General features: G+C 72.5%; 54 protein-coding genes (2 of these 54 running past the window's edge). 25 read left to right on the top strand and 29 right to left on the bottom strand.

What is annotated here, in order from left to right:
- From ACQUQ1_RS14580 to ACQUQ1_RS14555, 6 genes are all read right to left on the bottom strand, one after another.
- A protein-coding gene (locus ACQUQ1_RS14580) for a cytochrome P450 (protein WP_435065033.1) crosses the window boundary here: on the bottom strand, positions 1-1,351 show its 5' portion. It extends 26 nt beyond the left edge of the window; only the first 1,351 of its 1,377 coding nucleotides appear in the window; it begins with the start codon at positions 1,349-1,351; its stop codon lies off the left edge, out of view.
- 67 nt (positions 1,352-1,418) lie between these two features.
- A complete protein-coding gene (locus tag ACQUQ1_RS14575; protein WP_435065032.1) occupies positions 1,419-2,663 on the bottom strand; it encodes an iron-containing alcohol dehydrogenase family protein in 1,245 nt (414 codons plus the stop codon).
- Between the two features lie 120 nt (positions 2,664-2,783).
- Complete coding sequence (locus ACQUQ1_RS14570) at positions 2,784-3,308, bottom strand: ester cyclase (RefSeq protein ID WP_435065031.1); 525 nt, start codon at positions 3,306-3,308, stop codon at positions 2,784-2,786.
- A 104-nt stretch (positions 3,309-3,412) separates the two neighbouring features.
- A complete protein-coding gene (aroA, locus tag ACQUQ1_RS14565; protein ID WP_435065030.1) occupies positions 3,413-4,705 on the bottom strand; it encodes a 3-phosphoshikimate 1-carboxyvinyltransferase in 1,293 nt (430 codons plus the stop codon).
- Positions 4,706-4,822: 117 nt separating this feature from the next.
- The gene (locus ACQUQ1_RS14560) at positions 4,823-5,149 is read right to left on the bottom strand and encodes a HalOD1 output domain-containing protein (RefSeq protein WP_435065029.1); all 327 of its coding nucleotides are present in this window, start codon (positions 5,147-5,149) and stop codon (positions 4,823-4,825) included.
- A 58-nt stretch (positions 5,150-5,207) separates the two neighbouring features.
- The gene (locus ACQUQ1_RS14555) at positions 5,208-5,867 is read right to left on the bottom strand and encodes a helix-turn-helix domain-containing protein (RefSeq protein WP_435065028.1); all 660 of its coding nucleotides are present in this window, start codon (positions 5,865-5,867) and stop codon (positions 5,208-5,210) included.
- Between the two features lie 208 nt (positions 5,868-6,075).
- Between ACQUQ1_RS14555 and ACQUQ1_RS14550 the strand changes: the two genes are divergently transcribed.
- The 5 genes from ACQUQ1_RS14550 to ACQUQ1_RS14530 all read left to right on the top strand — a co-directional run bounded on the left by ACQUQ1_RS14550 (position 6,076) and on the right by ACQUQ1_RS14530 (position 10,697).
- The gene (locus ACQUQ1_RS14550) at positions 6,076-6,282 is read left to right on the top strand and encodes a hypothetical protein (RefSeq protein WP_435065027.1); all 207 of its coding nucleotides are present in this window, start codon (positions 6,076-6,078) and stop codon (positions 6,280-6,282) included.
- A 66-nt stretch (positions 6,283-6,348) separates the two neighbouring features.
- Positions 6,349-7,539, top strand: a complete 1,191-nt coding sequence (locus ACQUQ1_RS14545) for a M24 family metallopeptidase (protein WP_435065026.1) — start codon at positions 6,349-6,351, stop codon at positions 7,537-7,539.
- A gap of 78 nt (positions 7,540-7,617) precedes the next feature.
- Positions 7,618-8,157: a hypothetical protein gene (locus ACQUQ1_RS14540; protein ID WP_435065025.1), complete on the top strand. Its 540-nt coding sequence runs from the start codon at positions 7,618-7,620 to the stop codon at positions 8,155-8,157.
- Between the two features lie 86 nt (positions 8,158-8,243).
- Positions 8,244-9,074, top strand: a complete 831-nt coding sequence (locus tag ACQUQ1_RS14535) for a prephenate dehydrogenase (RefSeq protein ID WP_435065024.1) — start codon at positions 8,244-8,246, stop codon at positions 9,072-9,074.
- Positions 9,075-9,269: 195 nt separating this feature from the next.
- Positions 9,270-10,697, top strand: a complete 1,428-nt coding sequence (locus ACQUQ1_RS14530) for a small ribosomal subunit Rsm22 family protein (RefSeq protein WP_435065023.1) — start codon at positions 9,270-9,272, stop codon at positions 10,695-10,697.
- Positions 10,698-10,717: 20 nt separating this feature from the next.
- Here the strand turns inward: ACQUQ1_RS14530 and ACQUQ1_RS14525 are convergent, their stop codons facing one another.
- The 5 genes from ACQUQ1_RS14525 to ACQUQ1_RS14505 form a co-directional block, all read right to left on the bottom strand.
- Positions 10,718-11,779 (bottom strand): ABC transporter permease, encoded by a 1,062-nt coding sequence (locus ACQUQ1_RS14525; RefSeq protein WP_435065043.1) that lies wholly within the window; start codon positions 11,777-11,779, stop codon positions 10,718-10,720.
- A gap of 79 nt (positions 11,780-11,858) precedes the next feature.
- Positions 11,859-13,676 (bottom strand): PrsW family intramembrane metalloprotease, encoded by a 1,818-nt coding sequence (locus tag ACQUQ1_RS14520; protein ID WP_435065022.1) that lies wholly within the window; start codon positions 13,674-13,676, stop codon positions 11,859-11,861.
- A complete protein-coding gene (locus ACQUQ1_RS14515; protein ID WP_435065021.1) occupies positions 13,673-14,677 on the bottom strand; it encodes an ATP-binding cassette domain-containing protein in 1,005 nt (334 codons plus the stop codon). Before ACQUQ1_RS14515 ends, ACQUQ1_RS14520 begins: the two co-directional genes overlap by 4 nt.
- A 134-nt stretch (positions 14,678-14,811) precedes the next feature.
- Positions 14,812-15,015 carry a hypothetical protein gene (locus tag ACQUQ1_RS14510; protein ID WP_435065020.1) on the bottom strand — a complete coding sequence of 68 codons (204 nt, stop codon included), beginning with the start codon at positions 15,013-15,015 and terminating at the stop codon, positions 14,812-14,814.
- 199 nt (positions 15,016-15,214) lie between these two features.
- A complete protein-coding gene (locus ACQUQ1_RS14505; protein ID WP_435065019.1) occupies positions 15,215-15,343 on the bottom strand; it encodes a hypothetical protein in 129 nt (42 codons plus the stop codon).
- Positions 15,344-15,574: 231 nt separating this feature from the next.
- Between ACQUQ1_RS14505 and ACQUQ1_RS14500 the strand changes: the two genes are divergently transcribed.
- The gene (locus ACQUQ1_RS14500; protein WP_435065018.1) at positions 15,575-16,261 is read left to right on the top strand and encodes a carbonic anhydrase; all 687 of its coding nucleotides are present in this window, start codon (positions 15,575-15,577) and stop codon (positions 16,259-16,261) included.
- Positions 16,262-16,375: 114 nt separating this feature from the next.
- A complete protein-coding gene (locus ACQUQ1_RS14495) occupies positions 16,376-17,437 on the top strand; it encodes a DUF2891 domain-containing protein (RefSeq protein ID WP_435065017.1) in 1,062 nt (353 codons plus the stop codon).
- 59 nt (positions 17,438-17,496) lie between these two features.
- On the opposite strand, the gene ACQUQ1_RS14490 is transcribed toward ACQUQ1_RS14495, so the two are convergent.
- The gene (locus tag ACQUQ1_RS14490; protein ID WP_435065016.1) at positions 17,497-17,808 is read right to left on the bottom strand and encodes a chorismate mutase; all 312 of its coding nucleotides are present in this window, start codon (positions 17,806-17,808) and stop codon (positions 17,497-17,499) included.
- Between the two features lie 25 nt (positions 17,809-17,833).
- Entirely contained in the window at positions 17,834-18,709 is an 876-nt protein-coding gene (locus tag ACQUQ1_RS14485) for a shikimate kinase (RefSeq protein WP_435065015.1), read from the bottom strand.
- A 300-nt stretch (positions 18,710-19,009) separates the two neighbouring features.
- On the opposite strand from ACQUQ1_RS14485, the gene ACQUQ1_RS14480 reads away from it, so the two are divergent.
- Complete coding sequence (locus ACQUQ1_RS14480) at positions 19,010-19,492, top strand: DUF5796 family protein (RefSeq protein WP_435065014.1); 483 nt, start codon at positions 19,010-19,012, stop codon at positions 19,490-19,492.
- Position 19,493: 1 nt separating this feature from the next.
- Complete coding sequence (locus ACQUQ1_RS14475) at positions 19,494-19,727, top strand: DUF7508 domain-containing protein (RefSeq protein WP_435065013.1); 234 nt, start codon at positions 19,494-19,496, stop codon at positions 19,725-19,727.
- Between the two features lie 49 nt (positions 19,728-19,776).
- On the opposite strand, the gene ACQUQ1_RS14470 is transcribed toward ACQUQ1_RS14475, so the two are convergent.
- Both ACQUQ1_RS14470 and ACQUQ1_RS14465 read right to left on the bottom strand, forming a co-directional pair.
- Positions 19,777-19,911 carry a DUF7128 family protein gene (locus tag ACQUQ1_RS14470; RefSeq protein WP_435065012.1) on the bottom strand — a complete coding sequence of 45 codons (135 nt, stop codon included), beginning with the start codon at positions 19,909-19,911 and terminating at the stop codon, positions 19,777-19,779.
- A gap of 47 nt (positions 19,912-19,958) precedes the next feature.
- Positions 19,959-20,411 carry a hypothetical protein gene (locus ACQUQ1_RS14465; protein WP_435065011.1) on the bottom strand — a complete coding sequence of 151 codons (453 nt, stop codon included), beginning with the start codon at positions 20,409-20,411 and terminating at the stop codon, positions 19,959-19,961.
- 139 nt (positions 20,412-20,550) lie between these two features.
- On the opposite strand from ACQUQ1_RS14465, the gene ACQUQ1_RS14460 reads away from it, so the two are divergent.
- On the top strand, positions 20,551-21,657 hold the full coding sequence (locus ACQUQ1_RS14460; RefSeq protein WP_435065010.1) for a S1C family serine protease: 1,107 nt from the start codon (positions 20,551-20,553) through the stop codon (positions 21,655-21,657).
- A gap of 33 nt (positions 21,658-21,690) precedes the next feature.
- Here the strand turns inward: ACQUQ1_RS14460 and ACQUQ1_RS14455 are convergent, their stop codons facing one another.
- Positions 21,691-24,135 carry a methyl-accepting chemotaxis protein gene (locus ACQUQ1_RS14455; protein WP_435065009.1) on the bottom strand — a complete coding sequence of 815 codons (2,445 nt, stop codon included), beginning with the start codon at positions 24,133-24,135 and terminating at the stop codon, positions 21,691-21,693.
- 110 nt (positions 24,136-24,245) lie between these two features.
- Positions 24,246-24,692 carry an acyl-CoA thioesterase gene (locus tag ACQUQ1_RS14450; protein WP_435065042.1) on the bottom strand — a complete coding sequence of 149 codons (447 nt, stop codon included), beginning with the start codon at positions 24,690-24,692 and terminating at the stop codon, positions 24,246-24,248.
- Positions 24,693-24,939: 247 nt separating this feature from the next.
- On the opposite strand from ACQUQ1_RS14450, the gene ACQUQ1_RS14445 reads away from it, so the two are divergent.
- Positions 24,940-25,107 carry a hypothetical protein gene (locus tag ACQUQ1_RS14445; RefSeq protein ID WP_435065008.1) on the top strand — a complete coding sequence of 56 codons (168 nt, stop codon included), beginning with the start codon at positions 24,940-24,942 and terminating at the stop codon, positions 25,105-25,107.
- Positions 25,108-25,160: 53 nt separating this feature from the next.
- On the opposite strand, the gene ACQUQ1_RS14440 is transcribed toward ACQUQ1_RS14445, so the two are convergent.
- Positions 25,161-25,685: a bifunctional nuclease family protein gene (locus ACQUQ1_RS14440; RefSeq protein ID WP_435065007.1), complete on the bottom strand. Its 525-nt coding sequence runs from the start codon at positions 25,683-25,685 to the stop codon at positions 25,161-25,163.
- Between the two features lie 188 nt (positions 25,686-25,873).
- Here ACQUQ1_RS14440 and ACQUQ1_RS14435 point away from each other — a divergent pair, with 188 nt between their 5' ends.
- The 4 genes from ACQUQ1_RS14435 (at position 25,874) to ACQUQ1_RS14420 (ending at position 30,647) form a co-directional block, all read left to right on the top strand.
- Entirely contained in the window at positions 25,874-27,691 is a 1,818-nt protein-coding gene (locus ACQUQ1_RS14435; RefSeq protein ID WP_435065006.1) for a TraB/GumN family protein, read from the top strand.
- A gap of 62 nt (positions 27,692-27,753) precedes the next feature.
- The gene (locus ACQUQ1_RS14430) at positions 27,754-28,380 is read left to right on the top strand and encodes a metalloprotease (RefSeq protein ID WP_435065041.1); all 627 of its coding nucleotides are present in this window, start codon (positions 27,754-27,756) and stop codon (positions 28,378-28,380) included.
- Positions 28,381-28,780: 400 nt separating this feature from the next.
- A complete protein-coding gene (gene purM / locus ACQUQ1_RS14425; protein WP_435065005.1) occupies positions 28,781-29,791 on the top strand; it encodes a phosphoribosylformylglycinamidine cyclo-ligase in 1,011 nt (336 codons plus the stop codon).
- Positions 29,792-29,861: 70 nt separating this feature from the next.
- Positions 29,862-30,647 (top strand): acetyl-CoA synthetase, encoded by a 786-nt coding sequence (locus ACQUQ1_RS14420; protein WP_435065004.1) that lies wholly within the window; start codon positions 29,862-29,864, stop codon positions 30,645-30,647.
- Here the strand turns inward: ACQUQ1_RS14420 and ACQUQ1_RS14415 are convergent.
- Positions 30,644-32,665, bottom strand: a complete 2,022-nt coding sequence (locus ACQUQ1_RS14415; protein WP_435065003.1) for an AMP-binding protein — start codon at positions 32,663-32,665, stop codon at positions 30,644-30,646. The genes ACQUQ1_RS14420 and ACQUQ1_RS14415 overlap by 4 nt on opposite strands.
- Positions 32,666-32,765: 100 nt before the next feature.
- Here ACQUQ1_RS14415 and ACQUQ1_RS14410 point away from each other — a divergent pair, with 100 nt between their 5' ends.
- Both ACQUQ1_RS14410 and ACQUQ1_RS14405 read left to right on the top strand, forming a co-directional pair.
- Positions 32,766-33,563, top strand: a complete 798-nt coding sequence (locus tag ACQUQ1_RS14410; RefSeq protein WP_435065002.1) for an SDR family NAD(P)-dependent oxidoreductase — start codon at positions 32,766-32,768, stop codon at positions 33,561-33,563.
- Positions 33,564-33,660: 97 nt separating this feature from the next.
- A complete protein-coding gene (locus tag ACQUQ1_RS14405) occupies positions 33,661-34,248 on the top strand; it encodes a GNAT family N-acetyltransferase (protein WP_435065001.1) in 588 nt (195 codons plus the stop codon).
- Positions 34,249-34,296: 48 nt separating this feature from the next.
- On the opposite strand, the gene ACQUQ1_RS14400 is transcribed toward ACQUQ1_RS14405, so the two are convergent.
- Both ACQUQ1_RS14400 and ACQUQ1_RS14395 read right to left on the bottom strand, forming a co-directional pair.
- The gene (locus tag ACQUQ1_RS14400; protein WP_435065000.1) at positions 34,297-34,557 is read right to left on the bottom strand and encodes a hypothetical protein; all 261 of its coding nucleotides are present in this window, start codon (positions 34,555-34,557) and stop codon (positions 34,297-34,299) included.
- 52 nt (positions 34,558-34,609) lie between these two features.
- Positions 34,610-34,954, bottom strand: a complete 345-nt coding sequence (locus ACQUQ1_RS14395) for a DUF7520 family protein (RefSeq protein WP_435064999.1) — start codon at positions 34,952-34,954, stop codon at positions 34,610-34,612.
- Positions 34,955-35,119: 165 nt separating this feature from the next.
- On the opposite strand from ACQUQ1_RS14395, the gene cdd reads away from it, so the two are divergent.
- Positions 35,120-35,569: a cytidine deaminase gene (gene cdd, locus ACQUQ1_RS14390; RefSeq protein ID WP_435064998.1), complete on the top strand. Its 450-nt coding sequence runs from the start codon at positions 35,120-35,122 to the stop codon at positions 35,567-35,569.
- Between the two features lie 42 nt (positions 35,570-35,611).
- Here cdd and ACQUQ1_RS14385 read toward each other — a convergent pair whose 3' ends face one another.
- Positions 35,612-36,754 carry a serine hydrolase domain-containing protein gene (locus tag ACQUQ1_RS14385; protein WP_435064997.1) on the bottom strand — a complete coding sequence of 381 codons (1,143 nt, stop codon included), beginning with the start codon at positions 36,752-36,754 and terminating at the stop codon, positions 35,612-35,614.
- Between the two features lie 179 nt (positions 36,755-36,933).
- Between ACQUQ1_RS14385 and ACQUQ1_RS14380 the strand changes: the two genes are divergently transcribed.
- Both ACQUQ1_RS14380 and ACQUQ1_RS14375 read left to right on the top strand, forming a co-directional pair.
- Entirely contained in the window at positions 36,934-37,770 is an 837-nt protein-coding gene (locus tag ACQUQ1_RS14380) for a nucleoside phosphorylase (RefSeq protein ID WP_435064996.1), read from the top strand.
- A gap of 117 nt (positions 37,771-37,887) precedes the next feature.
- Complete coding sequence (locus ACQUQ1_RS14375) at positions 37,888-39,126, top strand: NAD(P)/FAD-dependent oxidoreductase (RefSeq protein WP_435064995.1); 1,239 nt, start codon at positions 37,888-37,890, stop codon at positions 39,124-39,126.
- 406 nt (positions 39,127-39,532) lie between these two features.
- On the opposite strand, the gene ACQUQ1_RS14370 is transcribed toward ACQUQ1_RS14375, so the two are convergent.
- A complete protein-coding gene (locus ACQUQ1_RS14370) occupies positions 39,533-40,066 on the bottom strand; it encodes an HTH domain-containing protein (protein WP_435064994.1) in 534 nt (177 codons plus the stop codon).
- Between the two features lie 216 nt (positions 40,067-40,282).
- Between ACQUQ1_RS14370 and ACQUQ1_RS14365 the strand changes: the two genes are divergently transcribed.
- From ACQUQ1_RS14365 to ACQUQ1_RS14355, 3 genes are all read left to right on the top strand, one after another.
- The gene (locus ACQUQ1_RS14365; protein ID WP_435064993.1) at positions 40,283-41,206 is read left to right on the top strand and encodes an NAD-dependent epimerase/dehydratase family protein; all 924 of its coding nucleotides are present in this window, start codon (positions 40,283-40,285) and stop codon (positions 41,204-41,206) included.
- A gap of 107 nt (positions 41,207-41,313) precedes the next feature.
- Positions 41,314-42,216 carry an arginase gene (rocF, locus tag ACQUQ1_RS14360; protein ID WP_435064992.1) on the top strand — a complete coding sequence of 301 codons (903 nt, stop codon included), beginning with the start codon at positions 41,314-41,316 and terminating at the stop codon, positions 42,214-42,216.
- 259 nt (positions 42,217-42,475) lie between these two features.
- Positions 42,476-43,195 carry a SprT-like domain-containing protein gene (locus ACQUQ1_RS14355; RefSeq protein WP_435064991.1) on the top strand — a complete coding sequence of 240 codons (720 nt, stop codon included), beginning with the start codon at positions 42,476-42,478 and terminating at the stop codon, positions 43,193-43,195.
- A 43-nt stretch (positions 43,196-43,238) separates the two neighbouring features.
- On the opposite strand, the gene gyrA is transcribed toward ACQUQ1_RS14355, so the two are convergent.
- Both gyrA and gyrB read right to left on the bottom strand, forming a co-directional pair.
- Positions 43,239-45,713, bottom strand: coding sequence for a DNA gyrase subunit A (gyrA, locus tag ACQUQ1_RS14350; protein ID WP_435064990.1), 2,475 nt, complete (start codon positions 45,711-45,713; stop codon positions 43,239-43,241).
- 115 nt (positions 45,714-45,828) lie between these two features.
- Positions 45,829-47,763 carry a DNA topoisomerase (ATP-hydrolyzing) subunit B gene (gene gyrB / locus ACQUQ1_RS14345; RefSeq protein ID WP_435064989.1) on the bottom strand — a complete coding sequence of 645 codons (1,935 nt, stop codon included), beginning with the start codon at positions 47,761-47,763 and terminating at the stop codon, positions 45,829-45,831.
- A 281-nt stretch (positions 47,764-48,044) separates the two neighbouring features.
- Between gyrB and ACQUQ1_RS14340 the strand changes: the two genes are divergently transcribed.
- On the top strand, positions 48,045-50,450 hold the full coding sequence (locus ACQUQ1_RS14340) for a DNA topoisomerase VI subunit B (RefSeq protein WP_435064988.1): 2,406 nt from the start codon (positions 48,045-48,047) through the stop codon (positions 50,448-50,450).
- Positions 50,451-50,457: 7 nt separating this feature from the next.
- Positions 50,458-51,573: a DNA topoisomerase IV subunit A gene (locus ACQUQ1_RS14335; protein WP_435064987.1), complete on the top strand. Its 1,116-nt coding sequence runs from the start codon at positions 50,458-50,460 to the stop codon at positions 51,571-51,573.
- On the opposite strand, the gene ACQUQ1_RS14330 is transcribed toward ACQUQ1_RS14335, so the two are convergent.
- The 4 genes from ACQUQ1_RS14330 to ligA all read right to left on the bottom strand — a co-directional run.
- Positions 51,570-52,556, bottom strand: coding sequence for a zinc ribbon domain-containing protein (locus ACQUQ1_RS14330; RefSeq protein ID WP_435064986.1), 987 nt, complete (start codon positions 52,554-52,556; stop codon positions 51,570-51,572). The two genes, ACQUQ1_RS14335 and ACQUQ1_RS14330, sit on opposite strands and share 4 nt — an antisense overlap.
- A gap of 142 nt (positions 52,557-52,698) precedes the next feature.
- Complete coding sequence (locus ACQUQ1_RS14325; protein WP_435064985.1) at positions 52,699-53,475, bottom strand: MBL fold metallo-hydrolase; 777 nt, start codon at positions 53,473-53,475, stop codon at positions 52,699-52,701.
- Between the two features lie 25 nt (positions 53,476-53,500).
- Positions 53,501-53,704 (bottom strand): hypothetical protein, encoded by a 204-nt coding sequence (locus ACQUQ1_RS14320; protein ID WP_435064984.1) that lies wholly within the window; start codon positions 53,702-53,704, stop codon positions 53,501-53,503.
- 34 nt (positions 53,705-53,738) lie between these two features.
- Positions 53,739-55,339, bottom strand: partial view of an ATP-dependent DNA ligase LigA gene (gene ligA, locus ACQUQ1_RS14315; RefSeq protein WP_435064983.1) — the 3' portion only. 286 nt of this gene lie beyond the right edge of the window; 1,601 of the gene's 1,887 nt are visible here — the last part of the coding sequence; its start codon lies beyond the right edge, outside the window; the stop codon is at positions 53,739-53,741.

The following is a 55,339-nucleotide window of genomic DNA, read 5'->3' as shown; positions in this document are numbered from 1 at the left end:
CGGGACGCGTCGGCCGCGTCGTGATGCTCGCCTCCAGCGACGACTCCAGGTCGACCGGGTCGACCACCTCGAACGCGAAGCGACGCAGCAGCGTCGCGAGGATCAGCTTCGCCTCCAGCAGGGCGAACCGGTCGCCGACGCACCGGCGCGGCCCGGAGGAGAACGGGAAGTACGCCAGCGGGTGGAGACCGGACTCGAACTCCTCGGTCCAGCGCTCGGGGCGGAACTCCAGCGGGTCGTCGTAGTGGTCGGGGTCACGGTGGACGATCCACTGGCTGATCGCCAGCGGCGTCCCCTCGGGAACCCGATAGCCGCCGAGTTCGACGTCCCCCGTCGGCTCGCGGAGGATGCCGTGGACCGGCGGAAGCAGGCGCATCGACTCGGTGACGACCTGATCGAGGTACTCGAGGTCGCGGACGGTGTCGAACCCGGCGGGTTCGTCGCCCAGTTCCGTCTCCAGTTCGTCGAGGAGGCGCTCCTCCACCTCGGGGTGGCGCGCGAGCAGGTGGAACGTGAACGTGAGCGAGAGGGCGGTCGTCTCGTGGCCCGCCAGCAGGAGCGTCTTCACCTCGTCGCGCACCTGCTCGGCGCTCATCCGTTCCCCCTCGTCGTCCTCCGCGGCGAGCAGGGCGGTCACCACGTCGTCCTCGGGGGCGACGTCGCCGGCGTCGAGCGCGCGCCGCTTCTCGTCGACCAGTTCGCCGACGATGCGGTCGAGCGAGACGACCGCCTCGCGCAGTTTCTCGCGTCCGAGCGTCGGTACCCACTGCGGAAGCAGGTCCAGTAAACTGCCGCCGGCCGACTCCTCCATCACCGTGTCGAGGGCGCCTCCGATGGCGGGCGTCCGGTCGCGGATGTCGACGCCCATCAGCGCCGACGCGACGATCTCCAGGGTGAGCCCCATCATCTCGCGGTGGACGTCGCGGACCTCGCCGTCCCGCCAGCGCTCGGCGGTCCGCTCGCTCGTCTCGACCATCATGTCGGCGTAGCCGGCGATCCGGTCGGGCGCGAACGCGGGCTGGATGAGGTGCCGCTGCCGGCGCCAGAACTCCCCCTCGCTGTTGAGCAGGCCGTTCCCGAGCACCGGCCGAAGTTGACGTTGGAACAGCTCCCCCTTCACGTACCGCTCGTTCTCCGAGACGAGCACGCGCCGGATCGCGTCGGGGTCGGTGACCAGGAACACGTCCTGTCCGAGCAGCTCGTAGCGGGCGATCCCGCCGTACTCGGCGGCGACGCGGTCGCGGAAGGCGAAGAAGTCGCGTCTGTTCTCGAGGAACGACCCGAGGAAGGGCAGGCCGTCGGGTCCGGGCGCGGCCTCGGGAGGGAGCGGGGTCCGGTCGGTGTCGCTCATACGTCCACATTCGTGCCCGCGGTGATAGCGGTTGGTGAACCCGCGCTCGGTTTCGCGGGGTTGTCGGTCAGTACGCCGCCGCCAGAACCGCCCGGGCGTCCGCCTCCGTCAGTTCGTACCCCTCGGGAGCGTACGAGAGCAGGGAGTCCGCCGCGGTCGCCCGGGCGGCCTCGTCTAGCCCGACCTCCTCCACCCCTTCGACCGCCGAGAGCGACGCCGGGAGCCCGAGGGCGTCGCGGACGCGTTCGATCTCGGCGATCGCCTCCTCGACGGCGTCGCCAGCGGCGTCGCTGCCGGCGCTCCGGTCGCCGTCGCCGGCCCCGACCCCGCCGTCGAAGGCGGCCGCCAGCGCCGAGAGGTCGACGCCCGCGTCGGCCATCGCCCGGAGCGCGTGGGGGGCGACCGCCGCGTGCGCGAGCCCCTGCTGGATCCCGAAGGCGTCGCGCAGGCCGTGGCCGAACGCGTGGATCACGTTGAGCGTCATCGCCCCGGGCCGCGAGACGCCGTACTGCGCCAGGACGATCCCGGCGACGGTGCGGTCCATCGCGGTCGGGTCGTCGGTCATCTCCGGCAGCCCGTCGGTCAGCAGCCGGATCGCCCGCGTCGCCGTCGCGTCGGTGACGGCCGTGCGGTTGCGCGAGTACAGCGACTCGACGGCCTTGTCGAAGCCGTTCATCGCCGACCCCGCGAGCACCCCCTCGGGCGTCGTCTCGAACAGCGCCGGGTCGTAGAACAGGGCCTCCGGCATCAGCTCGCGGCCGCCGACACCCGTGGAGACCACCTCGCTCCCTCCCTCGCCGTCCGCCACCTCGGCGGCGATGCCGGCGATCACCGAGAGGTCCGCGCCGGCCAGCGTCGTCGGCACCGGGAACAGCGGGGTCACCGCGTCGGGGTCGTCGGGGGTCGAGATGCCGCCCGTCTCAGCCACCTCCGAGCGGGCGTCCGAGAGCGACAGGCCGCGGGCGCGCAACACCGACGCGACCGTCGCCACGTCGAGGCTGGAGCCGCCGCCGACGGGGACGAACGCGTCGGCGCCGAGGTCGTCGGCGCGCTCGACCGCCCGCGCCGCCTCGCGCAGGCGCTTGTCGGGCGTCGTGCCCGCGAACACCTCCGCGAGGCGGTCGCCGAGGCCGTCGCCGACGGCGTCCATCAGGGCGGCGTTGCCGGCGACGTTCGACCCGCAGACCACGAGCGCGGTGTCCAGACCGCGCCCGGCGAGCGCGTCGCCGATGTCGGCGATACGGCCGCGGCCGTAGTGGATCGCGCCGGGGTCGTAGTCGAACGCGAACGGCGGCGTGTCGAGGTCGCTCATGTCGGGGGGGTCGGTCGCCGGGGCGAAAACGACACCGGCGGCGGAAGCGCGGCGGACGCCCCCGGTCGCGTCGCCGGCGACCCCTCGGCTGGGCGGCCCAGTCGGGCCGACCCCGGCGGTTCAGTCGAGACGCTCCCGCCCGCCGAGGCGCCAGCGGAGCTGTCGGAGGGCGATCCGCGCCATCGCGCCCGGCCCCTTCGGGAGGTTGTCGAGCTGCTCGACGATGCCGAGCGCGTCCGCGAGCACCCACGCCTCGGCGATCCGCCCGTCCGCGACCCGGTAGATGCCGAACTGCGGCACCTCGAAGCGCCGTCCCGTCGGGGCGATCTCGCGGTCCTCCACCCGCATGGGCCCGACGTTGCGCCCGCTCGCGGTGGCGTACGCGGCGACGCGGTCGCCCGAGCGGACGGACTGCTCGACCGTGACGAGCACGTCCGCGAAGCTCCCCTCGTTCCCCCGCGTCACCTCGACGATCGCGTCCCGTCCCTCCGTGTCGAGGGGCCACCGCGGCCGGTGGAGCACGCAGTCGTCCGTCACGAGGTCCCCCATCCCCTCGGTGTCGCCGGCGACGAACGCCGTCAGGAACGCCTCGACCAGCGCCTCGTCGCTTCCCGCCGCGGTCCCGCCCACGTCCTCGGTTGCCATGAGTAGATCACCGATCCGTACTCTATGCGGTGTGGTAACATAGCTGTTCGGATCGAGGGATCGTCCGGACGACGTGTCGTCCTCTCCCGGAGGGAACGGATCCCCTATTCGACGGACACGTCCGCCCCCAACTCCGTCATCGTCCCGAAGAAGCCGGGGAACGACACGTCGACGTGCTCGGCGCCGGTGACGGTCGTCTCGCCGTCGGCGACGAGGCCGGCGACCGCGAGCGCCATCACGAGACGGTGGTCGCCGCGGCCGTGGACCGTCGCGCCCGAGAGCGCGGAGTCGCCGCCGTGGACGATCAGGGCGTCGCGCTCCTCGGTCACCTCGGCGCCGAGTTCCGCCAGCGACTCCGCCATCGCGGCGACGCGGTCGGTCTCCTTGTACCGGACGTGCTCGGCGTTCACGATCCGCGTCTCGCCGTCGGCGACGGCGCCGAGCACCGCGATCGTCGGCAGCAGGTCCGGCGTGTCGCCCACGTCCACCTCGACCCCCGAGAGGGCCGACCGGCGGACGGTGATCTCGCCCGCCTCCTCGTCCCACTCGACGTCCGCACCCATGCGGTCGAGCACGTCGACGATGGCGGAGTCGCCCTGCGCGCTCGGCCGGGCGCCCTCGACGACGACCGCCTCCCCGTCGGCGGCGGCGACGGCGCCGGCGGCGAGCAGGTACGACATCGAGGAGAAGTCGCCGGGAACGGCGTACTCGTCGGCCTCGTAGGTCTGACCGCCGGCTACCCGGAAGCCCGTCTCCGTGCGCTCGGTGTCGACGCCGAAGTCCGCGAGCACCTCCCGGGTGATCTCGACGTACGGCGCCGACTTGAGTTCCGTCTCCAGGTCGACCTCGATCCCCTCCTCGGTGACGGCGCCGGCCATCAGCAGCGCGGTGACGAACTGCGAGGACACGTCGCCGGGGATGGCGACCGTGCCGCCGGCCATCGCGTCGCCGACCACCAGCGGCGCCCGCCCGTTGCGCCGGGTCGACTCCGCGCGGCCGCCGAGGTCGGCGACGGCGTCGAGGAGCGGCCCCTGCGGGCGCGACCGCAGCGAGTCGTCGCCGGTGAGCACGGCGAGGCCGTCGGTCAGCCCCGCCGCGGCGGTGACGAGGCGCATCGTGGTGCCGGAGTTGGCGCAGTCGATCACGTCGTCGGGCGTGTCGGGCCGGCCCGCGAACCCCTCGACCTCGACGGCGGCGGCGTCGTCGGCCCACGAGACGGCCCCGCCGAACGCCTCGACGGCCCGCCCGGTCGCCCGGGGGTCCGCCGAGTCGAGCGGGTCGACGACGGTCGTCCCCGCGCCGTAGCCGGCGGCGAGGATCGCCCGGTGGGTGTAGCTCTTCGACGGCGGGGCGCGCGCCCGGCCGGCGATCCGCGAGGGGGTGACGTGTGCGTCCATGCACGCAGGTGCGCTCGGCGGGGCAAGTGTGTACCGGACGCGACAGCCCTCGCGGTCGGCAGACCTCGTGGTCGACGCCCTCGCCACCCGTCGTCGGAGTGCCGTTCCCGGTCCCGACTACCGCGCGAGGGGGTCGAGTTCGATCACGCCGTCGCTCGACACGGTGACCTCGTGGTCCAGATATTCGAACGTCACCTCGGTCGTCGCGACGGCGTTCGGGCGATCGCTACCCACGAGCGACGCCAGCGCGTCCGGGTCGACGGCCGTCGCGAGCGGTTCCATCCTCGCGGGGTCGCGGCCGAGCGTCTCGCCGACCGCGTTGGCGACGGCGACACAGACCTCGCCGTCCGTCGGATCGTACGTCGCGTATCGGGGTGCCGCGTCGCCGATCCGTGGGGAGGTGGGGCCCGTCAGCGGCTCGGCCGTGCTGTCCGTGTCTCTCATGGCTTGAAACTGTGAACTCCGGTACCGAGGATAGTACCCACCCCTGACTATGTGATCCCTACTTGTTCGGTCCGGAACCGGCGGCAAGCATCGCCTCGATCAGGTTGTGGGTGCCGCGCTTGAGCCGCTCCGCGAGCGACTGCCTGGAGATACCGAGGTCGTCCGCGATCTCCGCCAGCGTCGCCCGCCGCGGGCTGTCGTAGTAGCCGGCCTCGTGGGCGGCGACGAGCGCCTCCGCCTGTGCGTCGGTCAGCCGGTCGTCCGCGTCGTCGCCGGCGGACCCCAGCGGGCCCATCGACTCCAGTCGAACGTCGATCCCGTTGGCCGCGCAGAACTCGCGGAAGGCGCCGACCGTCTCCCACCCGTCGCCGCGGACGTCGAACGTCCACCGCCCGCCCCGCCCGGACGCCGACAGGAGGGTCAACCCCGCGCGCTCCAGGCCCGTCACCACGCTCGCGTCGTCCCTGCCGCAGCGACACCGGTACAACAGCGCGTCGCCCGCGCGGTCGACGAACTCCGCGTCCTCGATCGGCTCCGCCTCCGCGAGGGCCGCGTCCACCGACTCGACGGACGCTCCCCGAACCCAGAAGAACGGGACGAACTCCGGCCCCGTCGGGATCACCCGCTCCAGTTCGACCTCGACGTACTCGACGCCGGCGAGGGCGGCGCCGAGTTCGAACTCCGCGGCCGGCACGGACAGGCGCGCGACTACGGTCACGGTTTCCGTCCACGTGGAATACTGGTTAAACTTTCGTCCAGTTGGAGACGATCCGGGCGACGACGGGTCGGTTCGACGTGTCGGGGGCGTTCCCGTTCTCCCGGTTTCGATCGTTCCGACCGGCGAGTTCGGGGACGACGTCACCTCATGTCACACCAACTATGTTCGGCGAATTATATACAATGGTTGTTGTACTAATACAGCAAACATGAACGAGCACAGCGCCGAGACCCTCCTCGCGGAGCTGCTGGACCGCGGGGTCGTCTCGGAGGACCGGGTCGATCGGGTCGAGGAGCTGCGGCGGGAGGGGGAAGTCTGGAGCGGGCTGGAGTACGCCGTGAGCGGGCGCCTCAGCGAGCGGTGGCCGCCGGAGGGGTGGGAGCGGGAGACGACGCGGACCGAGCCGCCGAGCTGACCGCGGGGTCCCGGCCCGAACGCCCGCGACGAAAACGCCTAACCCGGCCGTCGACGACCCTCGGGTATGTCACGGGACCTCTCCGCGCTCGACGACCTCCTCGACTCGGCCGGGGCCGACGCCTACTGCATCGAGGCCGGCAGCACGGACTCGAACCAGCTGTACCTCTCGGGGTTCGACGCGCCGGACCCGTTCTTCACCGCCTACACCGGCGAGGAACTCGCCGTGCTCGTCTCCGGGCTGGAGTACGGCCGCGCGCGCACGGAATCGCACGCCGACACGGTCGCCCGGCTGTCGACGTACGACTACCAGGAGCGCGCCGCCGAGGAGGGCCGCCCCGCGGCGCTCTCGGGCGTGTACGCGGACTTCCTCGCGGACCTCGACGTGGAGTCGGCGCTCGTCCCCGAGCGGTTCCCCGTGGGGTTCGCCGACGGCCTCCGCGAGGCGGGCGTCGCCGTCGACGCGGATCACGACGACGTGATCGAGACGGTCAGGGCGACCAAGACGGCGGAGGAACTCGACGCGGTCCGCCGCGCCCAGGCGGCCAACGAGGCGGCGATGGCCGCCGCCGAGGAGCTGATCGCCGCCGCGGACGTCCGCGGGGACGGCACGCTGCTCGACCCGGCCGCCGACGACGGCTCGCCGCTCACGAGCGAGCGCGTGAAGGAGGAGATCGAGGTGACGCTCCTGCGCCACGGCTGCGCGCTCGACGAGACGATCGTCGCCTGCGGCGCCGACGCCGCCGATCCCCACGACCGCGGGAGCGGCCCCCTGACGGCCGGCGAGCCGGTGATCGTCGACATCTTCCCCCGCGAGAAGTCGAGCAAGTACCACTCCGACATGACCCGCACGTTCTGCAAGGGGGAGCCGGACGAGACGGTCGCGGCGTGGTTCGACTTGACCGAGGAGGCGCTGGAGGCGGCGCTGGACGCCGTCGAGCCCGGCGCCACCGGCGCCGAGGTGCACGCCGCCGCCTGCGACGTGTACGAGGACGCGGGCCACCCGACGCTCCGGTCGGACCCCGACACCGAGACGGGGTTCATCCACTCGACCGGCCACGGCGTCGGCCTCGACGTGCACGAGCGACCGGGGCTGAACCCCCGCGGCGAGGAACTGGAGCCGGGGCACGTGATCACCGTCGAGCCCGGCCTCTACGATCCCGAGGTGGGCGGCGTGCGCATCGAGGACATCGTGTTCGTCACCGAGGACGGCTACGAGAACATCACCGACTACCCCGTGGAGCTGGTGGTGGAGTGACGGTGCGTTCGGACCCGTCCCGGGAGCGCGGGGGCGGCCGGCGACGCGGCTTCGTCCGCGGCGGCCCTGGATCGCCGCATGAGCCTGTTCGAGCGCGTCGCCGCCGCCTTCCGGGAGCCGGGCGCGGGAGCGGTCGACGGCGACGGGGACGAGAACGGGGACGGTCGAAAGCCCACGGAGGGGGACCGGGCCGTGACTGACGGCGAGGGGAGCGGCGCCGACGGCGGCGGCCGGGACGCCGAGGCGGACGACGGCCGTGGTCCCGACCCCGGTGAACTGACGGACGCGGTCGTCGCGGTCTGCCAGCGCGCCCCCGAGGGGATCCGCACCTACACCATCGAGGTAGCGGCCGAGGGCGCCGAGATAACGGAGGTCGCCCCGGGGCTGCTCGAAGCCCACTTCGAGGTCGTCGAGGGCGGCGTCGGAACCGACGGGGTCACCGTCCGGGCCGTCGATTTCCGGGGCGAGGCGCGCTCCGTCGAGGCGGAGACGCTGGTGGGGGTCCGGTTCGCCGAGCCGGTGCCGCTGGCGGACGTGCGCATGCGACTGGTCTCGGCGGAGGACCACGACGGGGAGACGCTCCCGCCGGACCGGTTCCGGCTGGCGGCCGTCGAGTGAGGGGCCGTCCCGGACCCGACCGGACCGGGTCGCCCCCGACTCCGCGGACCGATACGCTTTCGGTCGCCACACCGATAGCGGGAGGCATGAAGCTGCTCGTCGTCGGCGCGGGCGAGATGGGTCGGTGGGTCGCGCACACCCTCCGGCCCGTCGTCGACCGGGTCGCCCTCGCGGACACGAACCCGCAGGCCGCGATGGACGCCGCCGAGGCGGTCGTCGACGGCCGGGTCGTCCCGCTGGACACCGACGAGGCGTTCGACTGCGTCGCCCTCGCGGTCCCCATCCCCGTCGTCGGCGAGGCGGTCGCCCGCTACGCCGACAACGCCGCCGACGGGGCAATCGTCGACGTCGCGGGGGTCATGGGCGACCCGCTGGCGGCGATGGCGACCCACGCCGACGGCGAGTACGCCAGCTTCCACCCGCTGTTCGCCCCGCCGCGGGCCCCCGGGCGGGTGGCGTACGTCCCCGGGGAGGCCGGACCGGTCGTCGAACGGGTCCGCGAGGGCCTCGCCGACGCCGGCAACGACGTGTTCGAGACGACCGCGAGCGAGCACGACGAGGCCATGGAGGCCGTGCAGACGGGCGCCCACACCGCCGTGCTCGCGTACGCGCTGGCCGCCGGCGACGTGGACGAGCGCTTCCACACGCCCGTCTCCGAGCCGCTCGCCGACCTCGCCCGGACCGTCACTGAGGGCGAGCCGCGGGTGTACGCCGACATCCGCGAGGCGTTCGCGGGCGCCGACGCGGTCGCGGAGGCGGCGCGGGCGCTCGCGACGGCCGACCGGGAGGCGTTCGAGGCGCTGTTCGCCGACGCGCGGGCGAACGTGGGCGCCGACTCGCGGACGGACGGGGACCGCGAGTCGGCGACGGCCGATGTGGGCGCGGACGCGGACGCGACGCCCGAGTCCGACGGCTGACCGGACGGGGGACCCGGGGCCGTCCCGGCACCGCCCCCCGCCCGGCGCCTCGCCCCGAGACAGAACCGTTACCCACGCCGACCGAGTAGCGCCGGTGATGACTCGATCCAGCGCCGTCCCCGGCGCACGCGCCCCCGCCCGCGGCGCCACGGCGCCGCGGTCGCCGGGCGGGCGGTCCCCCGCGGGGTGGGGGCCGTGAGCGTCGACCGCGACGCCCTCCGCGACACCGCGAAGTACCTCCGCAACGTCCGCCCGGTCGACCCCGACGAGGTGTACGAGTACCTCCCGGGTCGGCCCCATCAGGCGGTCGTGCGCACGGCGCTCCGGGAAGAGGCGTTCGACCTGGGCCTCTACGAGCGCGAGGACGGCGCCTTCGTCCCCGCGAACGAGGAGCCCGTCGACCCGCCCGGGTGGGACCCGGACTCGTTCCCCGGGGAGCACGAGGCCGCCGTCGAGGACCTGCTGTTCGAGGCGTACGGCCTCGACTGGCACGAGGGCGAGACGGGCGACGCCCTCCGCGAGACGGTCGACCGACTGAAGGAGGACTACTTCCGCGGCCGCCGCGTCGAGTACGACGAGGACGCCGCGCTGGCGTACGCGCTGTACCACCAGCCGGACTTCTACGCCGCCGTCGGCTACGTCCTCGACCGCCTCGCCGACCGCGGACTGCTCCCCCGCACCCTCCGCGTGCTCGACGTGGGCGCCGGGACCGGCGGCCCCGCGCTCGGCCTCCACGACTACCTCCCGGAGGACGCGCTCGTCGACTACCACGCTCTCGAGCCGAGCGCGAACGCCGACGTGCTGGAGGAGGTGCTCGCGGACACCCGGCGGAACTTCCACACGGCGATCCACCGGGAGACGGCCGAGGACTTCGACCCCGGTTCGCTCGGCGAGGTCGACCTCCTGCTGTTCGGCAACGTCCTCTCGGAGTTGGACGACCCGGAGGCCGTCGTCTCGCGGTATCTCGACGCCCTCGCCGACGGCGGGTCGTGTCTCCTGCTGGCGCCCGCGGACCTGGAGACGTCGACGGGGATGCGCGCGGTCGAGCGCGCGGTCGCGCCGCCCGACGCCGACGTGAGCGTGTACGCGCCCGACCTGCGCCTGTGGCCCGGCGACGCCCCCAGCGACCGCGGGTGGTCGTTCGAGGAGCGTCCCGACCTCTCGGTCCCCTCCTTCCAGCGAAAGCTCGACGAGGCCGCGACGCGCGACTACGACGACGAGCCCGGAACCTACGTGAACACGGACGTGAAGTTCTCGTGGGCGGTCCTCCGACCCGACGGCGAGCGCCGCCACCCGGTCGTCGCCAGCGAGGACCGCCACCACCGGATGGCCGAGTCCGAGGACCACGTCACCGACCGGGTGAACCTCCTGTGCGTGAAGCTCTCGGGCGACCTCACCGACGACGCGGACGCGAACCCGCTGTTCAAGGTCGGCGACGGCAGCGAGCGCCTGGAGCACTACCTCGTGCTCACCGGGGAGTCGTCGCTGAACCGCGACCTCCGGGCGGCCCCCTACGGTGCGGTCCTCTCGGTCGAGAACGTCCTGATCCTCTGGAACGACGACGAGGGCGCCTACAACCTCGTCTGCGGGACGGAGACGGTCGTCGACCTCGTGGCGGCGTAGGGGGTCGGGGGTCCGGAGCGCTACGCCGGGCCGTGCCGCGCGACGCCGACGCGGGCGAGCGCGACGGCGACCGCGCCGAGCCCCGCCACCGCGACGACGGAGACGTACGTGCCGGGGTCGGCGCTCCCGACCGCGAGCTTCGCGGCGACGTTCGCGGGGTTCGCGGGCGACAGCGCCGCCGCGCCGAACAGCCCGAGCACCCCGAGCGAGTAGACGGTCTGTGCGGCCCGACGGTCCGGGGCGACGAGCGCGAGCGCGGCGCCCAGCGCCGTCACCAGCGCGGCGAGCCCGGCGGTGAGGGCCAGCAGCGCGAGCACGCCGGCGGCGGTCGCGAGCGCCCCCGGGCCGGGCGCGATGGCGGTGCCGTTCAGCGAGAGCAGGGCGAGCCACAGCGCCGCCTGCGCGGGCGCGAGCCCCCCCGCCGCGAGCAGCTTCCCCTCGACGATGTCGGTCATCGTCACCGGGGCGACCCGGAGCAGTTCGAGGGTGCCGCGCTCCAGTTCCTCGGTGAGCGAGTCGACCGTCACCGACCCGGCGATGAACACCGGGAGGAACAGCAGCAGCGGGACGAGCACGGTGTAGGTGAACCCGAAGTACGGCGAGGAGGCCGCCCGCGGCGGCAGCCGCAGCGTCTCGGCCGAAAGCGACGCCGACCGCTGGTCGCGCTCCAGCCGCTCGAACGCCCGGAGCGCCTCGCGGGCGCGGACGACGACCAGCGTCGTCCCCACGTTCCCGTCCGGAACCAGCACCCGGACCTCCAGCGTGCCGCGCTCGGTGGCCGTCGACAGCAGCGCCGCGTCCGCCCGGCCGTCGGCGAACGCGTCGACGGCGGCCTGCTTGCTCGGGTACCGCTCGCCCTCCATCCCGTCGGTCTCTCCGACGGCCGCGAGGAGGTCGCCCGCGTCGTCGCCGGCGACGGCCGTCTCGACCGAGTAGCCCGCGGCGGCGCCCGGGTCGTACAGCGACACCAGCCCGACGACGAGGAACGACGAGAACGCCGCCACGAACAGCTGGATGAGCAGCGCGAGGACGATGGTCTTCTCCGAGCGCAGCGACGCCAGCTCCCGCCTCGCGATCGTCAGCCGGGCGTCCCGGCCCGTGCGGTCGCCGGCGGCGACGGTGCCCGGGACCGGGTCGGGCGCGTCCTCGGGAGGTGTGTCGTCACCCAAGGGCGCTCACCACCGCGAGGTCGTAGGCGAAGTGGATCGCCATCGCGACGAGCAGGGTCGCCGCCCAGGCCCGCCGCCCCCGGGTCGCGCCGACTGCGCCGACGGCCGCCGTGACGACGTGCAGGAGCAGCGGGAGCGCGAGCAGCGCGAGGCCGACGCCGGGTCCGAACCCGGCGCCGACGCCGGCGGTGCCGAACGCGGCCTCCCCGAGCGGGAGCGAGCCGAGGCCGACGACCTGGACGACCGCGGTCGCCTTCTCGGCGACGAAGAAGCCCGCGCCCGAGAGCGCGCCCAGTCTCAGCGCCGTCGGGAGGTCGCGCTCGAACCGGGACTGCGAGAAGCCGGCGTAGACGCCGACGCCCTTGGCGACCTCCTCGACCACGGCGACGACGACGAGCAGGCCGACGACCGCCGCCTCCCGCGGCAGCGCGAACAGCAGCGCGACCGCGAGGAGTTCGGCGACGAAGACGAACGGGACCGACAGCGCCGACAGCAGCGCCACGTCGCGCGGGCGGTGCAGGCGCACCGCGAGCGCGTCGAGGAACTTCAGCGGGACGGGCTTCTGGGTGAACATGTCCTCCTCGCGGTAGACGCCGACCCCCAGCGCGAACAGGGTGCCCGCGACGAGGTAGAACGGCCCCGTCGAGAACAGGTACTCCCCGAGGGCGACCGCCTCGCCCTGGAGGTCGCGGACGACGAGCGTCAGCGGCGAGATGAGCGCGACCGGCGTCACCGTCGCGAAGATGGCCGGGACGAACGCGTACGTCGTCAGCGTCACCGACACGGTCACCGTGACGAAGGTGAGCTCCTTGAACGAGCGCGCGAACATCGCGCCGACGAACGTCGACGCGAGGAACACCAGCGCGACGGGGAACACCGCCGCCACCGAGACCGCGCCGCCGCCGACGCCGAGCGCGATGAGCGTCGTCGCCGCCAGCGCCGCGGCCGCGTACGGGAGGGTCTTGCCCGCGACGATGTCCGTCGGCGACAGCGGGGCGACGAGCAGGAGCTCCCCGCGGCGGTTCACCCGCTCATTCAGTATCGTGGAGCCGTACGCCTGGATGACGAAGTTCATCGGCACGAGGAACGCGAACGCGAGCACGAGCGAGGAGAACGGGAACGGCGGCGAGATCTCCGCCGGCGACCCGGTCGCCTGCCCGCCGAACAGCGGGCCCGCCGCCCCGCCGAAGTCGGGGACGCCGAGCGCGCCGGACCCGTCGTCGCCGTCGCCGCCGGCGGACCCCGTCCCGCTTCCCGTGTCGTCGCCGCTCGTGCCGCTCCCGCCGCTCCCGCCCCCGGTATCGCCGGTCCCGTCGACCGTCCCGCCGTCGCTGGCGCCGACGCGCTGGCTCCCGCGCTCGACGTAGCTCAGGGTGACGCCGACCGGGAACGCCGCCGACTGGTTCTCCTCGGCGAGCAGCAGCCGGGTGTTGTGCCGCTCGACGGCGGACCGGAACGCGCCGAGGGCCGCCTGGCCCTTCCGGGTGTCGGCGACCGATACGGTCGCCTCGCGGTCGGTCGTGTTCCGGTCGTCCACGTACACGTCCGCGCCGGGGGTGCCGACGGGCACCGCCTCCAGCGGCGTCGACTCGGCCACCGGCTCGTGGTACGGGCTCTCCGGGCTGACCGCGACGGCGTAGATGTCCCCGTCGAGGGCGACCCCGCCCGCGAGCACGCCGCCGGCGACGACGCCGAGCGTGAGCAGCAGCGCGACCCCGCCCAGGGCCGCCGTCTTCCGGTCGACGGTGCCGGTCGCCCGCGACACCTCCCACCGCGCGACGCGGAGGACCGCCCGGGGGGAGACGCTCACTCCCGGGCCTCCCGGGGCACCGCGCGCGTCGCCTCCTCTGCCCCGTCGACGTCGCCGGCTCCGCCGCCGGCCGCGTCGCTGTCGCTCCCGTCCCCCCGGCCCGCGTCGCCCGGCGTCACGCGCCTGCTCCCGGGCATCGGCCGACCGGCCACGTCGAGGAAGATCTCCTCCAGCGTCGACTCGCGGGTCCGGATGTCGGCGACCTCGCCGCCGGCGTCGGCGGCCGCCTCGCGCAGCGCCTCCACCTCGTCCATCGAGTCCACGACGGTCAGGTGGCGGTCGCCGTCCGGCTCGCTCCCCTCGACCGGGACCGTGGTGAACACGCGGTAGCTCGTCTCGCCGTGTTCGTCGCGGATCCCCTCGACGGTGCCGCGGGCGACGATCTCGCCCTCGTTCATGATGACGACCCGGTCGCACACCGACTCGACGTGATAGAGGTTGTGCGCGGAGAACAGCACGGTCTTGCCCGCGTCCGCGAGGTCGCGGACGTACTCCAGCACGTAGTTCGTCGTGAGGGGGTCGAGCCCGGAGGCGGGCTCGTCGTAGATCAGCACGTCGGGGTCGTTGACCAGCGATCGCGCGATCGCGACCTTCCGTTTCATCCCCTTCGAGACGTCCCCCAGCCTGCGGTCGCGGTGTTCGAGGTCGAGGTCGTCGAGCGTCGTCTCGATCCGTCGGTTCGCGGTCTCGCGGGGCACCTCGTACAGGTCGGCGAAGAACCGGAGGTAGCTCCGGGCGGTCATGTCCTCGTACAGCGGGGACTCCTCGGGGAGGAACCCTAGCGCCGTCCGAGTCTCTGGGTCGCCCGCGGGCTCGCCCGCCACGCGGACCGTTCCCGCGGTCGGCTCGATCAGCCCCGCCAGCGCCTTCAGCGTCGTCGTCTTGCCCGCGCCGTTGGGGCCGACGACGCCGAAGATCTCCCCCGGCTCGACCGAGAAGGTGCTCCCGTGCACGGCGACGAAGTCGCCGTACACCTTCCGTAGGCCGTCGACGGTTATCACACGTCGCCGTTCGGGCCGCCCGACAAGAGGGCGTCGCCGCGCCTATCGGCGGTGAGAACGGGCCGGGGAGTCGGGCCGGACCGGTCCGACGGCCGCCGTCTCGTCGGCGGGGACGCCGGCCGTCCCCGGGCGGCTCACTCCCGGGGCGCGAACTCCACGACGCCGAACGTGACGAACCGCTCGGGGTCGGAGTCGGACTCGCTCGCGGCGGGCGCGTCGACGCCGTACGGCCGCGGCGCCGCGTCGGGCGTCGCGGGCCGCCGGTCCGGCGACCAGGGGCCGTCCGCGCCGGCCGCGATCGCCGCCGAGTACGAGTCGAAGGTGACCTGTTCGGGCATACCTACCCGTTGTGGTTCGTCCGACTTATGTGTTTCCACAGATTACTCTATACCGAGTAAAGAATTTTGAGCGACCCCCGAGCGTCCGCGATCCGGCCGTGGCGGCGGCTGTCGAGGGTCGAATACGGGCCCGGAGGATCGCGTCGCTGTCGCTCGTCGGTCGACGCGTTCGGTAGAACCAGTCCGTCGCTCCGGAGTGTCAGTCGTCGTCGCGCTCGCCGCCGTCGGCTCGGGGTTCGGGTTTCTCGCCGCCGCGTTCCCAGACTCGGTCCGCGGACGCGTCGTTCGGTGCGGTGTGGCTGACGTCCGCCATGGTTCGTTCGGTCATCGTGATACCCAAAAACACCTCCCGGTATTTCAGCGTTGCATGCAACTCCCTTAGACACACAGTACCATATTAGGATATTAATACCTCTGAGGGAGGCGGGGAGACGCCCGATCAGATCCGTCGGTCGAGCGGGGGCCGTTCCGTCGAACCGTCCACTCGCGCGATGCGTGAACGGACGTTCGTCCCGGCCGAACGGACCAGGCATATGTATGCCGGCAGGGACTCCCACACATGAACTCGACGGTGGTCGACATGCTCGCGGACAACGCCGGCCACGCCCGCGCGTTCGCCGACCGCTTCGACGACGTGCAGGACGCACAGCACCCCGAGGCCGTCACGGTCTCCTGTTCGGACTCGCGGGTGCTCCAGAACCACATGTGGGGCAACGACACGCCCGGGCGCCTGTTCACCTGCGGGAACATCGGGAACCGCGTCGTCCAGCGGACGGCCGCGGGGGAGGTCGTCTCCGGCGACGTGCTCTACCCGCTGGCGCACACGGGGACCCGGACGGCGGTCGTCGTCGGTCACACCGGCTGCGGCGCCGTCACCGCCACCTACGTGGCGCTCGCCGGCGCCGACGACCTGGCGGAGCCGCCGGGGATCGAACACTGCATCGACCTGCTGGCCCCCCACCTCGAACCGGGCGTCCGACGCCTCCCCGACGGTCTCAGCGAGGCGGAGGCGGTCAACCACCTCGTCGAGTACAACGTCGACCGACAGGTGGACGTCCTCGTCGGGAGCGACGAGGTGCCGGAGGACACGGACGTCGTCGGCGTCGTCTACGACTTCCAGGACGTGTACGGGGGCGAGCGCGGCGAGGTCCACGTGATCAACGTCGACGGGGAGCGCGATCCCGCGACCCTGCGCGAGGCGCACGCCGACGTCGGCGACCGGGTCGAGCGGCTCTGGTCGTACTGACCCGGCCCGAGGGACCCGGCGACCCGTCGGCGCGGCGTCGTGGTCGGCGGACGGACACGCGACGCCGTCACACGGCGGCGACCGATTGAAACGGGGATGTGACGAAGGACGCCCGTGAGCGAGCTCTCCCCGCCGGACGACGAGGCGCTGGTCGCCGGCCGCGCCGACTGGATCGACGCCGACGCGGCCGCGCGGCTGACCCGGCACCCGCTGGAGGCCGTCGACACCGAGTACCCGCACTGGATCGGCGCGATCGACGCCCCGGACGACGTGACCCCGCCCCGCGAGCGCCACCCCGTCTTCTACGGCTGCTTCGACTGGCACTCGGCGGTCCACAGCCACTGGTGTCTCGTCCGGACGCTCCGCCAGGTTCCGGATCACCCCGACCGCGAGCGGATCGTCGCCGGCATCGACGGCCGACTGACCGACGAGGCGGTCGCCGGCGAGGCGGCGTACTTCGACGACGACGAGACCTTCGAGCGCCCGTACGGCTGGGCGTGGCTGCTCGCGCTCGCCGCCGAACTCCGCCGGTGGGACGACCCCCGCGGCGACGACTGGCGCGCGAGGCTCCGCCCGCTGGAGGACCGCATCGTCGCGCTCGTCCGCGAGCGGTTCCTCCCGATGGAGCGACCCCACCGGGTCGGCACCCACGGGAACACCGCCTTCGCGTGCTCGCTCGTGCTCGAGTACGCCCGGACGGTGGGCGACGACGCGCTCGCGTCGGAGACCGTCGAGACCGCTCTCCGGTTCTATCGTGACGACGCCGACGCGCCGATCGGGTATGAGCCGCTGGGGTGGGACTTCCTCTCGCCGACGCTCGTCGAGGCGGACCTCATGCGTCGCGTGCTCGACCCCGACGAGTTCGCTGCGTGGTTCACGGACTTCCTCCCGGATGTCGAGGCGGTTCCGGAACCGGTCTCCGTCGCCGACGGCGAGGGCGGCGTCGCGCTCCACCTCGTCGGCCTGAACGTCTCGCGGGCGTGGTGTCTCGCCGGCGTCGCCGACGCGCTCCCGGCGGGGCCGCGGGCGGACGCCCTCCGCGAGCGCGCGATCGCCCACGCCCGACGCGGCGTCGCGGAGGCGTTCACCGACGACTACGACGGGTCGCACTGGCTCTCCTCGTTCGTGTGCTACCTACTCACGAGGGACGGGGGCGGGATCGCCGCGGGGCGGTAGCCGTCGTACGCCCGGGGAGGGGCGTACGACGAGGCGTATCGCTCGGGGTCGAGGGTCGGCTACCTGTTCTCCCGCTGCTCGACCTTGTTCAACTCGATCAACAGCCGGAAGATCGCCTTCACGAGGTTCGCGTCCACGTCGAACCGCTCGGCGTTCTCGCCGGCCCGGTCCATCACCGCCTGCTCCTGGCTCTCGTCGGTCGTCGGCAGGTCGCGCCGCTCCTTCACCTCCGCGATGGTGTCGGCGACGTACGTCCGCCGGGCGATGAGTTCGACGAGCTCGCGGTCGATGTCCGCGATCTCCTCGCGCAGTTCGTCGAGCCCCATTCCCTCCAGGTCCGCCGATGTGTCGTCGGTGTCTTCGTAGCTCATGATGTGTCTCCGCTCCGGTCCCGCGCTACAGGACCCGTGCGCCCCGCTCGCGCGTGTTCGTCAGTCGCGTCTCCCCGTCGCGGGCGGCCCACCGCTCGCGGACCGCCTCCAGCGCCTCCCGTTCCCCGACGGCCACGACGCTCGGCCCGGTGCCCGACAGCGAGACGCCGTCGCACTCGGCCATCGCCTCCACCGCCGGGTCCGTCGGGAAGCCCAGCGCCGCCGAGAACGCGAGGCCGTTCACCGTCATCGCGCGGCCGTACTCCCCCGACAGCGCGAGATCGGTCGCGAGCTCCGCCATCGGCGCCACGCGCTCGCAGGCGCTCGCGTCCGCGTCGGCCGAGTACGCCCGCTCGGGCGGCGTCCACACGAGCGCGTGCTCCGCGAACGGCGCCTCCCGCGAGAGCAGTTCGTCCTCGGCGTTGTCGGTGACGGTGACGCCCCCCAGCATCGACGCCGAGGCGTCGTCGAAGGCGCCCGTCACGGTGACGCCTGCGTCGCGGGCCGCGCGGACGCCGACGCGGCACGCCTCCGTCCGCGTCACGTCGGCGTCGGGGTCGTTCGCGACCTCCAGGCCCAGCGCCGACAGCGTCGCCAGCACGGTCGCGTTCGCGGCCGCGCTCGAACTCTTCAGCCCCGCGGCCGTCGGCACCGCGCTCTCGGTCCTGACGGTCCCGCCCTCGTCGGCGCCGTAGCGGTCGACCACGCGCTCGACACACCGCTCTATCAGCTCGGTGTCGCCGTCGGGCTCGCCGGCGATCTCGCCGGAGACGCCCGCCGCGTCCGGGTCGAGATCGACCGTCGCGGTCGTCTCGAGGTCCAGCGCGAAGGCGGAGCCGCGGCCCGTCGCGAGCGCGTTCACCACCGTCCCCGCGCCGGGCGCGGCCGCGCGTCCCTGCATGCCTCGACGCGCGCGTTCGTCGGGGTAAAGCGTGGCGGTCGTGTCAAGGCTCGGCCCCGGCCTGCCGGGTCGGCCCGGCTCACGTCCGTCCGTCCGTGGGCGGCTCGGCCCACAGACCGCGCCGCCGTGCTTCGAGGCCTCGTTCGCTCGCTTCGCTCGCTCACTCGGCCTCGCTCTCCTTCTGGGCGGCTCGGCCCGCAGACCTCGCCGCCGTTCTTCGAGGCCTCGTTCGCTCGCTTCGCTCGCTCACTCGGCCTCGCTCTCGCCGCGCTTATTCGCGTCCACCCCCATCTCCCGAGCATGAGCGCACCGCACCGGAACGACGTCGCGCCCGCGACCGTCTCGGTCGCCCTCCGCGAGGAGGGCGTCGAGGTGGAGTACCTCGACGGCCGGGTCACCTTCTACCGCGGCGTCCCCCAGCGCGTCGAGGACACCCTCACGACCCCGCCCGGCAAGGAGACGCACGTCCTCGTCACCGATCCCACCGAGAGCGAGGGCGTGTTGCTGTACGTGAACGACCTCAAGACCCACGACGACATCCTCGAACAGACCGGCGTCGGCCGCGTCATCCTCGGCGAGGGCGACGAGGAGGAGCTGTTCCCGGGCGTCGTCGCCCGGCGGCCGGGCGGCCAGCGGACGGAGTTGGAGGCCGACCCCGCGGTCGCCGGCGGCCGCGTGTTCGCGTTCGTCGAGGACGACTGGGGCGAGGACAGCTACGAGTTCGTCGCCGACGGGGACGGGGACGGGGAGGAATCGTCGTCGGAAACGGGTCGGGGGGCCTGAGATGAGCCTCCCGAAGCCCTGGCGTGACCTGGACCGCTCGACGGTCGGGTCGGCCCCCGACCGCTACGGCGTCTACGAGCTGGGCGACGCCGACGGCGAGTCGCTCGGCTACGCGGTCGGGGTGCTCCGGGACGAACTGAAAGAGGAGTTGGCCTACGGCGACGCGGCGAAGGTCCGCTGGACCGTCGCCGAGTCGCGCGAGCACGCCGAACGGCTCGCGGACGAACACTTCTGACGGGGCCGGGCGCCGGCTCGGCGCCGGGGGCGCCCCCACCGCACCGAGCCTACTGGAGGTACGACGGCTCCTCGGCGTCGCAGTGTTCCTCGTGTTGTGCCGCGTCGTCCGGGTCGTCGAACAGGAGACCACACGCGTCACACTGGTACCACGTCATGTCGTCGCGCTCCGTCTCCGTGACCATGCGTCCCACTGCACGCGCCGCGGATAAATCCCTACCGGCGGTGCCGCTCAGAAATCGGGGAGGTCGTCGGGCGCCTCGAACTCGCTCTCCCAGTCGACGTACTCCTCCTTGAGCACCTCGCAGACGACCTGCCCGAACTCGGTGAGCGCGGCGTTGATCGCCGACACCTGCCCCCAGCTCTCCAGGTCCGGGTGGAGGTCGCGCTCCTTCCAGTCCTCGGGGATGCCCGGCGCGTGGTAGCCGACGCGGTCGGCGAAGTCGTCCCAGAAGAAGTCGAAGCCGGCGAACAGCTCCAGCTCGCCGGCGATCCGCCAGGTGTCCGCGTCGATGTCGGCGTCGGCGGACCACCGCTCGAACGCCTCCGCCCACGCCCCCTCCCGGAGGAACGCCTCCAGCTCCTCGCGGTGGTACTCGTCGCCGGCGACCTCCGTGTCGTCGTACTCGCTCGGGTCGACGGTCGACAGCGTCGGCGGCGGCGGCACGTCGGCGTCGAGGCTCATGCCCGCTGATTGCTCGCCGGGCGGCAAAGGCCTGCCGGAGGGTCCCGGCGCTCGACGTCCGAGTCCCCTCGGTCCCCGCTCCCGTGCGGCGGGTTCGGGGAGCGCCGGAGTTATTCGGATCACGCCCGTACCGTGCTCCATGCCAACACGACGGGACCTGCTCGCGGCGGTCGGCGCGGCCGCGACCGCCGGCGCCGCCGGCTGCGTGCAGGTCGGCTCCCCCGACGTGGCCCCGAGCGCGGCCGGGGCCGCCGGGAACGCGACCGAGGACGGGACGACCGAACAGCGGTCGGGCTCGGCGACCGAGACGGAGGTGTACCGTTCGACGATCCAGTCGGTCGTCGGCGTGCTCAACTACGGCCGCAACGGGCCCCAGGGCAGCGGCTCGGGGTTCGTCGCCGGCGACGGCTACATCGTCACCAACCAGCACGTCGTCGCGGGGGCGACGGAGGTGAAGCTCCGCTTCCGGGGCAACGTCTGGCGCGACGCCGAGATCCTCGGCACCGACGCCTACTCCGATCTGGCGGTGCTGCGCGCCGAGGACCGCCCCGAGGAGGCGACGCCGCTGTCGTGGGTCGACACCGAACCGGAGCCGCCGGTCGGGACGCCCGTGATGGCGATCGGCTCGCCGTACGGCTTCAGCGGCTCCGCCTCCACCGGGATCGTCTCCGGCGTCGACCGGGTGCTGTCGGCGCCGAACAACTTCACCGTCGCCGACTCCGTTCAGACCGACGCCGCGCTCAACCCCGGCAACTCCGGGGGGCCGATCGTCACCTACGACGGCGACGTGGTCGCGGTCGCCGCCCGCGGCGGCGGCGACAACATCGGCTTCGGCGTCTCCGCGGCGCTCTCGAAGCGGGTCGTCCCGGCGCTGGCGGCGTCGGGCGAGTACGACCACTCGTTCATGGGCGTGCGCCTGATCGAGGTGTCCCCGACCATCGCCGAGGCGTACGACCTCGACGACGTGGGTGGCGTGCTCATCGTCGAGGTCATCGAGGGCGGTCCCGCCGACGGCACGCTCCGCGGGACCGACGGCGAGACGACCGTCGACGGGGTCAGCGTCCCCACCGGCGGCGACGTGGTCGTCGGCGTCGGCGGCCGCGACGTGGAGGTGCAGGCCGACCTCTCGAACTACCTCGCGCTGGAGACGTCCCCCGGCGACGAGGTCGAGTTCGCCGTCCTGCGCGACGGGAGCGAGACGACCGTCTCCTTCGAACTCGGCGAACGGCCCGAGCCGAACCTGTAGAAGCGACGCGGGCGGGGTCGACCCCCCAGCGTGTTACCGTTCGTCGTGTCCGCCGTGGCCGCCGTCGTCCCCGGAGGCGCCGGTGTCCCCACGGCCGCCGTCCTCGCGTCCGCCGTCCGCGACCGCGGAGGCGCCGTCCCCGAACTCGAAGCCCGCGTCGCCCCGCGAGCGCGGGGCCCCGTCGGCGCCCTCGCCCGTCGCCGTCTCGAAGCTCCCCGCGAGCTCGCGCAGCTCGGCCGCGCGCTCGGCGAGGCGCTCGACCTCGCCGCTCGCCTGGTTCAGCGACGCCGACTGCTCTGCGGCGGCCGCCGAGACGCTCTCGGCCTCGGCGGCGGCCTCCTCGCTGACGCTCGCGACCTCGTCTGCCATGGCGACGACCTCCTCGGCGCTGGCGGCCTGGTCGTCCGCGGCCGTCGAGATGGACTGGACGCCGTCGTTGGCCTCCTCGACGGCCTCGACCACGTCGCCGAGCGCGCCCAGGCCGGCCTCGATGGTCTCTGCGCCCTCCTCGACGCGCTCGCTCGTCTCCTCGATGTCGGCGACGGCGTCCTCGGTGGAGGACTGGACGGCCTCGATCCGGTCGGCGATCCGTCCGGTGGCCTCGCGGGTCTCCGTCGCCAGCGTCTTCACCTCGTCGGCGACGACCGCGAAGCCGTCGCCCTCGGCGCCCGCGCGGGCCGCCTCGATGCTCGCGTTGAGCGCGAGCGTGTTCGTCTGCTCGGCGATCCCGTCGATCATGTCGACGATCTCGCCGATCGCGGTCACCTCCGACTCCAGCCCGCGGACGACCTCCGCGGTCGACTGGGTGTGTTCCTCGATGGCGGCCATCTCCTCGACCGCCTCGTCGGCCAGGTCGGCGCCGCGCTCGCCGCGGTCGGCGGCCTCCTCGGAGCGCTCGGCCACCTGGTCGGCGGTGGCGGCGACCTCCTCGACGGCCGCCGACAGGTCGGACATCTCTGCGGTGACCTCCTGGATGTGCGTCACCTGCTCGTCGACGCCGGCCGCGATCTCGTCGGTCGAGTCGGCCACCTCCCCGGCGGCACGCTCGGCCTCCGCGACGCCGGCGTCGGCCTCCTCGCTGGCGGCCGCGACCTCGCCGGCGACGCGGTCGACGCGTCCGACGGTCGCCTCCAGTTCGTCCATCATCCCGTTGAACTCGGCGGCGATCCGCGCCATCGCCTCGTCGTCCACGTCCGCGTCCATCCGGGCGGTGAGGTCGCCGTCGGCCGCCCGCTCCATCGTCTCGCCGTACGACTCGGCGGCGGCCGCCAGCGCCTCGTTCGTCTCGCGCATGTCGGCGATCAGCGACTCCAGGTCCGCGCGCATCTCCGCGAGCGCCTCGCCCAGCTCCCCGGGCACCTCCCGATCCAGCACCGGCGCGTCGAAGTCGTTGCGCGCGATGACGGTCGCCTGCGAGGAGGCCGTCGCGAGGTAGCCCCGCACCTCGCCGAAGGCGTCGCGCACCTCGCCGACCTCGTCGATGCGGTCGCCGGACGCGCCGGCGGCGGCGTCCGTGTCGCCGCGCGCCAGCGCCTCCGCCCGCGTCGCCAGGTCGCGGAGGCTCCGCGAGGTGGACCGTCCCATCGTCACCCCGATCAGGACGAACCCGAGCGCGGCGAGGCCGATGACGGCCCCGAGGGCGGTCCGGACCTGGTCGACCAGCGCGTACGCGACCGACTGCGGCACCGACCGGACGACGACCCAGTCGGTCCCCTCGACGGGCGCGAACGCCATGGCCGTGTTCGAGCCGTCCATGTCGTGTGCGCCGGCTCGCTCGCGACCGGCCTGCAGGGCGTGTGCGTCGGCGCCGCCGGCGAACGTCCCGCCGACGAGGTCGCCGTCGGAGGCGAACAACACCGTCGCGTCCTCGCCGTCGACGACCTGCAGCGTCCCGGAGCCGCCGTCGGTCGCCTCGCCCACGACCGCCGCCGTCTCGGCGGTCATCACGAGCGCGCTGTTCGTTCCCGGGACCCAGCTGGCGAAGGCGATCTGGCGGCGGCCGTTCCGCTCGAACGTCTTCGAGACGACCGAGCCGGTGGGGGGGATAGTCGAGAGATTCGTCGCACCGGTCTCCCAGGCGATCCCGCCCAGCCGCGACCCGACGGCCTCCCCGTCGGTGCTGCGCTCGACGACCATCGAGTCCTTGTCGACGACGTGCATCGCGGTGATCGAGTCGGGAAGACGGCGGAACTCCAGCTCGATCGTCGTCTGAACGGCGTCGGCGTCGCCGGCGTCCTCCCTGAGTTGCTGGGAGACCAGCCTGACCGTCCGCTCGTTGTTGTCGACCCAGATCGACACCTCGCTCGCGCTCGTCTGCGCGCTCGACTGGAGGTCGTCGTGGGTCCGCTCGGTCAACTCCGCGGCGACCTGCCCCTGCAGCAGGACGCCGGCGCCCACGACGGCCGCCAGCGTCACGACCGTCAACACGGTGAACTTCCGGAGATACGTCCGCCGGAGGGCGTCCGGTATCGGGTTCATACCCCCGGTTTCCCGTGGGGGTATTTACCTCCCGCTCCGCAGCTATCAGTTCGGAAAACTGCCGGACCGCGGCGTGTCGCGCGGTCACACGGGTCGAGGGTCGCCGCCGATCACCGGTCGCCCAAGCGGTCGGCCACGTCGGCCAACTGCTCGCGCCGCGCGGCGGTCGCCTCCTCGCGGAGCGCGCGCTCCTCGGCGGTCGGGCAGTCGAGGTCCGGGACGGGGGTCGGCGTCCCGTCACCGTCGAGCGCGACGAAGGTGAGAAACGAGGTGGTGGTCCGGCGCTCCTCCCCGGTCCTGGGGTTCTCCGCGCGGACGTCCACCTTCACGTCCACGCTCGTGCGGCCGGTGTTGAACACGTACGCCTCCAGCACGGCCACCTCGCCGAGGTCGATGGGCGCGATGAAGTCGACGTGGTCGAGCGAGGCGGTGACGCACTGGCGCCGCGAGAAGCGCATCGCCGCGATGGCGCCGCAGATGTCCATCCAGTGGAGGACGGCGCCCCCGAGCGCCCGCCCGAGGTTGTTCGTGTCGTTCGGGAGCAGCAGCTCGGTCATCTCGGTGTAGGAGGCCGCGAGCGTCCCCTCGCCGTCCGCGTCGGGATCGGGGGCGGATCCGGGACCGGCGGCGGCGCCGACGGCCTCGCTGTCCTCGTCTGCCATGTCCGGACCTCGCGTCCCCGGCGGTATCAACCCCGACGGTTCGGTCGGAACGACCGGGCGACCGTGAAGGCGACGGACCGAGACGGGGCATCCGCCTCGACGGCCGAACCATTGAACCCGGCGGCGACCGTGACTACGCTACGTGATAACGAACCGCGAGATCGCGTCGGAGCGGCTCCTCGACGAGGCGCTCGCGGAGGTGGCCGAGTCGGCGCGCGAGAACGGGCTCCCGGAGGGGACGGTCGCGACGGCGCTGCGCGAGCGGGCGGCGGCGGTGGAGTCGGAGGGTGCGGGGGACGCGGAGGAGTGACGGCGGGCGGTACCGTCGCGGGACCGGACGGGGGCCCGTCGTCGCCGCGGTCCTCAGCGGTAACGGTAGTCGTCGTCCACGTCCGAGGACCCCGAGCGGCCGGTGTCGAGGTCGTCCGCGTCGGGGTCCCGCGGCGGGGCGTCGTCGTCCAGCTCGATCGTGTCGGGCGACTGCCCGGCGACGTCGATCACCTCGTCGCTCACGTGGATCGGGCACTCCAGACGGGCCGCAAGCGCGATGGCGTCGCTCGGGCGGGCGTCGAAGACGAACTGCTCGGGCTCGCCGTCCTCGTAGCGCTCGGCGGCGAGCTTCCCGTAGAAGGTGCCGTCCGCGAGGTCGTCGATGCGGACGGAGTCGACCGCGCCGCCGAACTCCGTCACCATCTCCAGCAGGAGATCGTGCGTGAGCGGCCGGTCGAACTGTTCGCCGATCAGTCCCCCCCTGATCGACCGCGCCTGGTCGGCCGTGACGAAGATCGGGAGGAGCTCCCCGCGCGCGCGAAGCACGACCGCGGGGACCTCCTCGCCGTCCGGGCCGGAGCCCACGCCGATGCCGGCGACCTCGGCCTCGTGGTCCATACACACACCACGCGGTCCGGACTTGAATACCTACCGCGCGTCGCCGCGACCGTGGAGTCGACGCCGCGCCGGGCGGACCCGTCCCCTCGCCGCGCGGCGCCGCGTGAGACTCCGACAGGCGTATACCGGGCCGACGGGAAGACGCCGGCAATGAACACCGGAACCGGACCGCGACGGGGGTGGCGCGCGTGAGCCGCGACCCCGACGCGGTCGACGACCGCGCGGCCGACGCGACGGACCGCCCCGCGGACGGCGGCGCCGGGTCGCCCGCGGCCCCCGCCGGCGGCGACGGCCCCGCGTCCGGCGGCACGCCGCGGCCCTCCAACGAGCGTGGGGAGGGGAGCGTCCGCGTCGTCGGCACGGCGCACGTCTCGGAGGCGTCCGTCCGCGAGGTCGAGGAGACGGTCGCGGAGGAACGCCCGGACGTCGTCGCCGTCGAACTCGACGAGGGGCGCTACCGCCAGATGAAGGGGGAGACGCCCGACGACCTCGACCCGGGCGACCTCCTCCGGGGCAACACGGTCTTCCAGTTCCTCGCCTACTGGATGCTCTCGTACGTCCAGACGCGGCTGGGCGACCGCTTCGACATCGAGCCCGGGGCGGAGCTGCTCGCGGCCGTCGAGACCGCGGAGGACATGGGCATCTCGGTCGCGCTCGTCGACCGCGACATCCAGACGACGATCCAGCGCTTCTGGGCGCGACTCTCCGTCCTGGAGAAGCTCCGGATGGTCGGCGCGCTCGCGTTCGGCGTCACCGACCCCCGCGTCGCGGGGGTCACCTTCGGGCTGGTCGCGGGGCTGCTGCTCGGCCCCGCGATCGGCCTGTTCGGCGGCGCCGTCGGGATCACGCTCGCGGTCCTCGAACGCGTCGCGGTCGGCGCGCTCGCCGGCGTCGTCGCCGGCTACCTCGGCGTGCGCGTCGCCGACGCGACGCTCGGGACGGGCGACGGCGCCGACGGGGACGGCCTGGTCGGCCTGGGCGTCGGCGCGGCCGTCGCCGTCGCGGCCGGCGCCGCGGTCGCGGTCACGGGTGCGGGGGTCGCCCCCGTCGCCGGGTTCCTCTCGGACACTATCGTCCGGGCGGTCGGGAGCCTCGCGCTCGGCCTCCTCGCCGGCCTCGCGGTGGGCGCGCTCGCCGCCCTCGCGATCGACGCGCTCGACCTCGCGCCCGACGACGCCGACGGGGAGTTCGAGGAGTTCGACCCCGAGTCCCTCACCGACACCGACGTCGTGACGGCGATGATGGAGGAGTTCCGCGAGTTCTCCCCCGGCGGCGCCGAGGCGCTCATCGACGAGCGCGACGCGTACATCGCCCACCAGCTCGTCGGCCTCAGGAACGAGGGGTACGACGTGGTCGCCGTCGTCGGCGCCGGCCACCGCGCGGGCATCGAGTCGTATCTGGAGGCGCCCGAGTCGCTCCCGGCGATGGACTCGCTCGTCGGGCGGGCCGACTCCGGCGGGATCCCGTGGGGAAAGATCGCCGCCTTCGGCATCTCCGCGGCGTTCGTCGCGTTCTTCGTCCTGCTGGCGATGGCCGGCGTCAGGAACGAACGGCTGCTGACGCTGTTCGCCGCGTGGTTCCTGATCAACGGCGTGTTCGCCGCGGGGCTGGCGAAGCTCGCGGGCGCGCGGTGGCGCTCCGCGGGCGTCGGCGGCGCCGTCGCGTGGATGACCTCGATCAACCCGCTGCTTGCGCCCGGGTGGTTCACCGGGTACATGGAGCTTCGCCACCTCACCGTGAACGTGGCGGACATCGGGACCCTGAACGAGCTCCTGGCGGACGAATCCCGGCCGATCCGCGCGGTCCTCTCGGACATGCTGGACGTGCCGCTGTTCCGGCTCATCGTCGTCGTCGCGGCGACGAACGTCGGCAGCATCATCGCGTCCGTGCTGTTCGCGGCGTACGTCGTGCCGGCGTTCGCCGGCACGCTCGACGCGAGCATCTCGGAGCTGATGATCCGGGGCGCGCGTGAGTCGGCCCGGATCATCTGGGGGGCCGTCGCGTGAGCCGGGGTCGACGCGGCGGGGGCGGCGGCGCGGGCGCGGGGGCGGGCTTCGCCGCCGGCGGCCTGTCCTTCTCCGGCCGGGAGCTGCGCGACTTCCTGCTCGCGTGGCTCGCGCTGTCGGTCGCGTTCGCCGTGTTCTTCGCCGGGGGCGGCTCGGTCGTGGTCCGCTCGCTCGCCGCGGGGGCGGTGGGTTCGGTCGGCGGCCTGTTCGTCGTCAGCCTGCTCACCGCCGGCGTCGCGTTCCTCCTGCACGAACTCGCGCACAAGGTGGTCGCGGTCCGCTTCGGCCAGCGCGCGGCGTTCCGCGCCGACTACGGCATGCTGTTCCTCGCGGTCGTCGCCGCCACCGCGGGCTTCCTGTTCGCCGCGCCGGGCGCGGTCCACCACCGGGGTCGGATCACGAAGCGGGAGAACGGGCTCATCGCGCTCGCGGGCCCGGTCGTCAACCTCGCGCTGGCGGCGGCGTTCGCGCCGCTGCTCGGGCTCGGGCTCGCGGGCGTCTCCTCGCTCGCGCTGACGCTCGGGACGTACGGCGTCGCGGTGAACCTCCTGCTGGCCGCGTTCAACCTGATCCCGTTCGGGCCGCTCGACGGCGCGACGGTCCGCTCGTGGTCGACGCCCGTCTGGCTCGCGGCGTTCCTCCCGAGCGCGGCGCTGGCGGTCGGGTTCGCCGTCACCCTGCTGTTCTGAGGGACGCGGCGCCCCCTCCCTCGTCGGACTCGCCTCGCTCGCGGCTCCCTCCGTTCATCCGAGGGATCGGTGTCTCCGCCGTTCTTCGCGGAACTCGCTCCGCTCGTTCCGCGTGTGATCGTTCGCCCCCTCCGGTCGCTCACGGGAACGTCGGTCTGCCGCGCGGGTCTGTGGACGGAGCGGCACAGGACCTCGCCGCCGCCTTTCGAGGCCTCGATTCACTCGGCCTCGCTGTCTCCGTGGGCGGCTCGGCCCTCCGGACCTCGCCGCCGTCCGTCCGAGGCCTCGCTGTCTCCGTGGGCGGCTCGGCCCTCCGGACCTCGCCGCCGTGGGCCGCGGCCTCGCTCCGCTCGGCCGCGCTGTCGGTGCGCTTTTGCTCCCGCCCGAACCCCTCACGACCATGACCGACGACGCCGCGGGGGACGACGCGGACACCGGGGAAGAGGAGGGACTCACCTACGCCGACGCGGGCGTCGACATCGACGCCAGCGAGGCGGCGACGGCCGCGCTCGTGTCGGCCGTCGGCGACGCCGGCGCGGAGGGGAGCGACTACGCCGGCCTGCTCGACATCGGCGACCGCTACCTCGCGCTCGCCACCGACGGCGTCGGGACGAAGCTGCTCGTCGCCGAGGCGCTGGGGGACTACTCGACGGTCGGCATCGACTGCATCGCGATGAACGCGAACGACCTCGTCGCCGCCGGCGTCGACCCGGTCGCGTTCGTCGACTACCTCGCGGTCGACGAGCCCGACGAGACGTTCTCCGAGCAGGTGGGCGCGGGCCTGCGCGAGGGAGCCGAGCGCGCCGGCGTCGAACTCGTCGGCGGCGAGACGGCGGTGATGCCCGAGGTGATCCGGGGGCTCGACCTAGCGGGGACCTGCGCCGGCCTCGTCGCCAAGGACGCCGTCTTCGACGGGCACGCGGAGCCCGGCGACGCGCTCGTCGGCTGGGCCTCCTCGGGCGTCCACTCGAACGGGCTCACGCTCGCGCGCGAGGCGGCCACCCGCGACCACGAGTACACGGACCCGTGCCCGTTCGAGGGGTACGACACCGTCGGCGAGGCGCTCCTCGAACCGACGCGCATCTATGCCGACCTCCTCGACCCGATGCGCGAACACGGCGTCCGCGGCGCGGCCCACGTCACCGGCGGCGGGTGGACGAACCTGGAGCGCCTGGGCGAGCACCGCTACGAGGTGACGGACCCCTGGCCCGCACAGCCCGTGTTCGAGTTCGTGCAGGAGCAGGGGAACGTCGCCGACGAGGAGATGCACCGCACCTTCAACATGGGGACGGGCTTCGTCGCCGCGCTCGACCCCGCGGACGCCGAGTCGCTGGCGGCCGAGACCGACGGGCGGGTGATCGGCACGGTCGCGGAGGGCGAGGGCGTCGCGGTCCGCGGGCTGGAGCTGTAAGCCGGGCGACGACACACGGCGGCGCCGCGTCGCCGTGCGTCTCTTGCCCCTCCCGGCCCAACGGCGCACGATGACCGCGGACGCCCCCGAGGAGTTCGACCTGGTCGGCGACCTCGTCGCCCGCGAGCGCCGCTCCGAGCGCCTGGCGCTCCACGCCGCCGAACTCGACCGCACGTACAGCTACTTCGACCTCTGCAACACCGCCTGCAAGGCGGGCAACGTCCTCAGGCACGTGGGCGTCCGCGAGGGCGACCGCCTCGTCGTCGACCCGACCCCGCTCCCGGAGCCGCTGCTCACGTTCTTCGGCGCCGCGCTCCTCGGCGCGGTGACGGAGTTCGACGCCGACATCGACCCCGAGAGCGACGCCCGCGCGGTCGTCGTCCCGGCCGAGCGCGAGTCGGCGTTCGACCTCCCCGGGGGCTCGAAGCTGTGCGTCTTCGGCGGCGCCCCCGACCGCCCCGACACCACCCACTGGGAGCAGGAGGTGTGGAGCGAGAACCCGGCGTTCCCGCCCACCGTCCACGACCCCGGGGACGCCGTGCTTCGCGACGCCGAGACCGGGACGACGTACTCGCACGCCGACCTGCTGGCGGCCGCCGGCGACGCGGTCGGGGCGCTCGCCCTCGACTCCGACTCCCGGGTCGCGGTGCGCGCGCCGCTGTCGGACCCCCGGACGGTCGCAGCCGGGGTGCTCGCGCCGCTCGTCGCGGGCGGGGCGGTCGCGCTCCCGGGAAGGGACGCGTCGCTCGACGCGACCGCGGCGGTCGTCGTGGACGGCGACAGCGGCGGCGACGCGCCGGAGGACCGGACGCTCGGGCTCGAGGCCGTTACGTTCCCGTCGGTCGACCCGCGCTAGCTCGCCTCCCGGATCGCCTCCAGCGCCTCGGGGTTCTCCATCGAGGAGAGGTCGCCGGGGTCCTCGCCCCGGTGAACGGCGGCGATGGCCCGGCGGATGATCTTCCCCGACTGCGTCTTCGGGAACGCCTCGACGAACAGGATCTCGCGGGGCCGGAACGGCTTGCCGTGTTCCTCGCCGACGAGGCCGCGGAGTTCCTCGCGGAGTTCCTCGCTCGGCTCGACGCCCGACTCCAGCACCACGTACGCGACGACGGCGGTGCCGGTCGTCTCGTCGTCGACGCCGACGGCCGCGGCCTGGTTCACGGCGTCGTGGTCGATGAGCACCCCCTCGATCTCGGCGGGCCCGACCTTCCGGCCGGCGACGTTGAGCGCGTCGTCGGCGCGGCCGTGGAGGAACCAGAAGCCGTCCTCGTCCTTCTGGGCCCAGTCCCCGTGGTTCCACATGGGCGGGTCGGTGTACTTCGACCAGTACTCCTCCAGGTAGCGCTCGTCGCCCGACCAGAGGCTCTTGGTCATCGAGGGACAGGAGTCGCGCGCGACGAGGTAGCCCCGCTCGTGGGAGTCGGCGATCGACTCGCCGTCCTCGTCGACGATGTCGACGTCCATGCCGAGCCCCGGTCCGCCGAGCGTACACGGCTTGAGCGGCTGGTCGGGCATCGGCATGAGGAAGCACCCGCAGATCTCGGTTCCGCCCGAGATGTTGACGATCGGGATCTCGCCGCCCCCGACGTGCTCGTAGAACCACAGCCACGACTCGGGGTCCCACGGCTCGCCGGTCGACCCGAGGATCCGGAGGCTGGAGAGGTCGTGCCCCTCGACGTGCTCGTCGCCGTGCTTGCGGAGCGCGCGGATGGCGGTGGGGGAGATTCCGAACTGCGTCACGTCGTGGCGGTCGATCGTCTCCCAGAAGCGGTCCGGGCCGGGGTGGTCGGGCGCCCCCTCGTACATCAGGACCGTGCCCCCGAAGGTGTGGTTGCCGATGAGCGTCCACGGCCCCATCATCCAGCCGATGTCCGAGACCCACCAGAAGACGTCGTCCGGCTTCCGGTCGAACCCGAAGTGGATCTCCTTGGCGCACTGCACCTGCACCCCGGCGTGGGTGTGGACGATCCCCTTCGGCGTCCCCGTCGTCCCCGAGGAGTACAGCAGCATCGACTCCTGATCGGCGGGCAGCGACTTCGTCTCGTACTCGGGGGACGCCTCGGCGACGGACTCGCTCCACCACTCGTCGCGGTCGTCGGTCCACGGGATGTCGACGTCCTCGGACGGGTCGCTGGCGCCCAGTCGATCGTGGACGACTACGTCCTCGACGTGACCAGCCTCCGCGATGGCCTCGTCGGCGGTGTCCTTCAGCAGTACCTCGCTTCCGCGGCGGTAGAAGCCGTCGCCGGTGAACAGCACCGAACACTCCGAGTCGTCGATCCGGGTCGCGGTCGCGTCGACGCCGAACCCGGAGAAGATGGGCACCGCGATGGCGCCGACCTTGAAGCACCCGTAGAGGATGCTCATCACCTCCGGCACCATCGCCATGTAGAGGCCGACCGTGTCGCCCGTCCCGACGCCCCGCGATTCGAGGTAGTTCGCGACGCGGTTCGCCCCTTCGTGGAGGTCGCCGAAGGTGACCTCGCGCACGTCCCCGGGTTCGCCCTCCCAGACGCAGGCCACGTCGTCGCGGGCGTCGCCCGCGGCGTGGCGGTCGAGGACGTTGTGCGCGATGTTGATCTCCCCGCCGGGGTACCAGTCGGTGAACTGCGGGCCGTCGGTGTCGTCGCGCACCTCGTCGTACGCCTCGTAGAACTCGATCCCGAGGTAGTCGACGACCTCGTCCCAGAACCAGTCGACGCCGGAGTCGGGCTCCCCGTCGAGGTCGGTCGTCGTGCGCTCGATGAGTTCCTCGTAGCCGTCGATGCCGTACTCGCGCATGAACGCGCGGACGTTCGTCGCCTCCGCGAACGCCTCGTCCGGCTCGTGGACGACCGTGTCGATGTCGAAGGCGGGCTCCGGGTCGCTGCTCATGGCCGGCCGTTTTTGCGGAGACGGCAAGTAGTTTTACACGGCGGACGCCCCGGGGCCGCGCGAGCCAAGAGCGAAGTACCGTCCGCGCGTGGTCGCCCCCATGACCGACGACACCGCCGCCGAGTTCGACCCCGCGACCGCCCTCGACCTCTCGGGCCGCGTCGCCGTCGTCACCGGCGGCACCCGCGGCATCGGCCGGGCCGTCGCGCTCGGGCTGGCGAACGCCGGCGCCGACGTGGTCCCCACGAGCAGGACCGACGGGGCCGTCGAGGACGCCGTCTCGGCCGTCGAGTCCCGCGGCGTCGACTCTCTCGCGTGCCCGACGGACGTGACCGACGCCGACGAGGTGACCGACCTGATGGCGACCGTCGAGGCGGAGTTGGGGGGGCCGGACGTCGTGGTGAACAACGCCGGCGTCAACCCCGCGGGCGCGCTCGGGACGCCCGAGGCGACGACCGAGGAGGACGCCGGGTTCGTGCTCGACGTGAACCTCCGGGGGGCGCTCCGCTGCGCCCGCGCGGCCGCGGAGGGTCTGCGCGCGAGCGACGGCGGGTGCCTCGTCAACGTCGCCTCCGTCGGCGGGCTGGTCGGCCTCCCCCGCCAGCACCCCTACGTCGCCTCGAAGCACGGCCTCGTGGGGATCACGAGGTCGATGGCGCTCGACTGGGCGCCGGACGTGCGCGTGAACGCGGTCGCGCCGGGGTTCGTCTTCACGGACCTCACCGCCGAGATCGAGGGGAACGAGCGGCTCGAGGAGTCGATCCGCGACCGGACGCCGCTCGGCCGGTTCGCCGACCCGGAGGAGGTCGCCGGCCCCGTCGTGTTCCTCGCCAGCGACGCCGCCTCGTACGTGACGGGGGCGTGTCTGGCCGTCGACGGCGGGTGGACCGCGCGGTGAGGGCGACGGAACGGACGGAATCCCCCGCGTCCCGTCGCCGGCCCGTGCGGCCGCCGTCCCCACAAACGGTAACTCCCGGCCCCCCGTACCGTTCACCATGTACGTCCGCGACGCCAAGAACCGCGACGAGGCGTGGCTGCTCGATCGCATCGAGGAGATGGGGCTCGACGAGCGCTCGTTCCGGTCGCGGGACTACGTCATCGCGGTCGACGAGGGGTCGAACGCCCGCGCCGGCTTCGGCCGCCTCCGGATCCACAAGACCGACGACGGCGAGTTCGTCGAGTTGACAGGGATCGGGGTGCTAGAGACGTGGCGCGGCCAGGGGGTTGGCGCGCACGTGATCGAGCGGCTCGTCGAGAAGGCGGGCGACCAGGGGTTCGACGAGGTGTACTGCTTCACGCCGACGGCCACGTACCTCGCGCAGTTCGGCTTCGAGGCGCTCGAGGAGGGGGGGGTGCCCGACGCCCTCGCCGAGCGGCTGGAGGTGGTGCGCCGGGACAGCGAGGGCGACGTGACGCCGCTTCGGCTCCGCCGCGACCGGTTCGAGATGCCCGACCGGCTCCGCGAGCGGTTCAAGAACGCCACGCCCGAGGGTGGCGACCCCGAGCCCTCCCCGGAGGAGGCCGCCGAGGACTTCGGCATCGACCCCGACGAGGCGACCTACAAGTACGACACCGGGCGGTAGTCGGGACCGTCCGCCCGGGGCCCCTCGCGAGCGTCGCGACCCGGCGTCTCAGGTGCGCCCCTCGAGGAAGTTCGTCGAGAACACGAGGTACGCGAGCATCGAGCAGAACAGGACCGGCGGGAGGATCAGGAAGCCCCACAGCGGTTCCAGCCCCTGAAACAGGATCAACACCACGTTCCCGACGCCGATCGCGAGGAACGGCAACACCGCGAGCGCGGCCCGCTTGCGGTTGCGGCCGGACGACTCCCCCTCCGGCCCGCCGGGGCCGACGTCGCGCGCCTCGGCCGTGTCGCTCGCGCCCGTGGGCATACCCGGAGTCGGGTCCCGGGCCATAAAAAGAGCGCGCTCGCCGGTTCCGGGTTCAGTTCACGGCGTCGTCGTCGAACCGGGAGGCGACGGTCACCAGCCCGAACAGCCCCCCGAGCAGCAGCAGCGAGAGGAGGGCGCCGTAGGCGGCGACGGCCGCCGGCGACCCCGGGACCGTGACGACGCCGAACATCCGCACCGCGTCGACGGCGTTGTTCGCCGCGACGACGTAGCCCGCGGCCGCGGCGAACAGCGTGACGACCGCCGCCGCTCCGAGCAGGTACGGCCGGCCCGACGCCTCGACGGTCCCGTCCTCGCCCTCGACGGCGGTGTCGGCCCCCCCACCGCTGCCGGCGCCTGCTCCCTCGCCGTCGTCGACGGCCGCGCCTCGATCGCTCACTGCCGGCGGTTGGGCCGCGGGGAACAAGGCGCTGTCGGGCCGGCGGCGAGGCCTCGGCCGTCCGCCGTCGGCGCCGCATCCGCGTCGCCGGCCGCGGGTCCCGGAACCGCCGGGGTGGGTTCCGTGGTGCCCACGTTTAAGCACGGAGCGGCGGACCGTCCGGGTATGACCGAGGACACCGCAGACTCCGCCGACCCCGCCGACGACCCGCTCGTCGCCGCCGCCCGCGAGGCGTTCGCTGACGCGTACGTCCCATACTCCGAGTACCCGGTCGGCGCCGCGCTCCGCGCCGCCGACGGGACCGTCTACGTCGGCTGCAACATCGAGAACGCGAACTACTCCAACTCCCTGCACGCCGAGGAGGTCGCGATCGCGGAGGCGGTGAAGGCGGGCCACACCGAGTTCGACCGCCTCGCGGTCGCCTCCGACGCCCGCGACGGCGTCACCCCCTGCGGGATGTGTCGCCAGACGCTCGCGGAGTTCTGCGACGCCGACCTGGAGGTCGTCTGCGACGAGGGCGACTCGCTGGCGACGTACACGCTCGGGGAACTGCTCCCCGACACGATCAGCCTGGAGACGCTGACGGACGCGGCCGAGCGGCGCCGGCAGCGGTGAGACGAGGGCGGTGACGGGAGGCGAACCGGGCCGGCGTCGGCGTCAGACCCCGTCGAGCAGCCGCCGGAGGAAGCGGTCCTGGTTCGGGAGGTCCTCGCGTCCCTCCCGGTCGTCCGACAGCGCCAGCCACCGGAGGACGACCACGAGGTCGTGTTCGGGGTCGACCCAGACGACGTTCTGCCCGTGCCCGAGCATCGCGTACGCCGACTCCGGCGCCGACGGCCACAGCGTCCGGTCGGTGTTGAGCCACAGCAGGAAGCCGTAATTGGGGTTCTCCGGGCACGGCTCGATCGCCCGCTCGACCCAGTCCGCCGAGAGCAGTCGCGTCCCCTCCCACCGACCCTCGGCGAGGAGGAGGTGACCCGCCCGCGCGAGGTCGCGCGCGGACGCCCACAGCCCGCCGCCCCAGTGGCCGCCGCCGGAGACCGACCGCATCGTCCGGCCCTCCACCTCCACGTCGGAGTTGTGGTAGCCGTGCCACTCCCACGTCCGCGTCGCGCCCGCGGGGTCGAGCACCTCGTGGGCGAGGACCCGGGGAAGCGGCTTCGCCCACAGCCGAAGCAGCGACAGCGCGAGGCGGTTGATCCGCACGTCGTTGTACTCCCAGTGGGTGCCCGGCTCCTCCAGGTCCCGCCCTTCGCCCTTCCCGGGTCCGCCGGTCTTGCCCACGCCGCGGTTGCGGTCGACGGAGTCGGGCCGGTCGAACAGCGTCCCCTCCCACTCGCTGGTCTGCTGCAGGAGGTGTCGCCACGTGATCGACTCGTTCTGTTCGGAGTCGAAGCCGCCGTCGTCGGCGTGGCCCTCGCTGTCCGCCACCCGCCCGTCCAGTTCGAACAGGCCGCGGTCCCACGCGACGCCCGCGACGACCGAGAGGAACGACTTCGCCACCGAGAACGAGTGGTCGACCCGGCGGGTGTCGCCCCACTCGGCGACCAGCCGTCCCCCCTTCAGGATCAGGCCGGCGGGGCCGCCGCGGCGGTCGGGCATCGGTCCGAGTGTGTAGCCGAGTTCGCCCTCGCTCTCGTCCCACGGCTCCTGGTTCGAGAAGTCGTACGCGACCTGTTCGGGCGGCGTGCCGGTCGTCAGGTGGAACTCGACGGCGTCCTCGACGGCGGCGGGGTCGAGCCCGACCGCGCTCGGGTCGGCGCGCGCGAACCCTTCGTCGCCGGGGGCTGGGAACTCCATGTCCGGGCGTCCGCGCGGGGGCCGAAAAGCGGCGGGAATCCGGCGAAGCGGACGACCCGGCGGAGCGACGGGATCGAACGCGTCCCGTCCCCCGGCCCGATCGCCGTTCCCGTCCGCGTGCGCTTCGCCGGTCCGCGAAAGCGAGCGAACTACAAGGGCCCTCGCAGAAGTCCGACGACATGAGCGACACCGACCCGAGCGACGACAGCGAGGACCCCAACGACGAGGTCCAGTACCACGTCGAGGTCGCCCCCGGCGACGTGGCCGACACCGTCCTGCTCCCCGGCAACCCCGAGCGCGTCGACAAGGTGACCGCGCTGTGGGACGAGTACGACGAGCGGGCCTTCCACCGGGAGTACCGCACCGCGACCGGCGAGTACGACGGCGAACCGCTCTCGGTCACCTCCACCGGTATCGGCTCCCCCTCGGCGGCCATCGCCGTCGAGGAACTCGCGCGCGTCGGCGCGGACACGTTCATCCGCGTGGGCTCCTGCGGCGCCATCCAGGAGGGGATGGACGTGGGCGACCTCGTCATCACCTCGGGGGCCGTTCGCCAGGAGGGGACCAGCGCGGAGTACGTCCGCGAGGACTACCCCGCCGCCGCCGACCACGAGGTGGTCTCGGCGCTCGTCGCCGCCGCCGAGCGCCTCGGGTACGACTACCACGTCGGGATCACGATGTCGGCGGACTCCTTCTACGCCGGGCAGGGTCGCCCCGGGTTCGAGGGGTTCGAGGCCGCCGGCAGCGACACGCTCGTCGAGGAACTCCGGGAGGCGAACGTGCGGAACATCGAGATGGAGGCGGCCGCCATCCTCACCATCGCGAACGTGTACGGCCTCCGCGCCGGCGCGGTGTGCACGGTGTACGCCAACCGCGTCACCGGGGAGTTCCGAACGGAGGGCGAGTCGCGGGCGGCCGAGTGCGCCAGCCTCGCGGCGGCGCTCCTGGCGCGCATGGACGAGGTGAAGCGTGAGGCGGGCGTCGACCGCTGGCACGCCGGCCTGTCGCTGGAGTAGGCGGGATCCGCGTCCCCGTCCCGTCCGGCGGTCGGTCCCCGGGGATCGCGAGACGGCGAGCCGTCCGCTGCCGGCGGTTTCAACACGTCTTTATCCTCCGACTCGGAACCGAACCGTATGAGTACGCAGGTCGTCGTCGTCGGGGCCGGGTACGCCGGCGCCGGGACGGTGAAGTCGTTCGAGAACGCGATCGAACCCGGCGAGGCGGAGCTGACGTGGGTGTCGGAACACGACTACCACCTCGTCCTCCACGAGGCCCACCGGGTCATCCGCAAGCCGGAGGTCGAGTCCAAGGTGGCGATCCCGGTCGAGGAGATCAAAGCCGACGACACGGACTTCGTGAAGGGCCGCGTCACCGAGGTCGACACCGACGAGCGCGTCGTCCGCACGCGCGACGGCGAGGAGGTCGACTACGACTACCTGCTCGTCGCCGTCGGCTCGGCGACGGCGTTCTTCGGCATCGACGGCCTCCGCGAGCACGCGCTCACGCTCAAGAGCCTCGACGACGCCCGCGAGATCCACCGGGCGGTCAGGGAGGCCGGCGAGGAGGCGACCACGACCGACCCCGCGACGGTGATCGTCGGCGGCGCCGGCCTCTCGGGCATCCAGTCGGCCGGCGAGATCGCGGAGTTCCGCGACGACCACAAGGCCCCGATCGACATCGAGCTCGTCGAGGGACTCGACTCGGTGTTCCCGAACAACGACCCCGAGGTCCAGGGCGCCATCCGAAAGCGCCTCCTCGAGAAGGACGTCGGGATCCACACGGGCGAGTTCATCTCGAAGGTCGACGAGCACGCCGTCTACCTCGGCGGCGCCGAGGAGGCGTACTACGGCGAGGACGGGAACGGCAGCGCCCCCGAGGAGGAGGAGATCGACTTCTCGGACGACCTCGTGATGGACTACGACGTGTTGCTGTGGACCGGCGGCATCACCGGTCACGAGGAGGTCGAGGAGTTCGACGTCGACGCGGACGACCGCACCGGGCGGGTGTACGCCGAGTCGACGTTCGAGACGAGCGACGACCGCGTGTTCGCCATCGGCGACACGGCGCTGGTCGAGCAGGGCGACGACGAGGTCGCCCCGCCGACCGCCCAGGCCGCCTGGCAGGCCGCCGAGGTCGCCGGCGAGAACCTCGCGCGCGCCGTCCGGGGCGCCCCGCTCAAGTCGTGGCAACACGAGGACAAGGGGACGCTCATCTCCGTCGGCGAGGAGGCGATCGCCCACGACGTGCAGGGCGTCCCGATCAACACGTTCGGCGGCCCCGGCGCGAAGGTCCTGAAGAAGGGCGTCGCGAGCCGGTGGATCGCCGACATCACGGGCATCGGGCGCGCGGTCAACGCCTGGAGCGACATGTGAGACGGGCGGACTGACGACGCGCGACACCCGGGGGACGGACCGCGCGCCCCGCTCGGTCCGGGGCGCTACCCCCCGTCAATTTCCGTTCTCTCGGCGCTCCCGTCGCTCGGAGCGCTCGGTCCGTCCGCCCCCCGTTCGGTCCCGCGGTGGCCCCTCCCCGGATCGGACCCCGGACTCACCCCTCGGCTCCCGGTCGTCGCCGCGGCGGTCCTCCCGGGTGTCGAGGTGGCGGCTCCGCGCGTGACCGCGGAACACGTCGAGGGCGAACCGGCCGGCGGAACGGACCCCGTCACGGACTCGCCGCAACACGTCCGCGTCGCCGTCGTCTGTCGGTTCTTCGGTCATGCGAGCGCGCGTCGTCTCCGGTCGGTCGGTCGACGGTCCGGCGCGGTCCCGGCCCGACGAGTCAGTGCTCGGGCGGGTCGGCGGGCGCCTCCATGCTGTCGATCTTGAGGATGAGCACGGAGGCGGTGTCGTCCTTGCCGTCGACGGTCCCCTCGATGACGAGCTTCGACAGCGGCGTCGGGCCGACGGTCACCTTGTCGCCCTCGTGGAAGTCGCGGACGGACGCCTGGACGTGGATCTCCGCGCGGCACAGCTCCGGGTGGTGGACGGACGTGAGGTTGATCTCCTGGACGTTGACGTCCTCCAGCCGCTCGCCGTCGTGGAACAGCGGCGTCGCGGCCGGCTCGTCGAGGCTCTGGAGGTCCAGCGCCTCGAACGCGTTCGCGGTCGGCTTGTACCCGCCCTTCGGTCCGGGTACCCCCTCGACCAGCTGGAGCGCCTTGAGGCTCTGCATCTGGTTGCGGATCGTGCCGGCGTTGCGGCCGACCGCCTCCGCGATGGTCTCGCCCTTCACCGCGTCCTCCTCCTCGCGGTAGAGGTTCACCAGCTCGTTGAGTATCTTCCGCTGACTGTCGGTGAGTTCGATCGAGGACATTTGTTCAGGGTTTTCCGGGAAACTGCATAAAACCACGGACCCGGGGCGCGCACGCGAGCCGTCCCCACACGTCCGATCGGCGGATCGGCCGACAGGTGTCGTCGCCGCCGTCGGCGTCGGTCTCGGGGTCGTCGCCGAGGGGGGCCGCGGACGGCGACGGCGCCGTCGCGGACGCCGACCGACACCGCTTTCGGGGTCGCGGCGGGCAGGTGGGGTATGAACGACTCCCGCGTGCTCGTCACCGGCGGGGCGGGCTTCATCGGCTCGAACCTGGCGAACTCCCTCGCCGCCGACGGCAACGACGTGATCGCCCTCGACAACGAGTTCCTCGGCACCCGCGAGAACCTCGCGGACGACGTCGAGTTCGTCGAGGCGGACGTGCTCGACGACGACCTCCCGACCGACGTGGACGCCGTGTTCCACCTCGCGGCCCTCTCCTCCCGGCAGATGCTGGAGGAGCATCCCCGGCAGGGCGCCCGGGTGAACATCGAGGGGTTCGTCAACGTCGTCGAGCAGGCCCGCGCGGACGGCTGCGAGACGGTCGTGTACGCCTCCACCTCCTCCATCTACGGGAGCCAGACGGAGCCGTGCCCCGAGGACATGGACGTGGAGGCGTCGACGGGCTACGACGCCTCGATGATGGGGCGGGAGCGCTACGCCGAGTACTACGACGACTTCTACGACGACCTGTCGCTGGCGGGGATGCGGTTCTTCTCCGTCTACCAGGGGTACGGCGGCAACGAGGAGCACAAGGGCGAGTACGCCAACACCGTCTCGCAGTTCGCCGCACAGATCGCCCGGGGGGAGTCCCCCGTCCTCTGGGGCGATGGCTCCCAGACGCGCGACTTCACGCACGTCTCCGACGTCGTCCGGGGGCTGGTCCTCGCGGCCGACCACGGGCTCTCGGGCGTGTACAACCTCGGCACCGGCGAGAGCTACAGCTTCAACGAGATGGTCGACATGATCAACGACGTGCTCGGCACCGACGTCGAGCCGGTGTACGAGCCGGTCCCCATCGAGAACTACGTCTACCACACGAAGGCGGACGCCTCGAAGTTCAGGGAGGCGACCGGCTGGGAGCCCGAGGTCGACTTCACGGACGGCGTCCGCGAGGTCTGCGAGCCGTACCTCGACGGTTGACTGCCCCGACTCGGACGGCCGCGGTCGCCTCCGACCCCGCGGACCCCGCCCCGGACGCGGCGCCCGGAACCCCCCGTTTTGAAGCCCCCGGACGCCGGCCATCCGGTATGACCGTCCGGATCATCGGCGTCCCGACCGACTACGGCCAGGACCGACGCGGCGTCGACATGGGCCCCTCCGCCATCCGCTACGCCGGCCTCGCGGACGCGCTCGCGTCCGCGGGCGTGGACGCCGTCGACGCCGGCGACCTCTCGGTCCCGCGCGCCGAGGAGCGCGACCCCGACTCCCGCCAGCCGAGCCGGGGGAACGCGAAGTTCCTGCGCGAGACGGAGGAGGTGACGACCGCCCTCGCGGACGCGGTCGCCGACGCCGTCGCCGACGGCGACACCCCGCTCGTGCTCGGCGGCGACCACTCGGTCGCCATCGGCTCCCTCCGGGGCAGTTCGCGCGACGCCGAGGTCGGCGCCGTCTGGTTCGACGCCCACGGCGACTACAACACCCCGACGACCTCCCCCTCGGGCAACGTCCACGGGATGCCGCTGGCGGCGGCCCTCGGCCACGCGGAGTGGGCGGACGTCGACTGGGCCAACGCCCCCGGGCTCAGCGAGGAGAACGTCGCGTACGTCGGCCTGCGCGCGCTCGACGACACCGAGCGCGCCGCCATCCGCGACTCGGAGATGACCGCCTACACCATGTCCGACATCGACGAGCGCGGCGTCGCCGACGTGGTGGAGGCGGCGCTGTCGGTCGCGGGCGACGGCGTCGACGGCGTCCACGTCAGCCTCGACATGGACTGGCTCGACCCGACCATCGCCCCCGGCGTCGGCACGCCCGTGCGCGGCGGCGTCACCTACCGCGAGGCCCACCACGCGATGGAGCTGGTCGCGGCGGCCGACGCCGTCCGGTCGATGGAGGTGGTCGAGGTGAACCCGGTCCTCGACGAGTCCAACGAGACCGCCGAACTCGCGACCGAACTCGTCGCCAGCGCGTTCGGAAAGCGCATTCTCTAACGGAACCTCCTTCCCGGGAGGGGTTCCTCGTGCTCGTGGTTCGGAAGGCGCGGCGCGCCTTCCGTCATCACGAAAGACGGCGACGCCGTCTTTCGACCGACGTCGCTCGCACTGCGGGAACCCTCCCGGCAAACCAGTTCGTGTCGTCGGATTCCGGAGGAACCCGACTGCTGACGGGGGATCCGTGATTTCCCGTAATGCCAAAGCCGTTCGCTCGGGCCTTCGGCCCTCGCTCACGGACTCGCGCCGGTGAAAGCGGTTGTGTAGCGTTCACTCCGTCGCTATTTCGTCCCCGTTCTCCGCATCCGATACGCTCACAGTCCCCTCGGCCGCAGCCACCCGTATCCGCTGGAGCGACGTCTCGACCGACGCCGACCTCGTCGCTTACAGTCGCGACTACGCCGAGTCGGCGGTCGCGACGTACGACTACCGCCTCCCGTCGCTCGATGTCGTCGCCGAGTGGCGCGTCTCCGGGCGCGCCAAGCGACGGGCCGCGGCGGTGAAGCACCCGCGGGTTCCGGGCGCGAGCGTCGGCGACCCGCTCGACTGGGACGCCGTCCGCCGCGAGCACGGCGACCGACGCCCGGGCCCTGACTCCCGGTTCGACGACCTCCGCGAGTGCCACGTCGTCTGCTCGCGCCGGGCGGCCGACGCCTACGGCGAGGCGGAGTGGCGCCGCGTCCTCCGGCACGAACTCGTCCACGTCGAACAGTTCGCCCGGTTCGGCGCGACCGGCCACGGCGCGTGGTTCCGCGGGCGCGCCGACGCGGTGAACGCCGACCGGCACTGTCCCGCGTTCCACCGGGGACGGTACCTGGTCCGCTGTCGGGGCTGCGGCGACGTGGTCGCGGACCGGTGCCGGCGCTGTCGGACGACGCGGCTCGCGGACCTGCCGACGGAGGACCAGCGGGGGCGACTCGCACCGACGGACTGCTGCGGGGCCTACTACGAACTGGAGGACACCCGGTCGGGGGAATGACCGCGCCGGCCACTCGTCGCCGCGGGCAGGGAGTCGAGGCCGACTACGCGCCGTCCTCGACGCGTTCGGCCGGGAGCACGTCGACGGACGCGACCTCGTCGCCGTCCTCCAGGTCCATCACGGTGACGCCCATCGTGTTGCGGCCGATGGTGGAGATGTCCTCGACGCGGGTGCGCATGATCTGGCCGCCGGCGCTCATCGCGAACAGGTGGTCGCCGTAGGTGACCGCCTCGACGGCACAGACCCGGCCGTTTCGCTCGTTCGTCTTGATGTCGATGAGCCCCTTCCCGTTGCGGCTCTGGACGCGGTACTCGTCGAGGTCGGTGCGCTTGCCGTAGCCGTTGGCCGTGACCGTGAGCACCCAGTTGTGGGCGGCCTCGTCGATGGCGGCGAGGCCGGCGACGCGGTCGTCGCCCTCCAGCCTGATGCCGCGCACGCCCCGGGCGGTGCGGCCCATCGCGCGCACCTCGTCCTCGTCGAAGCGGATCGCCATCCCGTCGCGGGTGCCGATCACGAGGTCGCGCTCGCCGTCGGTGACCTCCACGTCGGCGAGGGCGTCGCCCTCCTCCAGTTTGATCGCCCGGATGCCCGTCGAGAGGATGTTGTCGAACTCGTCGCCGGCGGTGCGCTTCACGTACCCGCCCTCGGTGACCATGGTGAGGTACTCCTCGCCGTCGAGGTCGGCGCAGTTGACGACGGCGGTCAGCTCCTCGTCGTCGTCGAGGTCGAGGACGTTCACCGCCGACTTCCCGCGGGCGGTGCGACCCATCTCCGGCACCTGGTACGTCTTCAGCTGGTACACCTGCCCCTGGTCGGTGAAGCACAACAGGTAGTCGTGCGTGGACGCGAGGAACACCGAGGAGACGCGGTCGCCCTCCTTCAGGTCGGTGCCGATGATCCCCTTGCCGCCGCGGTTCTGCGCGCGGAAGTCGGCGGCGGGCATCCGCTTGATGTAGTCGTCCTCCGAGAGCACGACCACCGACTCCTCCTCCGGGATGAGGTCCTCGTGGGTGACGGTGCCCGTGTCCTCGACGAAGCCGGTGCGGCGCTCGTCGTCGTACTCCTCTTTGATCTCGCGCAGTTCCTCCTTGATGACGTCGAGCAGTTCCGACTCGGAGTCGAGGATCTCGTTCAGGCGCTCGATCCGCGCCTGCACCTCCTCGTACTCCTCCTCGATCTCGGCGGCCTCCATCGAGGTGAGCGAGCCGAGCTGCATCCGGACGATGTGCTCGGCCTGCTCCTCGCTGAAGTCGAAGGCGCCCCGGAGGGCCGCCCTCGCGGCGTCGCGGTCCTCGCTCTCGCGGATCGTCTCGACGACGTCCTCGACGTTCTCCAGCGCCTTCAGGCGCCCCTCGAGGATGTGTGCGCGGTCCTCGGCCTCGCGCAGGTCGTACTCCGAGCGCCGGGTGACGACCTCTTTGCGGTGCTCGATGTAGTGCTCCAGCGTCTCCTTCAGCGTGAGCACCTTCGGCTGGCCGTCGACCAGCGCGAGGTTGATCACGCCGAACGTCGACTCCAGGTGGTGCTCCAGCAGCTGGTTCTTCACCACCTCGACGTTCGCGCCGCGTTTCAGCTCGATGACCACGCGGACGCCGTCGCGGTCGGACTCGTCACGGAGGTCGGCGACGCCCTCGATGACGCCCTCGTTGACGTCCTCGGCGATCCGCTCGACGATGCGCGCCTTGTTCTCCTGGTACGGGAGCTCGGTGACGACGATGCGCTCGCGGTCGTTGCCGTACTCCTCGACCTCCATCTCCGCACGGACGCGGACGCGACCCCGGCCGGTCGTGTACGCCTCGCGGACGGAGTTGCGGCCGACGATGTTCGCGCCCGTCGGAAAGTCCGGCCCCTTCACGTGCTCCATCAGGTCCGCGACCGTCGCGTCGGGGTCGTCGATCAGCTCGATGGTCGCGTCGATCACCTCCCCGAGGTTGTGCGGCGGCACCTTCGTCGACATGCCGACCGCGATGCCGGTCGAGCCGTTGACCAGCAGGTTCGGGTACGCCGCCGGGAGCACGTCCGGCTCGGTCAGGCGGTCGTCGTAGTTGGATGAGAAGTCGACGGTGCCCTTCCCGATGTCGGACAGCAGCTCCTCGGCGATGGACGACATCCGCGCCTCCGTGTACCGCATCGCCGCGGCGGGGTCGCCGTCCATCGACCCGAAGTTCCCCTGGCCGTCCACCAGCGGGTAGCGCATGGAGAACTCCTGGGCCATGTTCACCAGCGTGTCGTAGATGGCGGAGTCGCCGTGCGGGTGGTAGTCCCCCATCGTCTCGCCGACGATGGAGGATGACTTGCGGTGGCTGGTGTTGCTGGTGACGCCCATCTCGTGCATCGCGTAGAGGATGCGCCGGTGGACGGGCTTGAGGCCGTCGCGCACGTCGGGCAGGGCGCGGCCCGCGATGACCGACATCGCGTAGTCGATGTACGACTGCTCCATCTCGTCCTCGATGCGGACGCGGTCGACCTGCGCCGCCCGCACCTCGTCCGGGTCCACGTCGGGGACGTCGGAACTCATCGATACGCCTCCGTCGTCGTGTGTCCGTGTCGCGTCATGCCTGTCGTCCGTGTCGTGGCTGTCGTTCGCGTCGTCGCCGTCGGCTCCGTGTCGGTGTCGGCGTCGGTCGCTCGCATCAGATGTCCACCCACTCGGCCTCGGGCGCGTGCTCCTTGATGAACTGCTTGCGCGGCTCCACCGAGTCGCCCATCAGGACGTTGAACATCCGGTCGGCGGCGGCGGCGTCGTCGATGGTGATCTGCTTGAGCACGCGGTTCTCCGGGTTCATCGTCGTCTCCCACAGCTGTTCGGGGTTCATCTCCCCGAGGCCCTTGAACCGCTGGACCTGGTCGGGGTTCCCGTCGCACTTCTCCTCGACGATGGCCTCCCGCTCGGCCTCCGTCATCGCGTCGTAGGTGTTCCCGCGGTACCGGATGCGGTACAGGGGAGGCTGGGCCGCGTACACGTACCCCGCCTCGATGAGCGGGCGCATGTGGCGGTAGAACAGCGTGAGCAGCAGCGTCCGGATGTGCGCGCCGTCCACGTCCGCGTCGGTCATCATGATGACCTTGTGGTAGCGCGCCTCCTCGATGTCGAACTCGTCGCCGATGCCGGTGCCCACGGCCGTGATCATGTTGCGGATCTCCTCGTTCTCCAGCACGCGGTCGAGCCGGTGCTTCTCGACGTTGAGGATCTTCCCCCCGAGCGGGAGGATCGCCTGGAACTCGGGGTTGCGGCCCTGCTTGGCCGAGCCGCCGGCGGAGTCGCCCTCCACGATGAACAGCTCTGAGTTCTCGGGGTCGCGGGACTGGCAGTCCGCGAGCTTCCCGGGGAGCGCCGTCGACTCCAGCGCGGACTTGCGCCGGGTGAGCTCCTCGGCCTTCTTGGCGGCCTTGCGGGCGCGGGCGGCCTCGGCGGCCTTGTTCACGACCGCCTCGGCGACGTCCGGGTGCTCCTCGAAGTAGGTGCCGAGGTTCTCGTGGACCGCCGACTCGACGATCCCGCGGACCTCGGAGTTCCCCAGCTTCGTCTTCGTCTGCCCCTCGAACTGCGGGTCCGGGTGCTTCACCGAGATGACCGCCGTCAGCCCCTCGCGGACGTCCTCGCCCTTCAGGTTGCCGTCGAGGTCGCCGACGAGGCCGTTCTCGTTGGCGTAGTCGTTGACGACGCGCGTCAGCGCCGTCTTGAAGCCGGTGAGGTGGGTTCCCCCCTCGCGCGTGTTGATGTTGTTGGCGAAGGCGTGGACCGACCCCTGCAGCTCGTCGGTCGCCTGCATCGCCACCTCCACCTGGACGACGCCGTCCTCGGCGGACTCCTCGTCCTCGAAGTAGATCACGTCGCGGTGGAGCGGCGTGCGCGTCTCGTTGAGGTACTCGACGAACTCGCGGATGCCGCCCTCGTAGTGGAACGTCTCCTCGGCGCCGTCGCGCTCGTCCGCGAGCGTGATCTCGACGCCGGAGTTGAGGAACGCCAGCTCGCGCAGCCGGTTCCCGAGCGTGTCGAACGAGAAGTCGGTCGTCTCGAAGATGTCCGCGTCGGGCCAGAACCGGATCGTCGTGCCCGTCCCCTCGTCGTCGTTCAACTCCCTGACGCGTTCGAAGCCGTCCGCCTCGGGTTCGCCGTGGTCGAAGCGGTGGCGCCAGACGTACCCGTCGCGTTTCACCTCGACCTCCAGCCACTGCGAGAGGGCGTTGACGACGGAGACGCCGACGCCGTGGAGTCCGCCCGAGACCTGGTACGACTTGTTGTCGAACTTCCCGCCCGCGTGGAGGACGGTCATGATGACCTCCAGGGCGGGCCGCTCGTACTTCTCGTGGGTGTCCACCGGGATGCCGCGGCCGTCGTCGGAGACGGAGACGGAGCCGTCGTCGTGGATCGTCACCGCGATCTCGTCGCAGTGGCCCGCGAGCGCCTCGTCGATCGCGTTGTCGACGACCTCGTAGACCAGATGGTGGAGGCCGCGGGAGTCCGTAGAACCGATGTACATCGCCGGGCGCTTGCGGACGGCCTGGAGGCCCTCCAGCACCTGGATCTGCCCGGCGCCGTACTCACTATCCCCTGAATCTGACATAGGAACTTGCCCTACCCTAACGGTGCCCTGGTTATAAGTCCTCCCACGCGCGCGCGTGAGCGGGCCGTGATACCGTCCGGTGGTCGCACCTGTTCGTCCCCTTGACCTGACTCTCCGCCCGCCCCAGACGCCTCGGGGCGGACTGAACGGTCGGTCGGGGTTGATCACAGATATCCGACACGCCCGCGAGCGAGGGGTCCCATCCCCCGCGGTCGGCCGTTCACTTTCACCGCGGTGAGGACACGGTTATAACCCCACGTCGGATAGGAATCGCCACGAGAATGACGTCGTTTCAGTCGCAACTCGGCGAGGAGCAGGGGATCGCCGACGAGCTGGCCGAGAGCCAGCGGGAGATCTCCATCGCCGAGTTCTTCGAGAAGAACAAGCACATGCTCGGGTTCGACTCCGGGGCCCGAGGGCTGGTCACCGCCGTCAAGGAGGCCGTCGACAACGCGCTCGACGCCTGCGAGGAGGCGGAGATCCGGCCGGACATCTACGTCGAGATCCGCGAGGTCGGCGACTACTACCGCCTCGTCGTCGAGGACAACGGCCCCGGGATCACGAAGGAACAGCTCCCGAAGGTGTTCGGGAAGCTCCTGTACGGGAGCCGCTTTCACGCCCGCGAGCAGTCGCGCGGCCAGCAGGGGATCGGCATCTCCGCGGCCGTCCTCTACTCGCAGCTCACCTCCGGCAAGCCCGCGAAGATCACCTCCCGCCCGAAGGGGCAGGCCGACGCCCAGTACTTCGAGCTGATCATCGACACGGACACGAACGAGCCGGAGATCAGGGCCGAGCGGACCACCTCCTGGGACCGCTCGCACGGCACGCGCATCGAGGTGGAGATGGAGGCGAACATGCGCGCGCGCCAGCAGCTCCACGACTACATCAAACACACCGCGGTCGTCAACCCCCACGCGCGCCTCGAGCTCCGGGAGCCGGGGCTGGCGGAGCCGCTGAAGTTCGAGCGCGGCACCGACCAGCTGCCGGCGGAGACGACGGAGATCCGGCCCCACCCCCACGGGGTCGAGCTCGGCACGCTGATCAAGATGCTGGAGGCGACCGAGAGCTACTCCGTCTCGGGGTTCCTCCAGGAGGAGTTCACCCGCGTCGGCAAGAAGACCGCCGACAAGGTGCTCGACAACTTCCGCGACCGCCACTTCGGCCGGGAACTCGGCTGGAGCGCCGACGCCGACGCCGTCGAGGACGCCGTCGCCGAGGCGGTCTCGAACAAGGGCGCCGACGCGACCGGCTTCTTCGCGGGCGAGGTCGCGAGCACGCTCGCCTCGCGCGAGCGCACGAGCCACCACGAGCTCGTCGGGATCGTCGGGGAGGTGGCCGACGCCGCCGAGGAAGAGTACGGCACCCGCTTCGGCGCGACCGTCCGCGAGAACGCCGTCGAGGCGGCGTGGGCGACGATGACCGCCTACGACGAGGACGCCGGCGAGGACGAGCTCACCGACGACCTGTACGGCCTCGTCGACGAGGCGACCTCCACCCGAAAGGACGACGCCGTCGTCGCCGGGATGGCCGAGCGGCTCGCCCGCCGCTTCGCCGCCGGCGACGGACGGTTCCGGATCGACCGCGACGACCTCGCCCGCCTCGTCGACGACGCGGCCGACGACACCGAGGAGTTCGACGACGCCACCTTCGGGGAGACCGCCCGCGGGAACGTCGTGGAGGCGCTGTGGTCGCGGATGGTCACCGTCCCGGACGACCCGCCGAAGGTCCGCGAGGCGGCCGGCGACCGCGACACCGCCTCCGAGCTGCTGGAGGCGATGCGCGAGACGGACATCCTCGCGCCGCCGACGGACTGCCTGGCGCCGATCACCGCGGAGCTGGTCGAGGCGGGCCTGCGCAAGGAGTTCGACGCGGACTTCTACGCCGCGGCGACGCGCGACGCCGAGGTCCACGGCGGCGACCCGTTCATCGTCGAGGCCGGCATCGCCTACGGGGGCGAGCTGGAGGACGGCGGGCAGGCCGACCTGCTCCGGTTCGCCAACCGCGTCCCGCTGGTGTACCAGCGCGGCGCCTGCGCGACCACCGACGTGGTCAAGCGCATCGGCTGGCGCAACTACGGGCTCGACCAGCCCGGCGGGTCGGGGATGCCCAACGGCCCCGCGGTGATCATGATCCACGTCGCCTCGACGAACGTGCCGTTCACCAGCGAATCGAAGGACGCCATCGCGAACGTCCCGGAGATCGAGGACGAGATCGAGCTGGCCGTGCGCGAGGCCGCCCGCGAGCTGAAGAGCTACCTGAACAAGCGCCGGTCGATGCAGAAGCGCCGCGAGAAGCAGGACGTGCTCGGCCGGATCCTCCCGGAGATGGCCGACAAGGTCGCGGAGGTGACCGGCCGCGAGCGGCCGAACATCGACGGGGCGATGGCGCGCATCATGAACAACGTCGGCGTCGAGCGCGAACGCGACGGCGACACCGTCCGACTGATCGTCGAGAACCACTCCGACCGCAACGAGGAGCCGGACGTGACAGACATCGTGAGCGTCGAGCCGACGGACGTGCCCGAGGAGGCCACCGTCGTCGACCTCGACGGGGAGTGGTTCGTGAAGTGGAGCCCGACGGTGCCCGGCGGCGAGGAGGCCGTCCTGGAGTACACAGTCGCCGGCGACGCCGACTTCGACGTGAACGTCGACGGCATCGAGACCGAGAAGCTGACCGTGAACGCCTGAGACCGAAATGAGCGCAGACACACCCGAATCCGACACGAAGCTGAACGAGGAGCAGGCCCGCGAGCAGCTGATCGACCTCGCGGCGGACATCTACGACCAGTTCGAGCGCGGCGACATCCCGCAGATGTCGCTGCCGACGCGAACCAAGAGCAACATCGTCTTCGACGAGGACAGCGGCGTCTGGGTGTACGGCGACCGCACCTCGACGCGCTCGGCCAACTCCGTGCGCGGGGCGCGCAAGCTCCTGAAGGCCGCCTACACCGTCGAGTTCCTCGCCCAGCAGCTCGACGAGGACCGCTCGTCCACCCTGCGTGAGCTGTACTACCTCTCGGAGTCGTGGGACTCCGAGGACGCCGGCTTCTCCGACCAGGACGAGTCGAACCAGCTCATCGAGGACCTGGAGATCGTCTCGGGCGTCACCCGCGAGGACTTCCACATGCGCCCGGAGGAGTCGGGGGCGACGCTGATGGGCCCGCTGGAGCTGCGCGAGCAGACCCGCCGCGGCGAGCGCGACATCCACTGCCAGGAGGACGTCGGCGAGGGGGGCTACCAGATCCCGAACAACCCCGACACGATCGAGTTCCTCGACCACGACATCGACTTCGTGCTGTGCGTGGAGACCGGCGGCATGCGCGACCGCCTCGTCGAGAACGGCTTCGACACCGAGTACAACTGCCTCGTCGTCCACCTCAAGGGCCAGCCCGCGCGCGCCACCCGACGGATCACCAAGCGCCTCCACGACGAACTCGACCTCCCGGTCGTGGTCTTCACCGACGGCGACCCGTGGTCGTACCGCATCTTCGGGTCGGTCGCGTACGGGTCGATCAAGTCCGCGCACCTCTCGGAGTACCTCGCGACCCCGGAGGCCGAGTACGTCGGCATCCGCCCGCAGGACATCGTCGACTACGACCTGCCGACGGACCCGCTGGCGGACTCGGACGTGAACGCCCTCGAGTCGGAACTGGAGGACCCGCGGTTCCAGACCGACTTTTGGGAGGAGCAGATCGAGCTCCAGCTCGACATCGGGAAGAAGGCCGAACAGCAGGCGCTGGCCTCGCAGGGTCTCGACTTCGTGACCGACGAGTACCTCCCGACGAGGCTCGGCGAGATGGGCGTGCTCTAACGGCCCGGCCGATCGGACTCGCGTGCGGCCGCGCGGTCCCGACCGCGCTCCGCGGGGGTCTCCCCCTCGCCGTCCTGTCCCCCGCCGGACCCGCCGTTCGTCTCCGCGGAGCGCTCCCCGCGGAGCCGCGCCAGTTCCGCCTCGACTGCGTCGACCGCGTCCGCCCCGGCGTCGCCGGCGCCCGGGCGCCCGGTCTCGTCGGCGCACGACGCGCAGTAGACGTTCTCGCCCGACGCCGACGTGGACACCGGCAGCCCGAACAGGTACAGCCGATCCGCGTACCGGCGGTGCTCGCCCCGGACGACCCGGCGTCCGCAGGCGGCGCACGGCTCCGGCGGGGTGCGCACGCGCTCGCGCTCGACGGTCCGCTCGCGCCCGACCGTCGTCACCGGCTTCACGCCGTCACGTGCGAACCGCGGGACCAGCGCCGCCCCCAGCGCGAGCAGGACGAACGCGAGCGCGCCGACGGCGACCGCGGCCGTCGAGAGGTTCGCGAGCACGGCGAGGCCGACCCAGGCCGCCGCGAGGAGGACGAACAGGCCGCCGGCGACGGCGCCGGCGGCGGTCGGCAGGTCGATGCCGGCGCCGCGCTCGGGGAACCGGCGCTCGACGCCGTCCGCGTGGACGACCCGTCGGGGCGCCCCCGAGGTGTAGCGGTACAGCGCGTACAGGACGTTTCCGGCGCCGCCGGTCAGCGGGAGCAGCAGCAGGTGGACGAGCGGGCGGCCGAGGCTCCGCCTGCGTAGGACGACCCGGTCGCCGTCGTCCTCGACCGGCGTCCACCCCTCGTCGCGGAGGTCCTCGACGCGCCGGCGGAGCCACGCGCGGTCCTCGGGGGCCGCCGTGGCACCGCGGGCCGCCTTCCGGTCGTCTGCCGAGGCCCGCCCGACGCGAGCGCCGCAGGCGGAGCAGAACCGGTCGACGGCCGACAGCTCGGCCCCGCAGTCGGGACAGCGTCCCGGCGGACGGGAGCGGGAGGGCATGTCACTCGAACGTCAGGCGTCCGGCGGGGAAGTAGCTTGCGCGGCCGGTAGCAAACTGGACGCCACACGAACAGCGGGGTGCGGGACACGCCGCGGGTCCGGGGACGGGGCACGAACCGGCGGGCGGCCGGGCGCGTCGTCGCTACCCGGCCGACTCGTCGAGCGCGACCGGGATCCCCCGCTTCGCCACGTCGCTCGCGAACGCCGCGGAGTCGGCCTCCAGGAACTCCAGGGTGTTGTAGTGGATCGGGACGACGAGGTCGGGGTCCATCCGTTCGGCCAGGTCGGCCGCCTCGGGGCCGCTCATGCAGACGGACCCCGAGATGTTGGCGAGGAACAGCGATGCGTCGAGCTCGGCGAACGCGTCGAGCGCGTCCGAGTCGCCGGGCCAGAACACCGAGGTCCCCCCGCTCCCGACGGTGAAGCGGTAGCCGACGCCCAGTCCCTTCGGGTGCGTGACGGAGCCGTCGGCGTCGGCGTGCGGGCCGTCGGGCTCGTTGTACGCCGGCACCGACCACACGTCGCCGACGCCGTCGACGGCGACGTGGTCCTCCTCGCCGATCCGGACGACCTCGAACGGGAGGTCCTCCACGGGTTTCACGTCGCGGTCGACGTTCCCGGCGTCGACGCCCTCGTAGACGACGACGGTGGCGTCGTCGGCCGCGACGCGTTCGATCCCCGCGGAGTCGTAGTGGTGGTCGTGGGTGACGAGAACCAGGTCCGCGTCCATCGGCCGGTGGTCCGTGGCCCGCGGGTGGGCGGCCTCGCGAGGGTTGCCGCCGCCCGGAGGCGTCCACTCGCCCGTGAGCACGCCGTAGCGGCCGGGGTCGGTGTACGCGACCGTCCCGTCCTCGGCCTCGATCCGCGCGGTGGCGTAGCCGTACCACGTGACCCGCAGGTCGTCGTGTCTGACCGTCATACGATCGACTGCGGGTCTCGGCCGCCTATAGGTACCGTTCCGCGAGCGGGCCGGCCGAGAAGCCGAGCGCGAACAGCGCGAGCACGGTCGCGAGGGCGGCGACCCGCAGCGTAACCGACAGCGAGGCGTCGCCGGCGGCGACGACCGCGGTCGCGACGAGGGCGGCGAGGGCGGCGGCCGAGAGGAGGACCTGCAGGGGGTACTCCGCGACGGTCCGGCGTGCGTCCATACCGGCCCGAGGGGCGCCCCCGGGTAGTGTCTTGTCACTCGTCGGCGGCGCCGGCGGAGCCGTCCGCCGCGCCCGTCCCGTCGGCCGGGTCCGGGCCGCCCCTCCCGGTCGCTCCGTCCGCGAGGCGCTCCACCCGCGACAGCTCGTCGGCGTCGGCGGGCGCCTTGTCCTCGCGGACCGCGAGGAAGCGCGGGAACCGCAGGGCGTACCCCGACCCGTACGTGGGCGAGGTCTGTATCTCCTCGTAGCCCACCTCGAACACCACCTCCGGGGCGAACGTCACCTCCTGCCCGGACTCCGCCCGGACGTGCGGCTCCAGCAGGTCCGTCAGGTCCGCGAGCTCCTCGTCGGTGATGCCGGTGGCGACCTTCCCGATGGTCGCGTACCTGCCGTCGGCGCCGTCGCGGTCGTCCCGGACGGACAGCTCGAAGGTGCCGAACAACTCCGCCCGGCGCCCCTCGCCCCACTCGGCGCCCGTCACGACCAGGTCGAGCGTCTCCACATCCGGCTTGCGCTTGAGCCACTGCTTCCCGCGCTTGCCTGGGTCGTACGTCGAGTCGGGTCGCTTCAACATCACGCCCTCGTGCCCGTCCGCCAGCGCCTCGGCCTCGAAGGACTCGATCGCCTCGGCGTCGTCGGAGACGAGAAGCTCGGAGACGCCCTCCTCCAGCACCCCGCGCAGGCGGTCGTGGCGCTCCACGAGCGGCGCGTCGAGCAGGTCGTCGCCGCCGGCGTGGAGGCAGTCGAACGCCCGGAGCTCGACCCCGACCTCCTCGCGCACCCGGTCGACGTCGTGCTTGCGACGGAAGCGCCGGAGGATCTCCTGGAAGGGGAGCGGCTCGCCCTCGTCGTCGACGGCGACCGCCTCGCCGTCGAGGATCGCCGGCGGCGTCGCGTGCGCCCGGACGTGCTCGACCAGTTCCGGGAGGGCGTCGGTCACGTCCTCCATGTTGCGCGAGTAGACGGAGACCGGGCCGTCCCCGGGAGCGTCCCCGCGGGCGACCGTTCCGTCGTCCCGGTTCCCCGCCCCCGCCCCGTCGCCGTCGGCGGCCCCGTAGTGGATCTGTACCCGCGCGCCGTCGTACTTCGTCTCGACGGCCGCCTCGCCCCACGACTCCAGCGCCTCCGAGACGGTGCCCGCCTGCGCGAGCATCGAGCGCACCGGCCGCCCGACCGCAAGCGAGACGTCCCGGAGGCCGGCCTCGCCCTCGTCGCGGGCGAGTTCGGCCACCCGGCCGTAGTCGTTCGTCACCTGGAGGGCGCGCTCCACCAGTTCGACCAGGTCATCGGTGCGGTCGTCCTCCGGCCGCTCCTCGGCGGGCGTCGTCACGGCCGCGCCGAGGAACGCCTCCGCGGTCGCGTCGCGGACGGCGCCGCCGCCGACGCCGACGCGCATCTCCCCGAGGACGAGGCGCGCGAGGTACTTCGCCTCCGTCGGCGAGGCGCGGGTGAACAGCCCGAACAGCGCGTCCTCGCGGAACGACTCGCTCCCGTCGCCGGTCGCCTCCGCGACGGCGACCAGTTCCTCGTACACCTCGCGGACGGTCAGGGCGTCGCCGCCGCCGTCCCCCTCCCCGCCGCCGGCACCGGCGCCGAAGGCGTCCAGTCCCGTCTGGCCGCCCAGGTCGAGGTCCT

Origin of the sequence: Halobaculum sp. EA56 (assembly GCF_051195075.1) — an archaeon.
Taxonomy (GTDB): Archaea; Halobacteriota; Halobacteria; order Halobacteriales; family Haloferacaceae; genus Halobaculum.
Note: the sequence above shows the minus strand (reverse complement) of the source record. Positions and strands in the feature narration are given on the sequence as shown.

Bases quoted from the DNA above. Each gene is read 5' to 3' on its own strand.
- ACQUQ1_RS14575 (WP_435065032.1), bottom strand. From the start codon at position 2,663: ATGAGCGACCTCGACACGCCGCCGTTCGCGTTCGACTACGACCCCGGC.
- ACQUQ1_RS14570 (WP_435065031.1), bottom strand. From the start codon at position 3,308: ATGGCAACCGAGGACGTGGGCGGGACCGCGGCGGGAAGCGACGAGGCG.
- aroA (WP_435065030.1), bottom strand. From the start codon at position 4,705: ATGGACGCACACGTCACCCCCTCGCGGATCGCCGGCCGGGCGCGCGCC.
- ACQUQ1_RS14560 (WP_435065029.1), bottom strand. From the start codon at position 5,149: ATGAGAGACACGGACAGCACGGCCGAGCCGCTGACGGGCCCCACCTCC.
- ACQUQ1_RS14550 (WP_435065027.1), top strand. From the start codon at position 6,076: ATGAACGAGCACAGCGCCGAGACCCTCCTCGCGGAGCTGCTGGACCGC.
- ACQUQ1_RS14545 (WP_435065026.1), top strand. From the start codon at position 6,349: ATGTCACGGGACCTCTCCGCGCTCGACGACCTCCTCGACTCGGCCGGG.
- ACQUQ1_RS14540 (WP_435065025.1), top strand. From the start codon at position 7,618: ATGAGCCTGTTCGAGCGCGTCGCCGCCGCCTTCCGGGAGCCGGGCGCG.
- ACQUQ1_RS14535 (WP_435065024.1), top strand. From the start codon at position 8,244: ATGAAGCTGCTCGTCGTCGGCGCGGGCGAGATGGGTCGGTGGGTCGCG.
- ACQUQ1_RS14510 (WP_435065020.1), bottom strand. From the start codon at position 15,015: ATGCCCGAACAGGTCACCTTCGACTCGTACTCGGCGGCGATCGCGGCC.
- ACQUQ1_RS14505 (WP_435065019.1), bottom strand. From the start codon at position 15,343: ATGACCGAACGAACCATGGCGGACGTCAGCCACACCGCACCGAACGAC.
- ACQUQ1_RS14500 (WP_435065018.1), top strand. From the start codon at position 15,575: ATGAACTCGACGGTGGTCGACATGCTCGCGGACAACGCCGGCCACGCC.
- ACQUQ1_RS14490 (WP_435065016.1), bottom strand. From the start codon at position 17,808: ATGAGCTACGAAGACACCGACGACACATCGGCGGACCTGGAGGGAATG.
- ACQUQ1_RS14485 (WP_435065015.1), bottom strand. From the start codon at position 18,709: ATGCAGGGACGCGCGGCCGCGCCCGGCGCGGGGACGGTGGTGAACGCG.
- ACQUQ1_RS14480 (WP_435065014.1), top strand. From the start codon at position 19,010: ATGAGCGCACCGCACCGGAACGACGTCGCGCCCGCGACCGTCTCGGTC.
- ACQUQ1_RS14475 (WP_435065013.1), top strand. From the start codon at position 19,494: ATGAGCCTCCCGAAGCCCTGGCGTGACCTGGACCGCTCGACGGTCGGG.
- ACQUQ1_RS14470 (WP_435065012.1), bottom strand. From the start codon at position 19,911: ATGGTCACGGAGACGGAGCGCGACGACATGACGTGGTACCAGTGTGAC.
- ACQUQ1_RS14465 (WP_435065011.1), bottom strand. From the start codon at position 20,411: ATGAGCCTCGACGCCGACGTGCCGCCGCCGCCGACGCTGTCGACCGTC.
- ACQUQ1_RS14460 (WP_435065010.1), top strand. From the start codon at position 20,551: ATGCCAACACGACGGGACCTGCTCGCGGCGGTCGGCGCGGCCGCGACC.
- ACQUQ1_RS14455 (WP_435065009.1), bottom strand. From the start codon at position 24,135: ATGAACCCGATACCGGACGCCCTCCGGCGGACGTATCTCCGGAAGTTC.
- ACQUQ1_RS14450 (WP_435065042.1), bottom strand. From the start codon at position 24,692: ATGACCGAGCTGCTGCTCCCGAACGACACGAACAACCTCGGGCGGGCG.
- ACQUQ1_RS14440 (WP_435065007.1), bottom strand. From the start codon at position 25,685: ATGGACCACGAGGCCGAGGTCGCCGGCATCGGCGTGGGCTCCGGCCCG.
- purM (WP_435065005.1), top strand. From the start codon at position 28,781: ATGACCGACGACGCCGCGGGGGACGACGCGGACACCGGGGAAGAGGAG.
- ACQUQ1_RS14420 (WP_435065004.1), top strand. From the start codon at position 29,862: ATGACCGCGGACGCCCCCGAGGAGTTCGACCTGGTCGGCGACCTCGTC.
- ACQUQ1_RS14415 (WP_435065003.1), bottom strand. From the start codon at position 32,665: ATGAGCAGCGACCCGGAGCCCGCCTTCGACATCGACACGGTCGTCCAC.
- ACQUQ1_RS14410 (WP_435065002.1), top strand. From the start codon at position 32,766: ATGACCGACGACACCGCCGCCGAGTTCGACCCCGCGACCGCCCTCGAC.
- ACQUQ1_RS14405 (WP_435065001.1), top strand. From the start codon at position 33,661: ATGTACGTCCGCGACGCCAAGAACCGCGACGAGGCGTGGCTGCTCGAT.
- ACQUQ1_RS14400 (WP_435065000.1), bottom strand. From the start codon at position 34,557: ATGCCCACGGGCGCGAGCGACACGGCCGAGGCGCGCGACGTCGGCCCC.
- cdd (WP_435064998.1), top strand. From the start codon at position 35,120: ATGACCGAGGACACCGCAGACTCCGCCGACCCCGCCGACGACCCGCTC.
- ACQUQ1_RS14385 (WP_435064997.1), bottom strand. From the start codon at position 36,754: ATGGAGTTCCCAGCCCCCGGCGACGAAGGGTTCGCGCGCGCCGACCCG.
- ACQUQ1_RS14380 (WP_435064996.1), top strand. From the start codon at position 36,934: ATGAGCGACACCGACCCGAGCGACGACAGCGAGGACCCCAACGACGAG.
- ACQUQ1_RS14375 (WP_435064995.1), top strand. From the start codon at position 37,888: ATGAGTACGCAGGTCGTCGTCGTCGGGGCCGGGTACGCCGGCGCCGGG.
- ACQUQ1_RS14370 (WP_435064994.1), bottom strand. From the start codon at position 40,066: ATGTCCTCGATCGAACTCACCGACAGTCAGCGGAAGATACTCAACGAG.
- ACQUQ1_RS14365 (WP_435064993.1), top strand. From the start codon at position 40,283: ATGAACGACTCCCGCGTGCTCGTCACCGGCGGGGCGGGCTTCATCGGC.
- rocF (WP_435064992.1), top strand. From the start codon at position 41,314: ATGACCGTCCGGATCATCGGCGTCCCGACCGACTACGGCCAGGACCGA.
- gyrA (WP_435064990.1), bottom strand. From the start codon at position 45,713: ATGAGTTCCGACGTCCCCGACGTGGACCCGGACGAGGTGCGGGCGGCG.
- gyrB (WP_435064989.1), bottom strand. From the start codon at position 47,763: ATGTCAGATTCAGGGGATAGTGAGTACGGCGCCGGGCAGATCCAGGTG.
- ACQUQ1_RS14340 (WP_435064988.1), top strand. From the start codon at position 48,045: ATGACGTCGTTTCAGTCGCAACTCGGCGAGGAGCAGGGGATCGCCGAC.
- ACQUQ1_RS14335 (WP_435064987.1), top strand. From the start codon at position 50,458: ATGAGCGCAGACACACCCGAATCCGACACGAAGCTGAACGAGGAGCAG.
- ACQUQ1_RS14330 (WP_435064986.1), bottom strand. From the start codon at position 52,556: ATGCCCTCCCGCTCCCGTCCGCCGGGACGCTGTCCCGACTGCGGGGCC.
- ACQUQ1_RS14325 (WP_435064985.1), bottom strand. From the start codon at position 53,475: ATGACGGTCAGACACGACGACCTGCGGGTCACGTGGTACGGCTACGCC.
- ACQUQ1_RS14320 (WP_435064984.1), bottom strand. From the start codon at position 53,704: ATGGACGCACGCCGGACCGTCGCGGAGTACCCCCTGCAGGTCCTCCTC.